The organism is Cellulomonas wangleii, from assembly GCF_018388445.1.
GTDB classification, from domain to species: domain Bacteria; phylum Actinomycetota; class Actinomycetes; order Actinomycetales; family Cellulomonadaceae; genus Cellulomonas; species Cellulomonas wangleii.
Genome location: NZ_CP074405.1, coordinates 230687 through 285819, shown reverse-complemented (window position 1 = coordinate 285819; position 55133 = coordinate 230687). Strand labels below are relative to the sequence as shown.

61 protein-coding genes and 1 riboswitch (2 of these 62 running past the window's edge) are annotated in these 55133 nt (G+C 75.1%); of the genes, 28 read left to right on the top strand and 33 right to left on the bottom strand.

The genetic code is table 11. The features are described 5' to 3' along the window. Positions 1-242, top strand: the 3' portion of a protein-coding gene (locus tag KG103_RS01330; RefSeq protein WP_207341728.1) for an ABC transporter ATP-binding protein. Its footprint begins 673 nt before the window's first position; the window shows 242 of its 915 coding nt (coding positions 674-915); its start codon lies off the left edge, out of view; its stop codon occupies positions 240-242. Then, positions 239-1840, top strand: coding sequence for an ABC transporter permease (locus KG103_RS01325; protein WP_207341727.1), 1602 nt, complete (start codon positions 239-241; stop codon positions 1838-1840). The genes KG103_RS01330 and KG103_RS01325 overlap by 4 nt, the downstream gene beginning before the upstream one ends. 27 nt (positions 1841-1867) lie before the next feature. Here KG103_RS01325 and KG103_RS01320 read toward each other — a convergent pair whose 3' ends face one another. Then, the gene (locus KG103_RS01320; RefSeq protein WP_207341726.1) at positions 1868-2617 is read right to left on the bottom strand and encodes a DinB family protein; all 750 of its coding nucleotides are present in this window, start codon (positions 2615-2617) and stop codon (positions 1868-1870) included. Between the two features lie 176 nt (positions 2618-2793). On the opposite strand from KG103_RS01320, the gene KG103_RS01315 reads away from it, so the two are divergent. Continuing rightward, positions 2794-3123: a YciI family protein gene (locus KG103_RS01315; protein ID WP_249670692.1), complete on the top strand. Its 330-nt coding sequence runs from the start codon at positions 2794-2796 to the stop codon at positions 3121-3123. Between the two features lie 25 nt (positions 3124-3148). Here KG103_RS01315 and KG103_RS01310 read toward each other — a convergent pair whose 3' ends face one another. Next, complete coding sequence (locus KG103_RS01310; protein ID WP_207341725.1) at positions 3149-3961, bottom strand: hypothetical protein; 813 nt, start codon at positions 3959-3961, stop codon at positions 3149-3151. A 177-nt stretch (positions 3962-4138) separates the two neighbouring features. Between KG103_RS01310 and KG103_RS01305 the strand changes: the two genes are divergently transcribed. Together KG103_RS01305 and KG103_RS01300 are read left to right on the top strand one after the other, a co-directional pair. Then, the gene (locus KG103_RS01305) at positions 4139-5155 is read left to right on the top strand and encodes a hypothetical protein (protein ID WP_249670691.1); all 1017 of its coding nucleotides are present in this window, start codon (positions 4139-4141) and stop codon (positions 5153-5155) included. Beyond that, a complete protein-coding gene (locus tag KG103_RS01300; protein WP_207341724.1) occupies positions 5152-5529 on the top strand; it encodes a DUF2255 family protein in 378 nt (125 codons plus the stop codon). The genes KG103_RS01305 and KG103_RS01300 overlap by 4 nt, the downstream gene beginning before the upstream one ends. A gap of 62 nt (positions 5530-5591) precedes the next feature. Here the strand turns inward: KG103_RS01300 and KG103_RS01295 are convergent, their stop codons facing one another. Beyond that, on the bottom strand, positions 5592-5885 hold the full coding sequence (locus KG103_RS01295; RefSeq protein WP_249670690.1) for a sulfurtransferase TusA family protein: 294 nt from the start codon (positions 5883-5885) through the stop codon (positions 5592-5594). A 307-nt stretch (positions 5886-6192) separates the two neighbouring features. On the opposite strand from KG103_RS01295, the gene KG103_RS01290 reads away from it, so the two are divergent. From KG103_RS01290 to KG103_RS01260, 7 genes are all read left to right on the top strand, one after another. After that, the gene (locus KG103_RS01290; RefSeq protein ID WP_213319963.1) at positions 6193-7239 is read left to right on the top strand and encodes a glycoside hydrolase family 11 protein; all 1047 of its coding nucleotides are present in this window, start codon (positions 6193-6195) and stop codon (positions 7237-7239) included. Positions 7240-7577: 338 nt separating this feature from the next. Then, entirely contained in the window at positions 7578-9611 is a 2034-nt protein-coding gene (locus tag KG103_RS19095) for a glycoside hydrolase family 11 protein (RefSeq protein ID WP_207340277.1), read from the top strand. Positions 9612-9839: 228 nt separating this feature from the next. Next, entirely contained in the window at positions 9840-10640 is an 801-nt protein-coding gene (locus KG103_RS01280) for a class I SAM-dependent methyltransferase (protein ID WP_207340276.1), read from the top strand. A 78-nt stretch (positions 10641-10718) separates the two neighbouring features. Beyond that, a complete protein-coding gene (locus tag KG103_RS01275; protein WP_207340275.1) occupies positions 10719-11348 on the top strand; it encodes an FMN-binding negative transcriptional regulator in 630 nt (209 codons plus the stop codon). Between the two features lie 73 nt (positions 11349-11421). Continuing rightward, positions 11422-11886, top strand: coding sequence for a GNAT family N-acetyltransferase (locus KG103_RS01270; RefSeq protein ID WP_207340274.1), 465 nt, complete (start codon positions 11422-11424; stop codon positions 11884-11886). Continuing rightward, on the top strand, positions 11883-12482 hold the full coding sequence (locus tag KG103_RS01265; RefSeq protein WP_249670689.1) for a class I SAM-dependent methyltransferase: 600 nt from the start codon (positions 11883-11885) through the stop codon (positions 12480-12482). The genes KG103_RS01270 and KG103_RS01265 overlap by 4 nt, the downstream gene beginning before the upstream one ends. A gap of 144 nt (positions 12483-12626) precedes the next feature. Next, a complete protein-coding gene (locus KG103_RS01260; RefSeq protein WP_207340273.1) occupies positions 12627-13949 on the top strand; it encodes a cellulose binding domain-containing protein in 1323 nt (440 codons plus the stop codon). A gap of 229 nt (positions 13950-14178) precedes the next feature. Here the strand turns inward: KG103_RS01260 and KG103_RS01255 are convergent, their stop codons facing one another. The 3 genes from KG103_RS01255 to KG103_RS01245 are packed head-to-tail and all read right to left on the bottom strand — an operon-like array spanning position 14179 to position 15553. Then, the gene (locus KG103_RS01255; protein WP_207340272.1) at positions 14179-14541 is read right to left on the bottom strand and encodes a fluoride efflux transporter FluC; all 363 of its coding nucleotides are present in this window, start codon (positions 14539-14541) and stop codon (positions 14179-14181) included. After that, positions 14538-15041 carry a CrcB family protein gene (locus KG103_RS01250; protein ID WP_249670688.1) on the bottom strand — a complete coding sequence of 168 codons (504 nt, stop codon included), beginning with the start codon at positions 15039-15041 and terminating at the stop codon, positions 14538-14540. The genes KG103_RS01255 and KG103_RS01250 overlap by 4 nt, the downstream gene beginning before the upstream one ends. Beyond that, positions 15029-15553 (bottom strand): universal stress protein, encoded by a 525-nt coding sequence (locus KG103_RS01245; RefSeq protein ID WP_249670686.1) that lies wholly within the window; start codon positions 15551-15553, stop codon positions 15029-15031. Before KG103_RS01245 ends, KG103_RS01250 begins: the two co-directional genes overlap by 13 nt. A gap of 204 nt (positions 15554-15757) precedes the next feature. On the opposite strand from KG103_RS01245, the gene KG103_RS01240 reads away from it, so the two are divergent. After that, a complete protein-coding gene (locus KG103_RS01240) occupies positions 15758-16564 on the top strand; it encodes an SDR family oxidoreductase (RefSeq protein ID WP_207340270.1) in 807 nt (268 codons plus the stop codon). Between the two features lie 104 nt (positions 16565-16668). Next, complete coding sequence (locus KG103_RS01235) at positions 16669-18432, top strand: putative bifunctional diguanylate cyclase/phosphodiesterase (protein WP_207340269.1); 1764 nt, start codon at positions 16669-16671, stop codon at positions 18430-18432. 64 nt (positions 18433-18496) lie between these two features. On the opposite strand, the gene KG103_RS01230 is transcribed toward KG103_RS01235, so the two are convergent. The 3 genes from KG103_RS01230 to KG103_RS01220 all read right to left on the bottom strand — a co-directional run bounded on the left by KG103_RS01230 (position 18497) and on the right by KG103_RS01220 (position 22900). Next, positions 18497-20284, bottom strand: a complete 1788-nt coding sequence (locus KG103_RS01230; RefSeq protein WP_207340268.1) for an ABC transporter ATP-binding protein — start codon at positions 20282-20284, stop codon at positions 18497-18499. Further along, positions 20281-22170: an ABC transporter ATP-binding protein gene (locus tag KG103_RS01225; RefSeq protein WP_207340267.1), complete on the bottom strand. Its 1890-nt coding sequence runs from the start codon at positions 22168-22170 to the stop codon at positions 20281-20283. Before KG103_RS01225 ends, KG103_RS01230 begins: the two co-directional genes overlap by 4 nt. A gap of 97 nt (positions 22171-22267) precedes the next feature. Beyond that, on the bottom strand, positions 22268-22900 hold the full coding sequence (locus tag KG103_RS01220) for a maleylpyruvate isomerase N-terminal domain-containing protein (RefSeq protein ID WP_207340266.1): 633 nt from the start codon (positions 22898-22900) through the stop codon (positions 22268-22270). 113 nt (positions 22901-23013) lie between these two features. On the opposite strand from KG103_RS01220, the gene KG103_RS01215 reads away from it, so the two are divergent. From KG103_RS01215 to KG103_RS01205, 3 genes are read left to right on the top strand one after another with little or no spacing between them, the layout of a single operon-like run. Then, entirely contained in the window at positions 23014-23586 is a 573-nt protein-coding gene (locus KG103_RS01215; protein ID WP_207340265.1) for a DinB family protein, read from the top strand. Between the two features lie 29 nt (positions 23587-23615). Then, positions 23616-24215: a YdeI/OmpD-associated family protein gene (locus KG103_RS01210; protein ID WP_207340264.1), complete on the top strand. Its 600-nt coding sequence runs from the start codon at positions 23616-23618 to the stop codon at positions 24213-24215. Between the two features lie 32 nt (positions 24216-24247). Then, positions 24248-24739, top strand: a complete 492-nt coding sequence (locus tag KG103_RS01205; protein WP_207340263.1) for a GNAT family N-acetyltransferase — start codon at positions 24248-24250, stop codon at positions 24737-24739. A 12-nt stretch (positions 24740-24751) separates the two neighbouring features. On the opposite strand, the gene KG103_RS01200 is transcribed toward KG103_RS01205, so the two are convergent. Continuing rightward, on the bottom strand, positions 24752-25255 hold the full coding sequence (locus tag KG103_RS01200) for an NUDIX hydrolase (RefSeq protein WP_207340262.1): 504 nt from the start codon (positions 25253-25255) through the stop codon (positions 24752-24754). Positions 25256-25299: 44 nt separating this feature from the next. Then, complete coding sequence (locus KG103_RS01195) at positions 25300-25884, bottom strand: type 1 glutamine amidotransferase domain-containing protein (protein WP_207340261.1); 585 nt, start codon at positions 25882-25884, stop codon at positions 25300-25302. 235 nt (positions 25885-26119) lie between these two features. Between KG103_RS01195 and KG103_RS01190 the strand changes: the two genes are divergently transcribed. The 5 genes from KG103_RS01190 (at position 26120) to KG103_RS01170 (ending at position 30685) form a co-directional block, all read left to right on the top strand. Beyond that, positions 26120-27706: an MDR family MFS transporter gene (locus tag KG103_RS01190; RefSeq protein WP_207340260.1), complete on the top strand. Its 1587-nt coding sequence runs from the start codon at positions 26120-26122 to the stop codon at positions 27704-27706. 58 nt (positions 27707-27764) lie between these two features. Beyond that, positions 27765-28529, top strand: coding sequence for a YciI family protein (locus tag KG103_RS01185; protein WP_207340259.1), 765 nt, complete (start codon positions 27765-27767; stop codon positions 28527-28529). Positions 28530-28611: 82 nt separating this feature from the next. After that, positions 28612-29007: a YciI family protein gene (locus tag KG103_RS01180; protein WP_207340258.1), complete on the top strand. Its 396-nt coding sequence runs from the start codon at positions 28612-28614 to the stop codon at positions 29005-29007. Continuing rightward, complete coding sequence (locus tag KG103_RS01175; protein WP_207340257.1) at positions 29004-29345, top strand: YciI family protein; 342 nt, start codon at positions 29004-29006, stop codon at positions 29343-29345. Before KG103_RS01180 ends, KG103_RS01175 begins: the two co-directional genes overlap by 4 nt. Further along, a complete protein-coding gene (locus tag KG103_RS01170) occupies positions 29342-30685 on the top strand; it encodes an RNA polymerase sigma factor (RefSeq protein WP_207340256.1) in 1344 nt (447 codons plus the stop codon). The genes KG103_RS01175 and KG103_RS01170 overlap by 4 nt, the downstream gene beginning before the upstream one ends. Positions 30686-30760: 75 nt before the next feature. Here KG103_RS01170 and KG103_RS01165 read toward each other — a convergent pair whose 3' ends face one another. From KG103_RS01165 to KG103_RS01140, 6 genes are all read right to left on the bottom strand, one after another. After that, positions 30761-31342: a hypothetical protein gene (locus tag KG103_RS01165; RefSeq protein ID WP_207340255.1), complete on the bottom strand. Its 582-nt coding sequence runs from the start codon at positions 31340-31342 to the stop codon at positions 30761-30763. Further along, positions 31339-31989, bottom strand: a complete 651-nt coding sequence (locus KG103_RS01160) for an Asp23/Gls24 family envelope stress response protein (RefSeq protein WP_207340254.1) — start codon at positions 31987-31989, stop codon at positions 31339-31341. Before KG103_RS01160 ends, KG103_RS01165 begins: the two co-directional genes overlap by 4 nt. Then, on the bottom strand, positions 31986-32375 hold the full coding sequence (locus KG103_RS01155) for an Asp23/Gls24 family envelope stress response protein (protein ID WP_207340253.1): 390 nt from the start codon (positions 32373-32375) through the stop codon (positions 31986-31988). Before KG103_RS01155 ends, KG103_RS01160 begins: the two co-directional genes overlap by 4 nt. Next, entirely contained in the window at positions 32368-32544 is a 177-nt protein-coding gene (locus KG103_RS01150; protein WP_207340252.1) for a DUF2273 domain-containing protein, read from the bottom strand. Before KG103_RS01150 ends, KG103_RS01155 begins: the two co-directional genes overlap by 8 nt. 72 nt (positions 32545-32616) lie before the next feature. Next, on the bottom strand, positions 32617-33183 hold the full coding sequence (locus KG103_RS01145) for a hypothetical protein (protein ID WP_207340251.1): 567 nt from the start codon (positions 33181-33183) through the stop codon (positions 32617-32619). After that, positions 33180-33686, bottom strand: a complete 507-nt coding sequence (locus KG103_RS01140; RefSeq protein ID WP_207340250.1) for an Asp23/Gls24 family envelope stress response protein — start codon at positions 33684-33686, stop codon at positions 33180-33182. Before KG103_RS01140 ends, KG103_RS01145 begins: the two co-directional genes overlap by 4 nt. Positions 33687-33883: 197 nt before the next feature. Between KG103_RS01140 and KG103_RS01135 the strand changes: the two genes are divergently transcribed. Next, the gene (locus tag KG103_RS01135) at positions 33884-34465 is read left to right on the top strand and encodes an RNA polymerase sigma factor (RefSeq protein WP_207340249.1); all 582 of its coding nucleotides are present in this window, start codon (positions 33884-33886) and stop codon (positions 34463-34465) included. Continuing rightward, positions 34456-34914 carry a hypothetical protein gene (locus tag KG103_RS01130; RefSeq protein WP_207340248.1) on the top strand — a complete coding sequence of 153 codons (459 nt, stop codon included), beginning with the start codon at positions 34456-34458 and terminating at the stop codon, positions 34912-34914. Before KG103_RS01135 ends, KG103_RS01130 begins: the two co-directional genes overlap by 10 nt. A 40-nt stretch (positions 34915-34954) precedes the next feature. Here KG103_RS01130 and KG103_RS01125 read toward each other — a convergent pair whose 3' ends face one another. Beyond that, positions 34955-35611: a hypothetical protein gene (locus tag KG103_RS01125; RefSeq protein ID WP_207340247.1), complete on the bottom strand. Its 657-nt coding sequence runs from the start codon at positions 35609-35611 to the stop codon at positions 34955-34957. A gap of 80 nt (positions 35612-35691) precedes the next feature. On the opposite strand from KG103_RS01125, the gene KG103_RS01120 reads away from it, so the two are divergent. Further along, complete coding sequence (locus KG103_RS01120) at positions 35692-36795, top strand: GNAT family N-acetyltransferase (protein ID WP_207340246.1); 1104 nt, start codon at positions 35692-35694, stop codon at positions 36793-36795. 3 nt (positions 36796-36798) lie between these two features. Here KG103_RS01120 and KG103_RS01115 read toward each other — a convergent pair whose 3' ends face one another. From KG103_RS01115 to KG103_RS01100, 4 genes are read right to left on the bottom strand one after another with little or no spacing between them, the layout of a single operon-like run. Next, complete coding sequence (locus tag KG103_RS01115; RefSeq protein ID WP_207340245.1) at positions 36799-37545, bottom strand: SRPBCC family protein; 747 nt, start codon at positions 37543-37545, stop codon at positions 36799-36801. A gap of 57 nt (positions 37546-37602) precedes the next feature. Next, on the bottom strand, positions 37603-38673 hold the full coding sequence (locus KG103_RS01110; RefSeq protein WP_207340244.1) for an ABC transporter ATP-binding protein: 1071 nt from the start codon (positions 38671-38673) through the stop codon (positions 37603-37605). Beyond that, entirely contained in the window at positions 38670-40445 is a 1776-nt protein-coding gene (locus KG103_RS01105; RefSeq protein WP_207340243.1) for an ABC transporter permease, read from the bottom strand. The genes KG103_RS01110 and KG103_RS01105 overlap by 4 nt, the downstream gene beginning before the upstream one ends. 2 nt (positions 40446-40447) lie before the next feature. After that, a complete protein-coding gene (locus KG103_RS01100) occupies positions 40448-41590 on the bottom strand; it encodes a thiamine ABC transporter substrate-binding protein (protein ID WP_207340242.1) in 1143 nt (380 codons plus the stop codon). A 79-nt stretch (positions 41591-41669) separates the two neighbouring features. Next, a riboswitch (TPP riboswitch) is annotated at positions 41670-41791 on the bottom strand. 76 nt (positions 41792-41867) lie between these two features. Between KG103_RS01100 and KG103_RS01095 the strand changes: the two genes are divergently transcribed. Further along, the gene (locus tag KG103_RS01095; RefSeq protein ID WP_207340241.1) at positions 41868-42140 is read left to right on the top strand and encodes a DUF4235 domain-containing protein; all 273 of its coding nucleotides are present in this window, start codon (positions 41868-41870) and stop codon (positions 42138-42140) included. 27 nt (positions 42141-42167) lie between these two features. Here KG103_RS01095 and mnhG read toward each other — a convergent pair whose 3' ends face one another. The 6 genes from mnhG to KG103_RS01065 are packed head-to-tail and all read right to left on the bottom strand — an operon-like array spanning position 42168 to position 48894. Next, positions 42168-42551 (bottom strand): monovalent cation/H(+) antiporter subunit G, encoded by a 384-nt coding sequence (gene mnhG, locus KG103_RS01090; protein WP_207340240.1) that lies wholly within the window; start codon positions 42549-42551, stop codon positions 42168-42170. Continuing rightward, the gene (locus KG103_RS01085) at positions 42548-43060 is read right to left on the bottom strand and encodes a monovalent cation/H+ antiporter complex subunit F (RefSeq protein WP_207340239.1); all 513 of its coding nucleotides are present in this window, start codon (positions 43058-43060) and stop codon (positions 42548-42550) included. The genes mnhG and KG103_RS01085 overlap by 4 nt, the downstream gene beginning before the upstream one ends. Beyond that, positions 43057-43632: a Na+/H+ antiporter subunit E gene (locus KG103_RS01080; RefSeq protein WP_207340238.1), complete on the bottom strand. Its 576-nt coding sequence runs from the start codon at positions 43630-43632 to the stop codon at positions 43057-43059. The genes KG103_RS01085 and KG103_RS01080 overlap by 4 nt, the downstream gene beginning before the upstream one ends. Next, positions 43629-45230 carry a Na+/H+ antiporter subunit D gene (locus tag KG103_RS01075; RefSeq protein ID WP_207340237.1) on the bottom strand — a complete coding sequence of 534 codons (1602 nt, stop codon included), beginning with the start codon at positions 45228-45230 and terminating at the stop codon, positions 43629-43631. The genes KG103_RS01080 and KG103_RS01075 overlap by 4 nt, the downstream gene beginning before the upstream one ends. After that, positions 45227-45754 carry a Na(+)/H(+) antiporter subunit C gene (locus KG103_RS01070; protein WP_207340312.1) on the bottom strand — a complete coding sequence of 176 codons (528 nt, stop codon included), beginning with the start codon at positions 45752-45754 and terminating at the stop codon, positions 45227-45229. Before KG103_RS01070 ends, KG103_RS01075 begins: the two co-directional genes overlap by 4 nt. Before the next feature lie 11 nt (positions 45755-45765). Beyond that, the gene (locus tag KG103_RS01065) at positions 45766-48894 is read right to left on the bottom strand and encodes a Na+/H+ antiporter subunit A (protein ID WP_207340236.1); all 3129 of its coding nucleotides are present in this window, start codon (positions 48892-48894) and stop codon (positions 45766-45768) included. 464 nt (positions 48895-49358) lie between these two features. Here KG103_RS01065 and KG103_RS01060 point away from each other — a divergent pair, with 464 nt between their 5' ends. Then, positions 49359-51665, top strand: coding sequence for a (Fe-S)-binding protein (locus tag KG103_RS01060; protein WP_207340235.1), 2307 nt, complete (start codon positions 49359-49361; stop codon positions 51663-51665). Positions 51666-51769: 104 nt separating this feature from the next. Here the strand turns inward: KG103_RS01060 and KG103_RS01055 are convergent, their stop codons facing one another. Next, the gene (locus KG103_RS01055) at positions 51770-52291 is read right to left on the bottom strand and encodes an ABC transporter permease (protein WP_243656344.1); all 522 of its coding nucleotides are present in this window, start codon (positions 52289-52291) and stop codon (positions 51770-51772) included. Between KG103_RS01055 and KG103_RS01050 the strand changes: the two genes are divergently transcribed. Beyond that, entirely contained in the window at positions 52226-52690 is a 465-nt protein-coding gene (locus KG103_RS01050) for a helix-turn-helix domain-containing protein (RefSeq protein WP_207340311.1), read from the top strand. The two genes, KG103_RS01055 and KG103_RS01050, sit on opposite strands and share 66 nt — an antisense overlap. Before the next feature lie 45 nt (positions 52691-52735). Here the strand turns inward: KG103_RS01050 and KG103_RS01045 are convergent, their stop codons facing one another. The 4 genes from KG103_RS01045 to KG103_RS01030 form a co-directional block, all read right to left on the bottom strand. Beyond that, positions 52736-53710, bottom strand: coding sequence for an SRPBCC family protein (locus KG103_RS01045; RefSeq protein WP_207340234.1), 975 nt, complete (start codon positions 53708-53710; stop codon positions 52736-52738). Beyond that, the gene (locus KG103_RS01040; RefSeq protein WP_207340233.1) at positions 53707-53955 is read right to left on the bottom strand and encodes a helix-turn-helix domain-containing protein; all 249 of its coding nucleotides are present in this window, start codon (positions 53953-53955) and stop codon (positions 53707-53709) included. Before KG103_RS01040 ends, KG103_RS01045 begins: the two co-directional genes overlap by 4 nt. 200 nt (positions 53956-54155) lie before the next feature. After that, a complete protein-coding gene (locus KG103_RS01035) occupies positions 54156-54764 on the bottom strand; it encodes a hypothetical protein (protein WP_207340232.1) in 609 nt (202 codons plus the stop codon). Between the two features lie 90 nt (positions 54765-54854). Beyond that, positions 54855-55133, bottom strand: partial view of a GNAT family N-acetyltransferase gene (locus KG103_RS01030; protein WP_207340231.1) — the 3' end only. It continues 306 nt past the right edge of the window; 279 of the gene's 585 nt are visible here — the last part of the coding sequence; its start codon lies beyond the right edge, outside the window; its stop codon occupies positions 54855-54857.

Sequence of the window (55133 nt, the reverse complement as noted above, 5' to 3'; positions counted from 1 at the left end):
CGATCCACGCAACCCTCATGCAGCCGCTCCCCGTCCCCGCGCCGGCCGTCCTGCGCGACGTGCAGGTCGACGGCGCCCGGATCACCGCGAACGTCGAGACCCTGCGGATCGGCGAGGCGATGGCCGTGCTCACGGTGCACGGCATCCGCGCGCTCACCGTCGCGCCCCCGTCGCTCGAGAGCCTGTTCCTGCGGCTGTACGGCGACGAGACCACGCACGCGCGGGCCACCCCGACCCGATGAGCACCGCGACCGCCTCCCTCACCGGGACGCGCCCGCTGCTGCGGGCCGCCCTGCGGCACGACGGCCGCCTCTTCGCGCCGTGGGTGCTGGTCGTGACGTTGCTGTCGGCGTCCTCGGTGATCGTGTACCCGTGGGTCTTCCCCGACCTCGCCGCGCGGCTGGGCCTGGCCGCCGCTGTCGAGGCGAACCCCGCGATCGGCCTGATCTTCGGTCCGGCGTACGACCTGACGACCGTCGACGGGTTCAACTCCTGGCGCACGCTGGCCCTCGGCGGCTTCTTCGTGGCGCTCGGCGCGATCCTCACGGTCACCCGCACGACGCGCGGGCAGGAGGACTCCGGCCAGGCCGAGCTCCTGGCGTCCGGGGTGGTGGGACGCTCCGCCCGGCTGCTGACCGGTGTGGCCGTCGCGACCGTCGGGTCGTTCGCCGCGGGCCTCGTCGCCGGCGTCGTCACGGCGCTGTGCGGCGGTGCGTGGGAGGCGTCGCTGCTGCTGGGGGCGACGTACACGGCCAGCGGCTGGATGTTCGCCGCCGTCGCCGCCGTCGCCGCGCAGATCGGGTCCGACGCCCGGACGGCCAACGCCCTGGCCGTCGGCACCCTGGGCGCCCTGTTCCTCGCCCGCGGCTTCTGCCTCGCGCTCGACGCCCCGGCGTGGACGGTCTGGGCCAACCCGCTGGGTTGGACGCTCGAGACCCGGCCGGCCGCCGGCGACCACTGGGCCCCGCTGCTGCTCACGGTGGCGTTCACCCTCGTGGTCGTCACCGTCGGCTTCGCCCTGCAGGCGCGGCGCGACTTCGGTCAGGGGTCGATCGCGCAGCGCCCCGGCCCGGCGCGCGGACGCGTCCGCGGCCCGCTGCTGCTCGCCCTGCGGCTCAACCGGGCGCCGATCGTCACGTGGGCGATCGCGTTCCACCTGCTCGGGCTGGTGTTCGGGTACTTCACGACGTCGATCACGGACCTGGTGTCCGGCAGCACGGGCGTGCAGCAGGTCCTCGCGTCCGGTGCCACGACGCCCGAGCAGCTCACGGGAGCGTTCGTCCGCACCCTGCTCAGCCTCGTGGGCATCATCGCCGCGGTGCCGGGCATCCAGATCGTGCTGCGGGTGCGCAGCGAGGAGCTGGAGGACCGCGTGGAGCCGGTGCTGGCCGGTGCGCTCCCCCGCGTCCGCTACTACGCCGCCCACGTCGCCGTCGCGCTGACCGTGATCACGGGCTACCTGGTGGGCGCCGGGATCGTCGTCGGCCTCATGGCCGCGCGCGCCGACCTCCCCGTCGGGCTCGTCGACGTCGTCCTGCAGACGCTGGCCACGGTCCCCGCGGTCTGGACGGTCGTCGCGGTGTCCGTCGCGGTCGTGGGCGCCCGGCCCGTCGTGCACCTGGCCGCGTGGGGCGCGCTGGTGGCGTCGTTCCTGCTGACGCTGCTCGGCCCCACCTTCGGGCTCGACGACTGGGTGCTCGGCATCAGCCCGTTCTGGCACGTCCCGGACACGACGGCCGCCGCCCCGGACTGGAGCGGGCTCGGATGGCTCACGCTCGTGACGGCCGGGCTGGTCGCCGTCGGGTTCGCCGGCTTCCGGCGGCGGGACGTGGGCCGCTGAGCGGCGGGCGCACGCCGCGGCCGCGGCTCAGCCGCGCGCCTCGATCACCGCGAGGTCGCGCACCGCGTACCGGTGGTGCTCCCACTCCTCCTCGAGGATCACGTGCAGGCACGACAGCGTCGTCTCCGGGTGCTCCGGCGCCCACGGGTTGCGCCGTTCGACCGCGAGCTCGTCCGGTGTCACCGTCGCGAGCAGCTCGCGCACCATGGCCTGCCGTCCCGCGCGGACCTCCAGGACCTCGTCGTACGGCGGTGCGACCGCGGAGAAGACGGAGGGGTCGTTGCCGTCGAGCGCGTACCCGTGGTCCGTCTGACCGATCGGGTGGTACGGCTGCGCGACCCCCAGGACGGCGCGGCGCAACCACGTGTCGGTCGCCATCACCAGGTGGCGCAGCGTCTGGGCGAAGGACCACTCGCCGTCGACCGACACGTCGACCGCACCCGGCGGGAGCGCCGCCGCGCGTGCGGTGGTCGCCTCCCACGTCCGCTCGAGCGCGTGCCAGGCGGCGCGCAGCCCTTCGGGATCGCCGGCCCGACGCAGCTCCCGACCGGGGAACCGGCGGTCGAGCTCGGCCTCCACGAGCGGGATGACGTCGACCCCGTTGACGCGGAAGAAGTCCGCGTGCGGCAGCCACGGCGCGTCGACGTCCGCCCCGCCGATCTCGACGCCGCGCATGACGACACCGGACAGCTCGGCCCCCCGGAACCGGGCACCGGTGAGGTCGACGTCGACGAACGTCGCGCCGCGCAGGTCGTCGGACCGGTCGAACGTCGCCATGACGTCTCCTCGTCGCCGTCGGTCCGACGACCGTAACCGGCGCGCCCCACCGCCGGGAAGCCTCTGTCCGCAGGGGTGGACCTGGCACGCTCAGCCGGGTGTCGAAAGCGCGCGGCCCCGTGCGTCACCGTGTCGAGACGCTCCGCACGGGGCGTGACCAGCACCCGGAGGTCCCCGTGGCCCGTTACCTCATGTCCGTGATCGACGACGCGACCGGCACCGCGACAGCGGCGGAGATCGCGTCCATCGACGAGTACAACGACCGCCTGGTCGCGGCCGACCAGTGGGTCCTCGCCGGCGGCCTCGCCGCACCCTGGGCGTCGACGGTCGTCGACGCGACCAGCGACGGCCCGCCGCTGCGGACCGACGGCCCGTTCCTCGAGACCACCGAGTACGTCGCCGGGTTCTGGGTCGTCGAGGCCGTCGACCACGCCACGGCGCTCGGGCTGGCGACCGACGCGTCGCGGGCGTGCGGACGGCGCGTCGAGCTGCGTCCGTTCCTCTGACGGTGGGCCCGGTCGGACCGGATCGTCAGCGGCAGCCGACGCGCTCGGTGTCGAGCGTGATGTCGTCGACCCACACGTCGTAGGCGCCCGGCGTCGACCCGCCCTGGTAGAGCTGCCAGCCGATCCGCACGGTGTCCGCGGTCGGCAGGACGAAGTCGACGTCGGCGCCGCCGTGCTCGGTCGTCGTGACCGTCAGGTCCGGCTGCGGCACGCCGTCGAACCACACGGCGACCCGGTTCTCCGGGGCGTACCACTCGAACTCCACGCACTGCCAGCGGTCCTCGACCGTGGGCGCGGACTCCTGCCAGCTCGTCCAGTCGCCCGTCGGCCCGCCGTCGGCGCCGACGCCCCAGAACGTCGCGTCGGGGCCGACCGTGGGCGCGAACTGCCCGCCGAGCGGTCGGACGATCTCCTCGCTGCCCGAGCCGGTGACCTCGACCAGCGTGAAGTGCGCCCAGTCGGGGGCCGTCGGGAAGTCGTCGACCTTGATCCGCAGCCGGCCGTAGAACGTGTTGCCCGGCGCCGCGAAGTCCGTGACCTCGAGGAACGCCTGCCCGTTGTCCTCGGTGTGCACGCGCATCACCTTCCCGGCGCGGCCCGCCCGCTCCACGGACAGCGTGCCGCGGCGGGTGTCGACGCCCCAGTCCAGGCTCACCGGGCCGCCCAGCGGCTGGGACTCGAAGTCCTCGCAGAACAGCGCGTCGGTGCGCGAGCACGGGCCGCGCTGACCCGGCCCGTGCCCGTGCCCCTGCCCACCCCCGGCGGACGCGACCGGCGCCAGGACGAACGTGGTCGCGGCGACCGCCACGACGGTGACCAGGGTCCGGATCGTCCTCATGCGCGCACCAGCCGTTCCGTCGGGGTGTGGGTCCCCGGATGCTAGGCAGCGCGGGAGCCCGCAGTCCCGTCCCGAAACGATTGGCCCCCACAACTCGCGCGTGCGGGCGGGCCGGTACCGGCCTGCCGGTCCGGGCTCGGGGTTGATCGCAGTCGGGACCCGGAGGACGCTCGGGGGGTGGACGACGTCGTCGCGTGGCTCCTCGACTCCGACCCCGCGCTGCGCTGGCAGGTGCTGGACGACCTGGCCGACGCCACGCCCGGTGAGGTCGCCCGCGAGCGTGCCCGCGTCGCGCACGAGGGCTGGGGCGCTCGGCTGCTGGCCGCGCAGGACCCCGACGGCCGGTGGGGCGGGGGCACGTTCTTCCCCGAGTGGGTCTCCACCGAGGCGACGCTGCGGCTGCTGCGGACGTTCGGGCTGGACCCGGAGAGCCCGCAGGCGCACCGGGCCCTGGCGCCGGTGCACGAGGCGGCGCGCTGGGAGTACGACCCGACGCTGCGGTTCTTCGACGGCGAGGTCGAGCCCTGCATCAACGGGCGCACGGTGGCGACCGGCGCGTACTTCGGGCAGGACGTGCGCGGGGTCGTCGACCGGCTCCTGGGTGAGCAGATGGCCGACGGCGGCTGGAACTGCGAGCAGGAGAACGGGTCGACCCGCGGCTCCTTCGACACGACGATCAACGTGCTCGAAGGGCTGGCCGAGTACGAGCAGCGCGTCTCGGCCGACCCCGCGGTCACCGAGGCCCGCGTGCGCGGCGAGGAGTACCTGCTGGACCGGCACCTGCTGCGGCGGCTGTCCGACGGGCGGGTGGGCCAGGAGCGCTGGCAGCACCTGGCCTTCCCGCACGGCTGGTACTACGACGTCGGACGCGCGCTGGACCACCTGCGCCGCACGCGCCCGGCCCCCGACGAGCGCGCGGCGGAGGCGCTCGACCTGCTCGCGTCGAAGCGCGGCGACGACGGCCGCTGGCGCCTGGAGCAGCGGCACCACGACCGCCTGCTCGTCGACCTCGGGGAGGACGAGGGCGCCCCGAGCAGGTGGCTCACGCTGCTCGCCCTGCGGGTGCTGCGGTGGGCCGACGGCTCGGTGGCCGACGCCCCCGGATCTGCCGCACCGGGCGGGGCGGACGCCCCGGGCGCGACACCGCGAACCGCGACGGAACCGTCCCGCACCAGCGCACCGGAGGACGCATGAGCACCTGGGCACCCGATGACCTGGCACGGCTCGGCGACGCGGAGGAGCTGCAGCTCGCGTCGTACCGCCCCGACGGGACGCTGCGCCCGTACGTGACGATCTGGTGCGTGCGGGCCGGTGACGACCTGTACGTGCGGTCCGCCTACGGGCCGGGCAACGGGTGGTTCCGGCGCGCGCGGGCCTCGGGCAGCGGGCGGGTCCGCGCCGGCGGTGTCGAGAAGGACGTGGCGTTCGAACCGGCGCCACCCGACGTGCACGCGGCCCTCGACGCGGCCTACCACGCGAAGTACGACGCGCACGGGCCGGCGATCGTCGGGACGGTCGTCGGACCGCAGGTCGTCGACGTGACGCTGCGGGTCGTCCCGCGCGACTGACCCGACAGCCCGCACCGGGTGCGTCGCGCCCGGTCGGTCGCGCCTGGTTCGTCATCGCCCGGTCAGTCGTCGCGGGGACCCGCTTGCCAGGGGTTCCGTTCGTCCGTCGCCGCCGGTCGCGCCGCGACGCCCACGGCGTAGGTGGGCCGGCCCCGGCCGTCGACCGTGCCCAGGTACTCGTGCCCCGTCATGTGGCACCAGACGGGCAGGTCGATCGGGGCCACGGGGTCGCTCGTCACCAGGTGCACGACCGCGCCGGCGGGCAGCGTCGCGACGCGGTCACGCAGCAGGAGCAGCAGCCGCGCGCACCCGAGGTCCCCGCCGTCGATGGTCAGCACGTCCCCCGCCTCGGCCACGGGCGCGAGCGTACCCGGCAGCGAGCGACGGTCCTGGTCGGGTGGCTGTGCGGAGTCCGACCCGAAACTTGCGAGCGCACACGGCGCTCCCGAGCGCTCTGCCGAGACCTCACCGGGTGAAGGACGGAAACGATTAACCCTCTCACCCGACGGTGATGGGTCACGCTCCCACGCTGCAGACTGCGGCGATAACGGTATCGACCGGCTCGTACCGGTCGAACCGCCGTGGCAGGTTCAGCGGCCCCCGCGAGGGAGCGCGGTCCGCACCGCCTGACACCTCCACCCTCACGCACTGGAGCGCCTCCTGATGACCGACACTTTCGCCCCTGCTCGACCCTCGACCCGGCGCCGCTCGTTGCGCGCCGCCCTCGGCACCGTCGCCGTCGGCGCGCTCGTGGCCGGCACCGTCGCCCTGGCCACCCCGGCCTCCGCGGCCACGATCACCACGAACCAGACCGGCACCAGCGGCGGCTACTGGTTCTCGTTCTGGACCGACAGCCCCGGCACCGTCTCGTCCGGCATGAACGACGGCGGCAACTACACGACGCAGTGGCAGAACACCGGCAACTTCGTCATCGGCAAGGGCTGGCAGACCGGCACCGGCCGCGCCGTGTCCTACTCCGGCCAGTTCAACCCCTCGGGCAACGCCTACCTGACGCTGTACGGGTGGACCAACGGACCGCTCGTCGAGTACTACATCGTCGACTCGTGGGGCACCTACCGCCCGACCGGCACGTTCAAGGGCACCGTCACCTCCGACGGCGGCACCTACGACATCTACGAGACGACCCGCGTCAACGCCCCGTCCATCGAGGGCAACAGCTCCACGTTCAAGCAGTTCTGGTCCGTGCGGCAGTCCAAGCGCGTCGGCGGCACCATCACCGCCCAGAACCACTTCGACGCGTGGGCGTCCAAGGGCATGCAGCTCGGCCGGCAGAACTACCAGATCATGGCCACCGAGGGCTACCAGTCCTCCGGCTCGTCCAACATCACCGTCGGCACGGGCTCGGCCGACAACGGCGGCGGGAACAACGGCGGCGGCAACAACGGCGGCGGCAACAACGGCGGCGGGAACACCGGCGGCAACAACAGCGGCAGCAACACGAACAACGGCTGCACGGTGAGCTGGACGCGGGGCGAGGAGTGGGGCGACCGCTTCAACGTCACCTACACGGTGTCCGGTCGGTCGAGCTGGTCCGTGACGGTCTACCCGAACTCCGGCCAGTCGGTCCAGAGCTCGTGGGGCGCCAACCGCAGCGGCAACACGTTCACGCCGTCGGGCTCGAACAGCTTCGGCGTCACGTACTACAAGAACTCGGGCACCAACTACATCCCCTGGGGCATCTGCTCCTAGGCCCGGCGCACCGGGTCGGACCGTGGCACGCGCCGCGGTCCGACCCGGGTCCCGACGCACGACGACGCCCGTCCCGACGCGAGCACACCTCGCCGCCGGGGCGGGCGCCGTCGTCCCCCGAAAGGTCCGCCACCCTTTCGGGCTGAGCATCGAAACCTAAACGGTTTTGCGAGCACTCATGCCTGTCACCTGCGCTTTTGCCGGTCCACACTGACGGAAGCCGGGCCCTGTGACGCCCAACCTGCGTCGCCTGCCGGCACCCGGGACGCGCCGGTGAGCACCACCTCCACCCGCCTGCCGCCCCCACCTCACCTCTGTGCTGCACGAAGGAGCCTCTGATGCTCGACACCCTCGGAACGGCCCGCACGGCCGGACCCGGACGGCGGGGCCGGCGCGTGACGCGCGCCCTGCTGGGCGCGCTCGCCACCGCGGTGCTCGCGGCCGGCGGTGTGGCCGCGGCCGCGCCCGCCACGGCGGCCACGATCACCACGAACCAGACCGGCACCAGCGGTGGCTACTGGTTCTCGTTCTGGACCGACAGCCCCGGCACCGTGTCCTCCGGCATGAACGACGGCGGCAACTACACGACGCAGTGGCAGAACACCGGCAACTTCGTCATCGGCAAGGGCTGGCAGACCGGCACCGGCCGCGCCGTGTCCTACTCCGGCCAGTTCAACCCCTCGGGCAACGCCTACCTGACGCTGTACGGGTGGACCAACGGACCGCTCGTCGAGTACTACATCGTCGACTCGTGGGGCACCTACCGCCCGACCGGCACGTTCAAGGGCACCGTCACCTCCGACGGCGGCACCTACGACATCTACGAGACGACCCGCGTCAACGCCCCGTCCATCGAGGGCAACAGCTCCACGTTCAAGCAGTTCTGGTCCGTGCGGCAGTCCAAGCGCGTCGGCGGCACCATCACCGCCCAGAACCACTTCGACGCGTGGGCGTCCAAGGGCATGCAGCTCGGCCGGCAGAACTACCAGATCATGGCCACCGAGGGCTACCAGTCCTCCGGCTCGTCCAACATCACGGTCTCCGAGGGCACCGCCGGCGGCGGCAACAACGGGGGCGGCAACACGGGCGGCAACACCGGGGGGAACACCGGCGGCGGGACGTCCAGCGGCTGCACGGTCACGGCGACGAAGGCCGAGTCCTGGTCCGACCGCTTCAACGTCACCTACACCGTCTCCGGCGCGTCGAGCTGGTCGGTCACCGTCAACCCCGGCTCGGGCCAGTCGATCCAGAGCTCGTGGAACGCCACCCGCTCGGGCAACACCTTCACCTCGGCAGGCAACAACAGCTTCGGCGTGACGTACTACTCCGGCGGCAACAGCAGCACCCCGTCGGCCACCTGCACGGCGGCCGGGGGCAGCACCGGGGGGAACACCGGTGGCGACACGGGTGGGAACACCGGAGGGAACACCGGTGGCAACACGGGTGGCAACACCGGTGGCGGCACGCCCCAGAGCTGCTCCGCCGGCTACGTCGCCCTGACGTTCGACGACGGCCCCAACACCGGCACGACGAACCAGATCATCAGCGCGCTGCGGGCCGCCAACGCGACCGCCACCGTCTTCCCGACCGGCTCGAACGCGCAGAACAACCCCTCTCTCATGCAGGCCTACAAGAACGCCGGCCTGCAGATCGGCAACCACAGCTGGGACCACCCGCACCTGGTGAACATGAGCCAGAGCGACGTCCAGTCGCAGCTGTCGCGCACGCAGCAGGCGATCCAGAGCACCGCCGGCGTCACGCCGACGGTCTTCCGACCGCCGTACGGCGAGGTCAACGGCACGGTCAACAACGTCGCTGCGGGTCTCGGCCTGCGCGTCGTGACGTGGGACGTCGACTCGAACGACTGGAACAACGCCTCGTCGTCGAGCATCCGGCAGGCCGCCTCGCGCCTGACGAACGGCCAGACGATCCTCATGCACGACTGGCCGGCGGCCACCGTGCAGGCGCTGCCCGGCATCCTGCAGGACCTGGCGTCGCGCAACCTGTGCACCGGGCACATCTCGGCGTCGACGGGCCGGGCGGTCGCCCCGACGACGACCGGTGGGAACACCGGCGGTGACACGGGCGGCAACACCGGCGGGAACACCGGCGGCAACACCGGCGGCACGTGCACCGTGACGGCGACGAAGGCCGAGTCCTGGTCCGACCGCTTCAACGTCACCTACACCGTCTCCGGCGCGTCGAGCTGGTCGGTCACCGTCAACCCCGGCTCGGGCCAGTCGATCCAGAGCTCCTGGAACGCCACCCGCTCGGGCAACACGTTCACCTCGGCAGGCAACAACAGCTTCGGCGTGACGTACTACTCCGGCGGCAACAGCAGCACCCCGTCGGCCACCTGCACGGCTCGCTGACGACGCACGACACCGACCGGGCCGTCCTCCCACCGCGGAGGGCGGCCCGGTCCGCGTCCCGGCCCCCGCCCCGTCCAGTTCCCCCGACCGACCAGTGGCCACCGGAGTCGGGCTGTGGCCCACCGCGTGAGCAGCCCTGTGACGCGAGCACAGCACCCAGCCCCACGCGCCCTGCCCGACGGTCGAAAACACCGGGACCCTGCTCCCCGCCGTCGCTACGGTCGGCGGATGGACCAGCGGACGCTCGACGCGCGCATCCAGCGCTACTACGGCGGGGACTTCCACGAGGCCGCGCGACTGACCACCGGCGCGGTCGGCCGCGCCGAGCTCGCACGCGTCCGCGAGCTGGTGTCCGCCCGCCTGGAGCCGGGCTCCCGCGTGCTCGACGTGGGTGGTGGAGCCGGGGCGCACGCGACGTGGCTCGCCGCCGCCGGGCACGCGGTCACCCTCGTCGACCCGGTGCCGTCCCACGTGGAGGCCGCGCGCACCGTCGGCACGTTCACGGCCGAGGTGGGCGACGCCCGGGCGCTGACCGTCGCCGACGGGTCGTTCGACGCCGTCCTGCTGGCGGGTCCGCTGTACCACCTGGTGACGCGCGAGGACCGGCTGCTCGCGCTGCGGGAGGCGGCCCGCGTGCTGCGTCCGGACGGACGCGTGTTCGCCGTGGCCATCTCGCGGACGATCGCCGCGCTCGACGCCGTCCTGCGACGCCGCTTCACCGACCTGCCCGCACAGGCGCTGGTCCGGCTCCTGGAGACCGGCGACGTGGCCGACGAGATCCGCAACCCGGAGGGCGAGTTCCCCGGCGGCCACTTCCACACCGCCGACGAGCTGGCCGACGAGCTGGCCGCCGCAGGTTTCCGCGACCCGTGGGTGACGGGTGTCGAGGGTCCCGGCAGCATCGCGCTCGAGCTCTCCCGTCCCCACGACGACGCGGTCGAGGCCGCCCTGCTCCTCGCGCGACAGGCCGAGGGTGAGCGCGAGGCCGCCGACGTCTCCAGCCACCTGCTCGGCGTCGCCACCCGCTGACCGGGCGTCGGCTCGGACGCACCGGACGTGCGGGTCGCCGTCCGCTAGCGTCGTGCGCAGCCGCCGAGAGGACCAGTGATGTACGTCCCCGTGTTCAACGCCGTCGAGGACGCCACCGAGATCCGTGGGCTCGTCGCCGCGGCCGGCAGCGCCGAGCTGGTGACCGTCGGACCCGACGGCTACCCGACCTCGACGCTGCTGCCGGTGGTCTGGGACGGCGACCGGCTGGTGCTCCACATGGCGCGCGCGAACCCGCAGTGGCGGACCATCGGCGACGACGCACCCGCCCTGGCGGTCGTCACCGGACCGCAGGCCTACGTGTCCCCGTCCTGGTACCCGAGCAAGGCGGAGCACGGCCGCGTGGTCCCGACGTGGAACTACTCGGCCGTGCACCTCACCGGCCGAGCCCGTGTGCACACGGACCCGGCATGGCTGCACGACGCGGTCTCGGCGCTCACGGACCGCCACGAGACCGGCCGGCCGGACCGCTGGCAGGTCACGGACGCCCCCGAGGTCTTCGTCGAGAAGCAGCTGCGGGCGATCGTCGGCATCGAGCTCCTGGTCGAGCGCGTCGAGGCCAAGGCGAAGCTCAGCCAGAACCGCTCGGCCGCGGACCACGCGGGCGTCGTCGCCGGCCTGGCCACGCAGGACGACGCCCAGGCGTCCGCCGTCGCGCACGCGATGCGCACCCACACCCCCCGCACCTGACACCACCCCGGCCGCGAGAGGTCGATCGAGCAACGCGTGGTGTCCGACCTGTCCGCTTCGGTACGTTCGGGCCGTGCTCCGCGCCGCAACCCTTGCTGACCTCCCTGCCGTCCAGCGCCTGTACGGGACGCTCCACCCCGACGAGCCACCCGTCGCGCCGGCAGAGGCCCGCGGCATCCTGCAGCGCATCATCGACGCCCCGGGCACCGACGTGCTGGTCCTCGAGCACGAGGGGGTCGCCGTCGCGACGGCCTGCCTGGTCGTCGTGCCCAATCTCTCGCGCGGGGGACGACCCTGGGCGGTCGTCGAGAACGTCGCCGTCGACGCGACCGTGCAGCGGCGCGGTCACGGCCGGCGTCTGGTCGGCGACGCACTGCAGCGCGCGTGGGACGCCGGCTGCTACAAGGTCATGCTGCAGACGGCAGCCACCGGCGAGGACGTCCACGCCTTCTACCGGGCGTGCGGGCTGACGTCGCGGACCAAGACCGCGTTCACGGCGTACGCCCCGGGGTTCTCCGTCGTGGGAGCGGCATTGTGAGCGCGCCGCAGGACAGGTGGAACCACAACCTCCACTACCACCCGCTCGTCCTCGACGCGGTCCCGGCGCACGCGCGCACGGCGCTCGACGTGGGCACGGGTGACGGGCTGCTCGCCGCTGATCTGCGCCGCCGCGTACCGCAGGTGGTCGGCATCGACCTGGACGCGGACGTGCTGACCCGCGCCCGGGCGGCGGGCGACGACATCGCGTGGATGCACGGCGACGCGCTGCAGGCACCGTTCCCGGCCGGGGCGTTCGACGTCGTCGCGTCCGTCGCGGTCCTGCACCACCTGCCCGACCTCGCCGACGGCCTGCGACGCCTGTCGACGCTGGTCGCGCCCGGCGGCGTGCTCGTCGACGTCGGGATGGCCCGGTCGGTCGGCTGGCGGGACGCCCCCTGGGAGCTCGCCGGGGTCGCGCAGCACCAGGTGCTCCGCCGCACCCGGACCTACTGGGAGCACACCGCACCGATGCTCTGGCCGCCCCCGCACACCTACGCGGAGGTGCGGGAGATCGTGCGGGAGGTGCTGCCGGGCGCGCGCTGGCGGCGGCTGCCGCTGTGGCGGTACGCAGTCGTGTGGACGAAGACCCGATGACCGGTTGAGGAGTGCCCGAAGCGTTTCGGGCACTGCTCTGGCGCGTGCTGTATCGCTACATTCGCCGGACCCGTGAACGTTCACCGACCCCATGGCCACGCGCGTCCGGCAACGTCGCCGACGCACCGGCAGGGAGGAACCCCCGTGCGACTGCGAACCCCGACCACACGGCTGAGGGCCGTGCTCGCGGCCTGCGCCGCGGCACTCGTCCTCGGCGGCATCGCCGGACCGGCGACGGCCCTGCCCGCGCCCGCCGCCCCGGGCGGCGCCCTGCCCGCGGCCGTCACCGCCGGCTGCGGCAGCGCCCCGCGCCTGTCCACCGGCAACCACACGATCACCAGCAGCGGGCAGTCCCGTCAGTTCCGGCTCGACGTGCCCGCCAACTACGACCCGAACAAGGCGTACCGCCTCGTTCTCGGGATCCACTGGTGGCACGGCACGTCCCAGGACGTCGTCAACGAGAACTTCTACGGCCTGAAGCCGCTGGCGAACAACAGCACGATCTTCGTCGCGCCCCAGGGCATCGACAACGCGTGGCCGAACTCCGGCGGGCGTGACGTCACGTTCATCGACGACATCCTGCGGACCGTCGAGGCCGCCCTGTGCGTCGACACCACGCAGCGGTTCTCCACCGGGTTCAGCTACGGCGGCGGCATGAGCAACGCGCTGGCCTGCGCCCGCGCCGACGTCTTCCGCGCCGTCGCCGTGCTCAACGGCGCGCAGCTGTCCGGCTGCGAGGGCGGCACGCAGCCCATCGCGTACCTCGGCTCGCACGGGGTCGTGGACAGCGTCCTCAACATCTCGCAGGGCCGGGCGCTGCGGGACCGTGCGCTGCGGAACAACGGCTGCCAGGCGCAGAACGCACCCGAGCCCGTCGGCAACAGCGGCCAGGCGCACACCAAGACCACGTACCAGTGCCGCGAGGGCTACCCCGTCGTGTGGATCGCCAACGACAGCGACCACCAGTGGGCCGCCGTCGACCGCGGCAAGCAGCAGTCGCACGTGCCGGGCGAGATCTGGCAGTTCTTCACGTCGCTGCGCTCGACGACGTCGACGCCCACCCCGACGCCGACGCCCACGGTCACCCCGACGCCCACCCCCACGCCGACGCCGACGGTCACCCCGACCCCCGGCCCGACGACCACACCGACGCCCGGCCCCACGACGCCGCCGCCGGCGGGTGCCTGCACCGCGACGTACACCACCGTCAACAGCTGGCCCGGCGGGTTCCAGGGTGAGGTCACCGTGCGTACCGGTGCCGCGACCAGCGGCTGGAGCGTGAGCTGGCGGACCGCCGGCGAGCGCGTCGAGCAGCTGTGGAGCGGCACGCTCGCCCCGCAGGGCGACCTCGTGGTGGTCCGCAACGCCGCCTGGAACGGCTCGCTCCCGGCCGGCGGGACCACGACCTTCGGGTTCATCGCCACCGGCAGCCCGTCCAGCCCGACGCTGAGCTGCACCACGTCCTGACGTCCCACCGCACGTCCCGCCCGGCGCTTCCGCGACTGCCGGGCGGGATCCGGCCCCGGTGTCCGGGGCGCGGCGGGTCGCGCCGACCTGGTGACGCGGCGCGGCCCGCCGACAGCACGTCCGACCACGGTCGCGGGGACCGGCCCGTGCTGCGCACGCAGCGCGGCCGCTCCCCGCGACCGTCGCACGTCAGGGCACGTCAGGGCACGTCAGGGCACGTCAGGGCAGGTCAGGGCGCCGTCAGCGCGACGCCCGCCGCCGCGGCCCCGACACAGGCCAGCAGCATGCCCAGCGCGTGCAGCACGGCCGCCGACCGGCGGCCCGCCAGCAGCAGCCGCGCAGCCTCCACGCTCGCGGTGCTGAACGTGGAGTAGCCGCCCAGCAGGCCCGTGCCGAGCACCGCGAGCAGGCCGTCCCGGCCGGGGCGGCCCAGTGCCCAGCCGGTGAGCAGCCCCAGCAGCAGGCAGGCGGTCACGTTGACGACGGCCGTCCCCACGGGCACGGACGTCCGGGCACGGCGGGCCACCGCGGTGTCGACGACGAAGCGCGCGGCCGCGCCGAGACCACCCGCGAGCGCGAGCACGACGATCACGCGTCGCCCCGCCCACCGGTGCCCGGTGCGCCGGCCGGCGCGCCGGCCGACCGCGTGCGTCGGCCCGTGAGCACCAGACCCGCGGCGGCCGCCGCCACGCCCGCCACGACGCTCACGAGCGCGTACGCGACGCCGACGACGTGCCCGCCGGCGACCAGCGTCTGCACCTCCACGGCGAACGTGCTGTACGTCGTGAACCCGCCGAGCACACCGGTGCCCACGCCCAGCCGTACCGCCCGTCGGCGCCCCGCGTCGGGGCCGCGCTGCAGCACGCCCAGCAGCACGCCGAGCAGCAGCGAGCCGACCACGTTGACCGCCCACGTCGTCCAGGGCCACCCGCCGGGCGCCGCGGGCACGGCCTGGGCCAGGGCGGCCCGGACCAGCACGCCGACGCTGCCCCCGGCGGCGACCAGGGCGACCGCACCTGGGGTCGGCGGCGCGTGGGTCGGCGGCGCGGGGACCGGGACACCCGCAGGCGCCGCCGGTGTCACCGCTGCCACGGGGCGCGCGGGTCCTTCCAGTCCACGACGCGCAACGGCACCGTGAGCACGGGCCGGTGCTGGTGGTGGGCCAGGCGCAGCGCGATCGACCCGTCGACCAGCTCGCGCAGCCGCCCGGACCCGCTGCCCACGACGAACGCCGACGCGTCGACCGCCCGGGCCAGGTGGGTCAGGGCGCGGTCGGGACGACCCGCCAGGTAGTGCACGCGCCAGACGACGTCCTGCCCGGTCAGGTGCTCGGCGGCGTGCGCGCGCAGCTCGTCGCGCGTGCGCCGCCAGGCGTCGTCCGCACCGGCGGGCCGGATCGACATGTGCGCGACGGACCCGTCCGGGTACTCCTGCACCACGTACCGGGTCACGTCGACGTAGGCCAGGTGCAGGTGCGGGGCGCCGACCGCGCGCGCCCACGCCGCGGCGGTCCGCACGACCAGCGGGTCCTGCCCGGGGACGACGCCCACGACCAGGGGGTGCCCGGTGGGTTCGACCATCCGCTCGAGGGCGGGCTGGGGCACGGCACCGGTCTGCATGGCCACCCTTCCGCGGGCCGGGCCCGGCGTGTGCGTCTCGCGGCGCACGGCCGTCGGCCGCGCCGAGGGTGCGCGCGTCCGCCCCCCGCACGTCAGGGTAGCGGGGACGACCCGCCGCGAGGCGGGATCGGACCGGCAGGTGCGCAATCCCCTGGCCTGCGCGGGGCGCGGCCCCTACGGTCGGCGACCATGAGCGAGGACCTGCAGGGACGGACGGCCGTGGTCACCGGGGTGAGCCGCCGCCGGGGCATCGGGTACGCGGTCGCGTCACGCCTGGCGCGGGCGGGGGCGAGCGTGTTCGTCCAGCACTGGGCGCCGCACGACGCGGAGCAGCCGTGGGGTGCGGACGACGTCGACGCGGTGCTGGCCGGGCTGCGCGAGCAGCTCGTGCCGGGTGCGCGGCTGGGCGCGACGAGCCTGGACCTGGCGGCACCCACGGCGGGCCGGGAGCTGGTCGACCGGGCCGCGGACGCGCTGGGGCACCTGGACGTGCTGGTCTGCAACCACGCGCGCAGCGGCCATGACGGCCCGCTTGCGCAGCAGACCCCCGAGATGCTCGACGCCCACTGGGCGGTCAACACCCGCGCGACGATCCTGGCGACCCAGGCGTTCGCGGACCAGCACGACGGGCGTCCGGGCGGCCGGGTGGTGTGGATGACGTCGGGCCAGCTGCTGGGAGCCATGCCGTCCGAGATCGCCTACGCCGCGTCCAAGGCGGCGCTGGCCGGGCTGACGGCGTCGGTCGCGGACGACCTGATCGGGCGGGGCATCGTCCTCAACACCGTGAACCCCGGCCCGGTGAACACCGGCTACCTCGACGTCGACACCGCCGACCGGCCGCCGGAGGTCCTCGAGGCGGTCCTCGCGCACTTCCCCGGCGGCCGGTTCGGCGAGCCGGACGACCCGGCACGGCTCATCGCGTGGCTGGTGTCCGACGCGGGCCGCTGGGTCGTCGGCCAGGTGCTGTCCACGGAGGGCGGCTTCCGCCGCTGGTGAGGCGCCGCCCGTCACGCGCGGCGAGCGGGTGATCCTGCCACCCGCTCGATGGGCAAAACCCCCCAAATCTGGACACGGGCGCCGCGCGGGCCGAGGGTGGGCGGATGGCCCCGACGACGCGCACCGGCACGGCCGACGTCGTCGTGCGCACCACCGCGGGGCTGTTCCTCGTCGGCGGCGGCGCGGCGGCGCTCCTGGCCGTCGACGTGGTGCGCAGCGGGGACCCGCGCGGCGGGATGCTGCTGGCCGTCGCGGTCGCGGCGGCGCTCACGGGCACGGTCCTGCTCGTGGTCCGTCCGCACATCCCGCGGCGCACGCTGGGGGCCACCCTGCTCGTCGGTGCGGCGACGCTCGGCGTCGGCACCGCGCTCGCGCCCACGCCGACGCTGGCGCTGGCGTCCGCGTCGCTCGCCATGCTGCTGGGGGTCGAGTCGACCCTGTTCCTCCGACGCCGCGACGCGTGGGCGGTCGTCGGGTTCGCCTCCGCGTGGCAGGTGGTGCCGCTGCTGGTGGTGCACGACCTGCCGGTCCTGGTCTGCGCGTCGTACGTCGCGCTGTGGTGCGGGGTGGCCGGCGTCGTGGGCGTGCTGGGGCAGCACGCGTCCACCGCCGGCGTCGACGCGCTGACGGGACTGCCCGACCGCCGCGCGTGGGACGCGGCCCTCGAGCAGGCGATCGACCGGCACGAGCGCCGGGGCATGCCGCTGTCGCTGGTGCTGCTCGACCTCGACCACTTCAAGCGCGTCAACGACGAGCACGGGCACGCGGTGGGCGACGAGCTGCTGCGCGGCGCCGCGGACGCGTGGCGCGGGCTCGACGTCCCTGGCATGGTGCTGGGCCGCCGCGGCGGCGACGAGTTCGCGGTGCTGCTGCCGGGACGGACGGGCGAGGAGGCGGTCACCCTGGCGGACCGGCTGTGCGCCGCCGCACCGACCGCCGCGTCCTGCGGCGTCGCCGAGCACGCGGAGGGCGAGACGGCCGCCGAGGTGCTGCGCCGCACCGACGCGGCGCTGTACGCGGCCAAGGCCGCGGGCCGGGGCCGCACCGTCCTCTCGGAGCGCCAGCCCCACCGGCTGGTCGACGACCTCGCCGCCGCGCTCGCGGCACGCGCGCTGCACGTCGAGCTGCAGCCCGTGGTCGACCTGGCCTCCGGGGCGGTGACCGGGGTGGAGGCGCTGGCCCGGTGGGACCACCCCCGCCTGGGGCGGGTGCCGCCCGCGGACTTCGTGACCGCCGCGGAGGACGGCGGCCTCATCGACGACCTCGGGGCTGCGGTGCTCGCCCTCGCCTGCGCCGACGGGCGGGTGCTCGAGACGGCGTGGGGGCGGCAGGTGCTGCTGGGCGTCAACGTGTCGGGGCACGAGCTCGTCGGGCAGGGCTACGCGGACCGCGTCCTGCGGGTCCTGCAGGACGCCGGGCGGCCGGCCGACCGGCTCGTGCTCGAGGTGACGGAGAGCGTCGTGGAGGCGTCCGGGCCCGCCGCGCAGCGTGCGCTGACGACGCTGCGCGAGCACGGCGTGCGCATCGCGATCGACGACTTCGGCACCGGCTTCTCGTCCCTCAGCCGGCTCGACGAGCTGCCGGCGGACCTCCTCAAGCTCGACCGTGCGTTCCTCACGACGCTGACCACGTCACCACGGCGCCAGGTGCTGGTGCGTGAGCTGCTGCACCTGTGCGAGGAACTCGACATCGTCGTCGTCGCGGAGGGCGTCGAGACCGCGGAGCAGGCGAGCCTGCTGCAGGAGCTCGGGTGCCGCGCCGCGCAGGGCTACCGGTTCGCCCCGCCGCAGCCCGTCGCGGAGCTCGCGCGCGTGCCGTGGGGGCACCTCGTCCCGCCCTCCGGCAGCGCACCCCCGCCACGGGCGTGACGCGACCACCCCGGGCCCGACGCGACCCGGTCGCGACCTCCTCGCGACCTGACGTGGCCGGCGGTCAGTCGTCCGTCGCGTACGCGCGGGACTGCAGCGCCCACAGCGTGGCGTAGCGGCCGGCCGCGGCCACGAGCTCGTCGTGCGTGCCCTGCTCGACCACGCGGCCGCCCTCCAGGACGACGATGCGGTCCGCGAGGCGCACGGTGGACATCCGGTGCGTGACGAACAGCGTGACGCCGCCGACGCGTGCCGCGACGTCGGCCGCGACCGTGCGGTACGCGTCGACCAGCCGCTGCTCGGCCAGGGCGTCGAGCGCCGACGCGGGCTCGTCCAGCACCAGCAGCAGCGGGTCGGTCCGCATGAGCGTGCGGGCGAACCCGACACCCTGCCACTGCCCGCCGGACAGGTCCCGGCCGTCGGCGTAGCCCGTCCCGAGCACGCCGTCGTGGCCGACGTCGTCCGCGACCTGCGCGACGCCCGCACGGGCCACCGCCGCGGAGACGGCGGCCGGGGAGTCCACGTCGGCCAGGCGCCCGATCCCCACGCTGTGCTGCAGCGAGAGCTCGACGCGTGCGAGGTCCTGGAACAGCGCGGCGGTGCGCGCGCGCCAGGCCGCCGGCTCGACGTCGGCCAGGTCGACGTCCTCGACCACGACCCGGCCCGCCGTGGGCCGGTACAGGCCCGTCAGGAGCTTGAGCAGCGTGCTCTTGCCGGCGCCGTTCTCGCCGACGAGCGCCACCGACGTCCCGGCCGGCAGGTGCAGGTCGACGTCCGCCAGCGCGTCGACGTCGGCGTCGGGGTAGCGGAACGTCACGCCCTCGAGCCGGATGCCGTCGCCCGTGCGCGCGGGGGCCGGCACGCCGGTCGCCGGTGCGACGTCGCCCGCGACCTCCGCCTCGAAGGCGAGGAAGCGGCGCAGCCCGACGGCGGCGCGGTGCACCGAGCCGAGCAGCGCGATGCCGGTCGACATCTGCACGCTGAGCTGCGTGGCCAGGGTGACCGTCAGCACCACCTGGCCGGCGGTCGCCCGGCCCTGCGACGCGAGCAGGAAGACCCCCAGCACGGCGGCGACGTAGCCCAGCCCGAAGACCAGCTGGCCCCCGGTGCGCAGCAGCGCGTAGCGCACGTCGGCCCGGGTCATCGCGTCGTCGTACCGCTCCAGCAGCGCCCGCTGCCGGGCGAGCAGGAAGTCGGCACCGCCGCTGAGGCGGATCTCCTTCTGCGACGCGGGGCTCGTGGCCAGCCGGCGCAGGTGCCGGATGCCCCGGGTCGTCGGCGACTGCTGCTCGCGCACCTGCTCGAGGTCGGTCTCGGCGCGACGGCCCAGCAGCACGGGCACGACCGCCACGACCGCCAGCAGCAGCAGCCACGGGGACACGGTGCTCAGGACGACGGCGGTGAGCAGCACCTGCACGGCGGTCGCACCCAGCTGCAGCCCGGACTGCACCGTCGCACGCATCTGCATGACGTCCTGGCGCAGCAGGTCGACCCGGTCGGCGAAGGCCGGGTCGTCCGTGCGGTCGAGGTGGTCGGTGCCGTTGACGAGGCGGACGAGGTCGCGGTTGAACCGCTCCTCGGTCAGCTCCGCGAGCGCGAAGTACGACAGGTGCGCGAAGTGCCCGAGCATGAGCTCGCCGGTCAGCGCGAGGCCGGCGACCAGCGCCCAGACGGTGGCGGCCGTCCCGGCGCCGTCGAGCACCGCGTCCACGACGCGCCCGGCGGCGACCGCGACCAGGGGCGTGGCCACCGACCCGGCGAGCAGCAGGCCGCCTCCGACGAGCAGCCGGCGCCGGTCGAGCCGCCACGCGATCGCCAGCAGCCGGCCGAGGCAGAACAGGACGTCCGTCACGGCGTCTCCCCCTCGGTACGGGCGGGCACGCCGCCGGACGCGGGCCCGGGTGGGGCGGCGCCGGCCGCGGCGAACCGCCGGGCCTGCACCTCGAACATCCGGGCGTAGTCGCCACCGCGGGCGACGAGCTCGTCGTGCGTGCCCGCCTCGGTGACCCGGCCCCCGTCGAGCACGACGATCCGGTCCGCACGGCGCACGGTGGAGAACCGGTGCGAGATCACCAGGCTCGTCACGCCGCGGGTCAGGTCGAGGAACGTGTCGTAGAACTCCGCCTCGCCGCGGGCGTCGAGCTGCGCGGTGGGCTCGTCGAGCACCAGCACACCGGCGCCGTGGCGCACCGCGAACAGCGAGCGGGCCAGCGCGACGCGCTGCCACTGCCCGCCGGACAGGTCGCGGCCGCCCGGCACGGCACGCGTCAGCGGGGTGTCGAGGCCCTGCGGCAACCCGTCCAGCCACGCCCCCAGGCCCACGCGCCGCAGCTCGGCCGTCACCCCGGCGTCGTCGTCCAGGTGGTCGATCGCGCCCATGGCCACGTTCTCACGCAGCGTCAGCTCGTACCGCAGGAAGTCCTGGAACGTCGCCGCGAACGTCCGCTGCCACGCCTCGGGGTCCACGCCGCGCAGGTCCGTGCCGTCGACCAGGACGGACCCCGCGTCGGGTGTGTACATGCCGGTCAGCACCTTGACGAGCGTCGTCTTGCCGGCGCCGTTGACGCCCACCAGGGCCGTGGACGTGCCGACAGGCAGCTCGAGGTCGAGACCGTCGAGGACCGGCCGGTCCGGGCGGTAGCCGAAGCGCACGTCGCGCAGCGCGATCTCCCGGTCCGGGCGGACCACCTGCCCGCCGCCGGCGGGGGTGCCGGTGCGCCGGGCGGCGTCCTCGAGCTCGAGCATGGCCTCCCACGCCCCGCGGCCGTAGACGAGCTTCACGTCCGACTCCGGGAAGATCACGCCGAACCGGCCGCACAGGGCGACGGCCTGCACGGCGATGCTCACCGCGGCGACGTCCGCGCCGGTGCGTGCCACGAGCAGGAGCGCCACCACCGAGCCCACCGCGGCGACCAGCGCGTACACGGCGAAGGGCACGCCGTAGACCTGGCGGCGCAGTCGCCACGTCGGGTCGAGCACCGCGCGGTTCTCCGCGACGTACCGGTCCTCCAGCCAGCCGGCGAGGCCCAGCACGCGGATCTCCTTGGCCGCCCGGGTCCCGGTCGCCAGCTCCCGGACGTACGTGACGCGCCGCCGCAGCGGACCGAACGACCGGATCAGCCCGCCCCACCGGAAGAACCCCTCCGTCTGCCCGAGGCGCGCGACCAGCGCCACCACGAGCGCCGCGAGCGCGGGCCACGGCCCGACCACCACGGCCAGCAGCGTGACCGCACCGACCAGCTGCACGTACCGGGCCGTCAGGGCCAGCGCGCCCTCGAGCGCCGCCCCGGGCGTGAGCGTCCACTGCTCGAACGCCTCCTCGGCCTGCGCCAGCCGGTCGGCGACGTCGGGTCGCTCCAGCCCGGCGAGCGTCGCGCCGTGGAACGCGAACGACGTCAGCCGCTCGATGCAGGCCGCGTCGACCCGGCGCTGCACCTTGCGGGACAGGACGAGCTGCACGGGCGCGAGCAGCTGCTGCACGACGAACGCCACGAGCGCGGTCGCCAGCCAGGGCGTCGCCGGCTCCCCCGTCACGACGCGCTGCAGCGCGTACCCCGTCCCCGCCATGAACGCGACCGGAGCGGCGCCGGCCACCACGTGCACCGCGAGCGTGAGCGCCACCAGGCCGCTCCCGGCGTACGGCAGGAGACGCCGCAGGTGCGCGGCCGCCTCGCGGCGCTGGCGCCACCGGCGGCCCAGCCCGCGCAGGGTCGGTCGGACCTCGTCGGTCGTCGTCACGTGCACCCCTGCCCTCGGACGGCCCCCACCGCACGCGAACCTAGGGCCTCGACCCTCCGCCCGACAACGCCTTCGCGTCCTCCCTTCCCCCGCGAGGTCAGAACGCGGTGATCGGCAGGGCGCGCTCGCGGCGGGTGAGGGCGGCGACCACGCGCGCCTGGCCGTGCCGGGCGACCGCGAGCCGGACCAGCAGGTCACGGACGGGGTCGAAGACCTCCGGGGGGAACGTGGGGGTGGCGACGTCGACGCTGACCGCCAGGTCGTCGGCGTGCACGACGACCTCCAGCAGCCGGGTCAGCAGGAAGTCCTCACGCCGCATGGCCCACCCCGCCCACGGGACGGGCACGACGTCGGGCGCGGTGCCGTCGGTCAGCACCCGGCGCACGACCTCACGCTGCGCGGCCACCCGGTCGTGCAGCGCCTGCGGGCCCGCGGCGGCGGCCTGCTCGTCGGCGCTGCGGTCGTTGACCGGGTCCTCCGGAGCGGCCGTCGGCCAGGCGGAGCGGGCGTAGTGCTCGTCGGCGTCCGCCAGGACCGGCAGGTCGCCGGGCTCCAGCGCGAGGACCTGCGCCACGCGCACCACCTGGTTGCCCAGGTGGACCGCGAGCGCACCGACGCTCATCCGCGGCAGGGCGCTGGGCTCGGACCACCGTGCCGCGACCTCGGGCCGGGCGACCAGGACGAGGGCCGTGTCCGCGGCCGAGAGGAACGCGTCGTCGCGGGGCGTCATCCGGGCAGTGTGGCAGCGGGTGCGGCACGTCGGAAGGCCGGACGGCGCCCATGCCCCCCGGGCGCGGAGAATTCGCGCGACCCGGGACGCAGGGCCCTGCCATGCTCCCGGCCATGGACCACGACGCCGTCGCCCCCGCCCGCCTGACGCCCGAGCGCCTGACGCCCCAGCGCACCGACCCGCCGCTCGCGGGGGACGAGGCGCAGACCCTGCTGGGCTTCCTCGACTACCACCGCCGCACGCTGCTGCTCAAGGTCGACGGCCTGGACGCCGACGCGCTGCGCCGCACCCTGCCGCCCTCGACCCTGACGCTCGGCGGGCTGCTGAAGCACCTGGCGATGGTCGAGGACAACTGGTTCTCGCACGTCTGGCTCGACGAGCAGCTCGAGCCGTGGGCGTCGGCGCCCTGGGACGTGGACCACGACTGGGAGCTCACGAGCGCCGCGCAGGACTCCCCGGAGGAGCTGCGGGCGCTGTGGGACGCAGCCGTGGCGCGCTCGCAGCGCACGGTCGAAGCCGCGCTGGCCGCCGGGGGCCTGGACCAGGCGGCGCGGCGCCGGCAACGGCACAGCGGGCAGGCGATCTCCCTGCGCTGGATCCTCGTCCACATGATCGAGGAGTACGCCCGCCACAACGGGCACGCCGACCTGCTGCGCGAGTCGGTCGACGGCGTCACCGGCGAGTGAGTGTCGGTGGCGCGCGGCAGCATGGTGCCGTGGCCGACGACCTGCCGGAGCTGCTGCTCCCCGACGCGAGCGCGTGGCGTGCGTGGCTCGCGGAGCACCACACGGACCCCACCGGGGTCTGGCTCGTCCTGCACAAGAAGGGCGGCGACGTCACGACGCTGACGTACGTGCAGGCGGTCGAGGAGGCGCTGTGCTTCGGCTGGATCGACGGCCAGGCCCGCCGCCGCGACGAGCACAGCTCGTTCCAGCGGATGACGCCGCGGCGCCCGCGCAGCGCCTGGTCGGCGGTCAACGTGGAGCGCGTGGCGCGGCTCGAGGCCGAGGGTCGCATGCACGACGCGGGCCGCGCGCAGGTGGCCGCCGCGCGTTCCGACGGGCGCTGGGACGCGGCCTACCGGGGGCCTGCCACGATCGAGGTGCCGGACGACCTCGCGGCCGCGCTCGACGCCGTCCCGGTGGCGCGCGCCTGGTTCGACGTGCTGACGTCGGGCAACCGCTACTCGATCCTGTACCGCGTGGGCGAGGCCAAACGGCCCGAGACCCGCGCCCGCCGCATCGCGACGTTCGTCGAGGACCTCGCGCACGGCCGCACGCCAGGGCCGCAGAAGCGGCGGCCGGACGGGACCTGACGCCGGTGACGTCCCCCGGTAACGTCCGGCCGATGACGCCCGACGACGAGACCGTCCGCCCCTCGCAGGACGCGCCCGGCCTCGACACCACCCGCTACCGGTTCACGACCGACCGGGCCGACGTCGACCGCGCGACGGTGCACCGCTGGTTGTCCGAGCGCTCCTACTGGGCACGCGGGCGCACCCGCGCGGTGCAGGACGCCGCGATCGACGGGTCGCTGTGCTTCGGGGTCCTCGAGCGGGCGTCGGGGCGGCAGGTCGCGTTCGCCCGTGTCGTCACCGACGGGGCGGCCTTCGCGTGGCTGTGCGACGTGTTCGTCGACGAGGCGGAGCGCGGCAACGGGATCGGCACGGCGCTCGTCGCCGGCACCGTCGCGCACCTGGTGGCCATGGACCTTCCCCGGGTCGTCCTGGCCACCGCCGACGCGCACGGCCTGTACCAGCGGTTCGGGTTCGCCCCCGTGGAGCCGGGGAGGTACATGGCGCTGCTGCGGACCCCCGCGGCGCCGCCGCCCCCCGCGTGAGCGGTCACCGGCTCACGGATCCGTGGCCGCCACCAACGCGTCGAGCACCGGCTGCTGACCGGCCACCAGCAACGACCGGGCCTGCTCGACCGGGAACCACGCGGCCCGGTCGACCTCGGGGACGGCGAGGCGCCGCCCGGAGCGCGGGGGCCACTCGACCTGCGCGGTGCTGATGCCGGGGCGGGTCGTCAGGTCGGGGCACGCAGGGTCGTCGGGCGAACCGACGAGCGCCGCCGGCACCTCGACCGCCAGCACGTGCACGACCTTGCCGGAGGTGTAGCGGAACGCTCCCAGGTCCACGGTCGGCAGGTCCGGGGGCGGCACGCCCAGCTCCTCGCGGAACTCCCGGCGTGCCGCGGCCTCGACGTCCTCACCCGGCTCGACGACGCCCTTGGGCACCGACCACGCCCGCTCGTCCTTGCGCGCCCAGAAGGGGCCGCCCATGTGGGCGATCAGCACGTGCGCCGACGCGCCGCGGCCGTGGTGCAGCAGCAGCCCCGCGCTGGTCACGGGCACGGGCGCACCTGCCGTCCTGGTCGGTGGTGGGCGGGTCGGGGCGGTCAGGAGGCGAGCACCCCGGCGCCGCGGGACACGAGCGCCGCGTCGACCTCGCGCAGGAACGCGTCCAGGTCCTCAGGGGTGCGCGACGTGACCAGCGTGAAGCCCGCCGCGTCGTCGCTGACGACCTCCGCGTCGACCCAGGTGCCCCCGGCGTTGCGCACGTCCGTGGTGAGCGAGGGGTACGACGTCAGGCGCTTGCCGCCGACGAGGCCGGCCTCGACCAGCAGCCACGGCCCGTGGCAGATGGCGGCGACGGGCCGCCCCGAGGACGCGAAGGTCTTGACCATGCTCACGGCCTCGTCCTGCAGGCGCAGGCTGTCGGCGTTGAGGGTGCCCCCGGGGATCAGCAGGAGGTCGTAGGCGTCGGGGTCGACCGTGCCGAGGGTGAGGGTCGGCTGGACCGTGCGTCCGGGGTCCTTGTCGCCGACGAGCGTCTCGATCGGGGCGTCGTCGACGGCGGCGACGTCGACGGTCGCGCCGGCGCCGCGCAGGTGCTCCACGGGCACGACGAGCTCGTCCTGCTCCACGCCGTAGTTGGTGACGACGGCCAGCACGCGGCGGCCGCTGAGGTCCGCGTCGGACATGGGTGCCTCCTCGGGAGTGGGGTGCGCCCGGGGTGGCCGGGCGTCTGCCACCGTAGGCACGCGCCACGGCGCCCGCACCCGGAGCCGCCCGCACGCCGTGCGCCCTCGACGTGCCGCACGCACACTCGACGAGGGGGGTGCGACTGCCGGCCGCGCGCCCCGTCAGTGCTCACCCGCGACGCCGCACCGCACGGTCGGTGGACGCCGCGTCCCGACGCGCAGGCAGGACACGCCCATGAGCGGCACCACGCACCCCCCGACGGGCACGGGCGAACCGGAGTTCGTGCTGTCCCGGGGCACGGTCTACGTCATCTTCAGCGCCCTGCTCGCCGCCATGTTCCTGTCCGCCCTGGACCAGTCCGTGGTGAGCACGGCGCTGCCCACCATCGTCGGCGACCTGGGCGCGGCCGACCGTGAGGGCTGGATCGTCACCGCGTACCTGCTGGCGATCGCCGTCGTGATGCCCGTGTACGGCAAGGTCGGCGACCTGTGGGGTCGGCGGACCCCGTTCCTCGTCGCGCTGGTGCTGTTCCTCGTCGGGTCGACGGGCTCGGCGCTCGCCGGGTCCTTCACGGAGCTGGTGGTGTGGCGGTCCCTGCAGGGCCTGGGCGCCGGCGGCCTGGTCATCCTCAGCCAGGCGATCATCGCCGACATCGTCTCCGCCCGTGACCGCGGCAAGTTCATGGGGCCGATCGGCGCGGTGTTCGGGGTGGCCACGGTGATCGGCCCGCTGCTGGGCGGCTGGTTCACGGACGGCCCGGGGTGGCGGTGGTGCTTCTGGCTCAACGTGCCCGTGGCCCTGGTGGCGCTGGGCATCGCGTGGTTCCGGCTGCGGCTGCCGACGCGCCGGGCGACGACGCGCCTCGACGTCCTCGGCGCCGTGCTGCTGACCCTGACGACCTCGGGGATCGTCTTCCTGACCAGCTGGAGCACGATCTCGTCCGACCGCCGGTACGACTGGAGCAACCCGGCGCTGTGGGGCCTGGTGGTGGTGACCGTCGTCGCGCTGATCGCCTTCCTGGTGGCGGAGTCCCGCGCGGCCGACCCGCTGATCCCCCTGCACCTGTTCCGCAGCCGCACGTTCACCGTCTCGGTGACCATCGCCCTGCTGTTCGGCATGACGATGTTCGCGGCGCTGTCGTTCCTGCCGACGTTCCTGCAGATGGCGCGCGGCTCCACCGCGACGGACGCCGGGCTGATGATGCTGCCGATGACCGTGGGCCTGATGATCACGGCGCTCGGCTCGGGTTTCCTCATCACGCAGCGCGGGCGGTACAAGCCGTACCCGATCATCGGCATGGGCATCGCGACGATCGGGCTGGCGTGGCTCACGCAGCTGACGCCCGACATCTCGATGGTGACGTTCGGCGCCATGATCTTCGTCCTCGGGCTCGGCCTCGGGTTCGTGATGCAGACGATCGTCATCGCGGTGCAGAACTCGGTGTCCCCCGACCTGGTGGGCGTCGCGACGTCGACCAACAACTTCCTGCGGGAGATCGGCGCGGCCGTCGGCACCAGCGTGTTCTCCACCGTCTTCACCGCCCGCCTGGCGACGCAGCTCGGTGACGCGCTGCGCGACGCGCCCCCCGGGGACGTGCCGCAGGGGTTCGGTGCGCAGTCCCTCACCCCGGACGCGGTGCGCGAGCTTCCGGCGGCGCTGCGCGACGTCGTCGTCGACGCGTACTCCCAGGCCCTCGCGCCCGCGTTCTGGTACCTGGTGCCGCTCGCCGTGCTGGGGTTCGTCGTCGCGTTCCTCATGAAGGAGGTCGCGCTGTCCGACAAGTCGGGGCTGGAGGCCCGCGGGATGGCACGGGTGGAGTAGCGCGCGGGGTGTCGAATCCGGTGGTCCTCGCGCGTCGTGGGCGTGCCGGGCACAGTGGGTGCCCGAGGACGCGCTGGAGGACACCATGACGACGCCGACGACGTACCTGATGCTGCTGTGGGGCGACCCCGACGCGCTGCTCGACCCCCGGGCCGCGTACGCGGCGCACGAGAGGTTCGAGGCCGACTGCGCCGCGCAGGGCCACGAGGTCCTGCTGGCCAAGGAGCTCGCCGACGCGGCGACCGCGCGGACCCTGACCGTCGGCGGGAGGCCGACCGACGGCCCGTACGCCGAGACCACCGAGCAGCTCGGCGGCCTCTACCGGATCCGCACCGCGGACCCCGAGGGCCTGCTGCGGCTCGCCGCACCGCTGGTCACCCACGACGGCGGCACCCTCGAGCTGCGCCCGGAGGTGCTGCACGACGACGGGGCGGCCGAGGGCCCCACCGCCTCAGGTGACGCTCCCCTGCACCTCGTGCTGCTGCGGGGCGACCCCGCCGGGGCGTTCGACCTCGACGCGGTGCTCGCCGCCCACGACGCGTTCGTGACCGCGTGCGAGCAGCAGGGGCACCGGGTGGTCGGCGGTGAGGAGCTCGGGCCGCACACCTCGGCGCGGTTGGTCCGCATGACCCCCGTCGGGCAGCCGGTCCTCTGCGACGGCCCGTACACCGAGACCACCGAGCAGCTGGGCGGGTACTACCTGGTGCGGACGCACGACCCGGACGCGCTGCTGCGGCTCGCCGCGCCGCTCGTCGAGGCCGAGGGCCGCGGCACGGTCGAGGTGCGCGGCATGGTGCACGACGCGGCGCCGGTCGCAGGATGACGGCGCTGTCGAATCCGCACCTGCTCGCGCGTCATGGAGACGAGCGGGCACAGTGGGCGCCCCCGACGACGGAGGTCGCACGATGACGAGCACACCGCACACCTGGACCCTGCTGCTGTGGGGCGACCCCGACGCCTGCCTGGACCTGGGTGCGTCCTACGCGGCGCACGAGCGGTTCGCCGCCGACTGCGCCGCGCACGGCCACGAGATCCTCGGGGGTGAGGAGCTGGCGAGCCCGACCGCCGGACGCCTGCTGCGCGTCGGTGCGGACGGGCCGGAGCTGAGCGACGGCCCGTTCGCGGAGCTCACCGAGCAGCTCGGCGGGTTCTACCTGATCCGCACGGCCGACCCGGACGGTCTGCTGCACCTGGCCGCCGGACTGCTGGAGAACGACCCCGGGACCATCGAGCTGCGCCCCGTGGGCGGGCAGGACGCGCAGGCGGCACCGACCGCCGACGCCGCGTCGGTGGCGTCGTGAAGCTCGTCGTCCTCGTCTACGAGGACGAGGAGACGTACCGCAGCGCGGACGCCGAGGGCCGCGCCCGGTACTTCCGGGGTCACGAGGCGTTCGCGCGGGAGGCGCCGGGCGTCGGGGTGACGATCCTCGCGTGCGAGGCGCTCGCCGGGGTGGCGCACGCCCGCACCGTGCGGCACGTCGGCGACGCCACCGAGGTCACCGACGGGCCGTTCGCGGAGACCACCGAGCAGCTCGGCGGCTTCTACCTGGTCGAGGCGCCGGACGTGCCCACGCTCGAGGGCCTGGTGCGGCTGCTGCCGGAGACGACGCACGAGATCCGGGAGTGCGTGGAGCCGTGACGCCTGGTCCGACCCCGCCGCCGCGCCCGCCTGCCGGACCACCGGCCGGCGGGCCGGCGGCGGGCGACGTCCCGCACGCCCTGGGCGACGCGTGGCGCGCGCACTGGTCGCACGTCGTCGCGCTGCTCGTCGCGCAGTTCGGCAGCCCCGACCTGGCCGAGGACGCCGCGGGCGACGCGTTCGAGGCCGCCGCCCGCACCTGGCCGCGCGACGGCGTGCCGGCCAACCCCGGTGCGTGGCTGCTGACGGCCGCGCGCCGGCGGGTGCTGGACCGGCTGCGGTCGCAGGCGGTCCACCGGCGCAAGGAGCCGCTCATGGTGGTCGACGACGAGATGCGCGCGCTGGCGGCCGCGACGCACGACCCCGGCGCGCACGTCGCCGACGAGCAGCTGCGCCTGGTCCTGGCGTGCTGCCACCCGGCCCTCGCCCCGGCCGACCGGGTGGCCATGACGCTGCGGTTCGTCGTGGGGCTGGGGACGGCCGACATCGCGCGGCTGCAGCTGGTGCAGCACACCGCGATGTCCGCGCGCCTGACCCGGGCCAAGAAGCGGCTGGCCGCGACGGGCGTGCCGTTCGTCGTGCCGCCGCCCGGGCAGCTCGCGGAACGGCTCGACGCGGTGAGCACCGTGCTCTACCTGCTGTTCACCGCCGGGTACCAGCCCGCCGACGTGCCCGGTGGGCTGCGCGTGGACCTGGCCGACGAGGCCGTGCGCCTGACGCGCGAGCTGGACCGGCTGCTGGGCGGGTCGCCGCGGGTGCACGCCCTGCTCGCCCTGATGCTGCTGCAGCACTCGCGCCGCGACGCGCGGCTGGACGACGACGGCCGCCTGGTGCTGCTGCCCGACCAGGACCGCAGCCGCTGGCACCACGACGACATCGCCGAGGCGGTGGGCCTGCTCAGAGCCCTGCCCCCGCTGGACGGCCTGGCGGAGGACCACCGGCTGCAGGCGCTCGCGGCGGCCGAGCACGCCACCGCACCGACCGCCGCGGACACCCGGTGGGACGTGGTGGCGCGCCTCTACGCCGTGCTCGAGACCCGCACGGGCTCCCCGGTGGTGCGCCTCGCGCGGGCCGTGGCCGTGGCGGAGGCCGCCGGCCCGGAGGCGGGGCTCGCGGTGCTCGACGGCCTGGGCGACGCCCTCGCGCACCATCACCGGCTGCCCGCTGTGCGCGGCGAGCTGCTGCTGCGCGCCGGCCGGGGCCGGCAGGCGGTCGACGCGCTCGAGCGGGCGCTCGCCCTCGTGCCGGACACCGCCGAGCGCCACCACCTGGAGACGCGGCTCGCGCAGGCCCGCGACCTCGCCGACGGGCAGGCCCGCGACCCGGGGCACCGCGGCTGACGGGACCGGCCCGGCCCCCCGCCCCGGTCCTGCGTCTCCCCCGCCGCGGGGTGCGGCGCGTGGCCCCGTGCGGGGTCACCGCACGCGCGGTCCCTCGCGCGCCCGGCGCCGGACGGCCAGGTGGGTCCGTGCGGACATGCCGCGCAACCCACCGACGTCCCGCGCGCGCATGACCAGCGCGGCGACGTCCTTCCCGAGCTCGGGCAGGTCCGCCTGCGGGTCGACCTGCAGCGTGCTGACCAGCACGTCCCGGCCGCGCTCCCGGTCGAGCTGCGCGCGCGCCCCGACGACCCCCGGCAGCCGCCGCGCCTCCTGCGCGACGTGCCCGGCCAGCGCCGCGGCGTCCAGGGTGAGCCGGCCCGACCCGTCCGACCCGCTGAGAGCGAGCGTGCGGACACGCGGGGTGCGCAGGTGCGCCAGCAGCCACCACAGCGCGAGCAGTCCGAGCAGCACACCGCTGACCGTCGCCACACCGCCGAACCACGACCGGTCCACCACCTCGTCGGCCCGCCCGGCGTCCAGCGCGCTGGGCGTCCGCGACCACCAGTCACCGAGCAGCCCGGACCACCACAGCACGGCCGCCACCCCGGCCGCGAGCAGCACGAGCCCGACGAGCAGCGCAGCCGCCCGGTTCACGGCCCGCACGCCGCGCGTCACCGGACACCCCCCGGGTCGGTGCTGCGTCGCGTGCGGACCACGACCCGCGGCGCCTTCGCCAGGGCCGAGAGCCGCTCGGACACGGCGGCCCGGATCAGGCCCTCGAGCCCGGGCCCGCCGTCGGTCGTCGCCCGGACCGTCACGGCCCGCCGGCCCCAGGTGCTCGTGACCTCGAGGACCCCGTCGACCTGGGCGGCGGCCCCGGACGCGAGCCTCGCCACGTCCTGACCCAGCAGGTACTGCCCCCCGCCCGCGGCGAGCGGCAGCCCCGGGCGACGGCGACGGCGCAGCGCGATGACCACGAGGCGCAGCCCGACCAGACCGACGAGCACCCCGATCAGCGCGACCTCCCAGGTCGGCCGGATGTCGCCGACGGCGTCCGCGGCACTGAGCACCCACGAGCCGCCGTCGAGCACGCGCAGCGCCACGAGCCCGTCGTGCATCAGCACGACCGCGAGGCCCAGGGCGACCAGCGCGAGCACGACGCCCACCCACGCCACGGCGCCCGCGGGCCGCGGTGCCGCGAGCGGGACCGGGTCGGGGGCGGCCGCGGCCGGGACCTCCGTCACCGGCGGCCACGACGTCGGAGCCGGGTCCTCGGCCCGCCGGCGTGCACGGGCACGTCGCGAGTCGGCCGTCGCGCTCACCGCACACGCTCCGTGACGACGCGTGCGGGGTCGGTGACTGCCACGACCCGGACGTCGACGCGATCGGTCCGCACCCCCGCGAACCGCGTCACCGCGTCACCGACCGCCTCCCGTACCCGGCGCGCGGTCGTGACGGCCGATGCGGGCCAGGCGATGGCGACGTCCACCTCGACCTGCGCACGCGTCCCGCGCGTCCGCGCGGTCGCGGCGGGCAGGTCCCGCCCGAGCAGGCCGGACGACGTGCTCGCGACGCCGGGCACCCGGGCGGCGGCCGCCACCGCGACCTTCTGCACGACCCGGTCCGCCACGTCGAGCGCACCGCGTCGCGCCGGGTCCTCGGCGACGTCCGCGGGTGCGGCGGCACCCGGCGGCGCCGTGTCAGCCACGACGGCCCCCCGTCAGGGCGGCCAGGTCGATCCGGCCCTCGACGACGGCGCCCACCACCCACCCGACGGCGCCGAGCACCACGGCGAGCAGGAAGCCGTTGAAACCGCCGATGATCGCCGCGAGGGCCAGCAGCAGACCGGTCAGCAGACCGGCCAGGGACAGGGACATGGGTGCTCCTCGGTTCGGGACGTGCGGCCATCGGACGGGCGTGGGGGGGCGACCGCCACGGGCCGCCAGGACTCAGGGGGCCAGGTCGTCGACCACGACGTGCACCTGCCCGCCCACGGCGTCGTGCACCCGCTGGTGCACGGTCGCGGCGAGCTCGCGCAGGTCACCGCCGAGCCGGGCGACGACGTGGACCTCGGTGCGGGCGCCGTCCGGGGTGCGGCGGCTGCGGACGCCCGCCACCCGCCGTCCCGGCAGGTGCGTGGCGATCTCCCCGAACGCCCCGCCGTACAGCCCCGCGACCCCCGGCACCGCGAGCGCGGCAGCGGCGGCCCGCTCGGCGGGGTCGGGCGGGCGCGGTGGCGGGACCGGCGCGGTCGGTGACGGGCCCGGGGACGGTGACGGCGTCGGGCCCGGGACCGGCGGGGCCGCTGCGCCACCCACCGCGACCGGGGGCAGGGGCAGCGCGGGCACGGGAGGTGGCACGGCCTGCGCCGCCACGTCCGCAGGGTCGGCGACGGGCTCGACGTCCACCACGTCGACGTCCTGCGGCCCCGCGCCCTGCGGCGCGACGACCACGATCGTCTCCTCCCGCACCGCGACGACGACGGGCTCCTCGTCGTCCGGCTGATCGGTGCTCATGCCACGCGCGGCTCGGGCGCCGGCTCGGGCTGCGGGTCGTCCTGCGGCAGGTGGACGTCGTTGACGCTGATGTTCACCTCGATGACGTGCAGACCGGTCATGCGCTCCACGGACGTGATGATGTTGCGACGGACCCCCTCGGCGAGGTCCACGACGGAGACGCCGTACTCGGCCACGAGGTCGACGTCGATGGCGGCCTCACGCTCGCCCACCTCGACGCTGATGCCCTGTGCGTGGTTGGTGGTGCCGCCGGGGATGCGCTCGCGGATCGCGCTGAACGCGCGCGCCGCGCCGCCGCCGAGCGAGTGCACGCCCGCGACGTCCGCTGCGGCGATGCCGGCGATCTTCGCGACGACGCCGTCGGCGATGCTGGTGGTGCCGTACTCGGTCTGCAGCGGTGTGCTGCCGCCCCCGGTGCGGGACGGGCCCGAGGTGCCGCTGTTGCCGACGCGCGAGGCGCGGTTCTCGGTGACGACGGCCGGGGTGGTGGTCTGCTCGCTCATGGGTGCTCCTCGTGCGGTGGTGCGGCTGCCCGCTGGTGCGGGACGCCGCGGATGCCGGCCGGCAGGGTCACGCCGACACTGGGTGAGTGCCTCCTCGCGCAGGGACGTCACGGTCGGACGGGTGTGACGTAGATCACGTTACGCTCGGTGCCGTCGCTGCGCCCGCGGCCGGACCGGCACCCCCGGCCGGCGGTCCCGTGGCCCCCGCCGCCGACGTCGCGCCGTCGGCGAGCCCCGACGCCGTGCTGCTCGAGCGCGCCGCACTGGGCGACCACGCCGCGTTCGCGCTGCTCGTCGAGCGCCACGGTCCGTCGCTCTACCGGTACGCGCGGCGGCTGCTGCCCTCCGCCCAGGACGCCGAGGACGCGGTGCAGGACGCACTGACGGCCGCATGGCTCGGCGCCGAGGGGTACCGCGGTGAGGCGGGCGTGCGCACCTGGTTGTTCGGCATCCAGACCAACTGCGTGCGCCGCGCCGCCCGCCGCCGCGCCCACGTCCCGTCCCCGGTCGACGACCCCGACCAGGGTCCCGCGGCCGACCGCGCCGCCCCTGGGGACGACCCGGTCGAGCGGCTGCTGGCCACCGACCTGCGGGCCGCGCTCGACCGTGCGCTGCTGGACCTGCCGGGGCCGCAGCGCGCGGTCTGGCTGCTGGTCGAGGTCGAGGGCCTGTCCTACGCCGACGCCGCGCACGCGCTGCGCACCAGCCACGCGGCGGTGCGCGGCGCGCTCGAGCGCGCCCGCCACACGCTGAGCAGGAGGTTCGCCGCATGGCGATGAACGACGACGCACCACCTCCGGGCGACGACCTGCTCGGCCTGGCCACGGCGCAGCTGCGCACGCACACCGACGCCGGCTGGGTGGCCGTCGCCCCGCGGCTGCTCGCCTCGGCCCTCGCCGCCGTGCGGCCCACCCAGCCCGTGCGGGGCCGGCACCCCCGCGGCGCGTACACCGTCACCGCGGGTGCGCTGCGCACGTCGGTGCGCGCCCTGCTGGAGCCCGACCGGCGGCTGCGGGTGCGGCGCGTCGTGTTCCGCACCGGTGCCGACGACGCCCTCGAGGAGGCGCTGGTCGAGGTCTCGGCCGCCTACCTGCAGCCGCTCGCCCCGCTGGCGGCCGACGTCCGCCGCGCGGTGCTGCACCACCTGCGCGACGTCCTCGGTGACCCCGACCTGCCCGGTGCGGTCGTCACGGTGGACGTGCTGGTCACCGACGTGCACCGGACCTGAGACGCACCGGCCGGAGGGCGCGGCGCGGGTGACGCGTGCGTCAGCGCACGTCGACCGGGCGCTCCCAGACGCGCCCGTCCATCTGTCGGAAGCCGACGCGCTCGAGGTAGCGCACCGCCCCGGGCGGGGTGGTCGGCACGACCAGCCGCCGCAGACCGTGCGCGGCGAAGACGTCCGAGTGCCGGTACACGAACTCCCCCGGCGTGAAGTCGCGGAACCGCGGCGTCACCCAGTCGAGCACGACGACGCCGCTGCCGTCACCGGCGTCGCGCACCAGGACGACACCGACCGTCTCGTCGCCACGCACGACGAGGAACGCGAGGTCGACGCCAGGTCCGTCACCGGCCGGGCCCGCACCGTCGCCGCCCACGGCCGGCACGGTGCGGTGCCGCGCGACGTCCGCCGCGTGCACCGCGAGCACGTGCCGCAGGTACGCGTCGTCCGGGGCCACCTCGACCACCGCGTACACGGCCTCGTCGCCGCGCTCGCGGCCCAGGCGCCACAGCCAGTACACGTCGATGACCGCGATCGCCCCGTTCATCGCGGCGAACGCCCAGATGCCGAAGACCGCGTTGTACGCCGTCGCCAGCACCGCGCCGACCAGGTTCATCACCCGGAACCGCCACACGCGGGCCTGCATCAGCGACAGGACGACGAGCACCGACCCGACCCAGCCCACGACCTCCCACCACGGCACGGTCGCAGGTTACGCCCCACCGGTCGCCCCACCTGCGCAAAGACGTCGACACGGGACGCCGGTGTGCGGATGCTGGACGCATGACGACCTGGTCCCTGCGCGAGATGCCCGTGCCCGAGTCCCTCGACGCCCCCGACGCATGGCTCCTGCACGGAATGGTCGAGGTGCGCAACGAGACGATCCGCGCGACGTGGGGCACGGACGACTTCGCGATCACCGCACCGCGCGCCCTGTCGCTGCTGCGCCACGGCGAGTACACGCGACGGCTGCGGGTCCTCGCGGTCGACGACACCACCGACGCCCCTGACCCGGCCCGCGTGCTGGGCACGGCCGGCCTGGACCTGCCGCAGACGGACAACACGCACACCGGGTGGCTGGGCGTCTCCGTACGTCCCGCGCACCGGGGCCGGGGCGTGGGTGCCGCGCTGCACGCGGCGGTGCTCGACGCCGCCCGCGCGGAGGGCCGCACGCACCTCATGGCGGAGACCGAGCAGGACGTCGAGCCGTCACCCGGCCCGGGCGCCCTGGGCGCCCCGACCGGCTCGGGCCTGCTGTCGCGCGACGACCCCGCGGTGCGGTTCGCGCTGGCGCGTGGCTGGCGGCTCGAGCAGGTGGCCCGCCACTCGCGGCTGGAGCTGCCGCTCGACCCGGACGCCGTCGAGGCGCACCGGGCTGCTGCCGCCGCGGTCGCGGGACCCGACTACCGGACCGTCACCTGGCAGGACGCGACACCCGACGCGTGGGCCGACCAGCTCGCCGCGCTGCGCACCAGCATGAGCACCGACGAGCCGACCGCCGGTCTGGACGTGGGCGAGGAGGCCTGGGACGCGGCGCGGGTGCGCAGCGAGGACGCGGAGACCCTGGAGCGGGGCGAGCAGCTGCTGACCACGGCCGTCGAGCACGTGCCCACCGGCCGCCTCGTCGCCTACTCCCAGCTGCTGGCACCGTCGCACACCGACGAGTTCGTGTGGCAGGAGGACACCCTGGTGCAGCGCGAGCACCGCGGCCACCGCCTGGGCATGCTCGTCAAGGCCGTGCAGCTGCAGGAGCTGGCCCGCCGCCGGCCGTCGGTCAGGCGCATCAGCACGTGGAACGCCGAGGAGAACCGCTGGATGCTCGCCATCAACGTGGCGCTGGGCTTCCGACCGGCCGGCGGCTCCGGGGTCTGGCAGACGACGCTCTGACGCTCACGCGCCTGCGGCGGGCTGCGGGGCGACCGACCACCAGCCGTCCCAGCGACGCCGCGCCTCGGCCATCACCGCGTCGTCGAGGCCGTAGGTGGACATCGTGACGTCGACGGTGCCGTGCGGCGGGCGCTCGACGGGCGGCCTGATGAGCAGCACGAGCAGCGACTCGGCGATGCCGTGCAGGTGGATGCCCACCTGGTGCTCCGACTTGTAGACGAGCGTGCCGCCCACGCGGGACCCGTCGGGCCGGGCGGCCTCCACGTGCGCCCGCACCGGCAGGCCCCGCACACCGTGCAGCCCGGCGCGGAACAGCAGGGGGTCGTGGCGGTCGCCGGCGTCCAGGCCGTGCGCCAGCAGGGTGACGCGGTCCTCCCCGGGGTGCACGTCGAGCGCGAACGCCAGCTGGTGGACGAACTGGATCCAGCCCTCGTCCATCTCGTCGAAGACCCCGTCGAACGTCGACAGGCCGTCGTGGCTGCGGCGCGTGACGCTCACCCGGGAGCGCGCGTCGTCCAGCGCGGTCACGGTCATCCGGTCGTGGTGGGGCCACACCAGGGAGCGCGTGGAGCCACCGTGGTGGTGCTCCCGCGCCTCGTCGCGGAAGGTCTGGGCGATCTCCGCGTCCAGGCCGTCATAGTCCCAGCCGAACCACCGCCGGATCAGGCGCGGGTCCCGCAGGTGCTCCCAGACGGTGTCGGCGGGGGCGTGGACGTCGACCGACACGACCTCACGCGGCTGGAGCTCCATGGGCGGCCACCTCGTTGCTCTCGGTGCGCCGGGCTGCGGTGCCCGGTGGCTCCGACGTTAGCCCGGGAGCCCGGCGACCGCAGCGGCGTCGGCGTGCAGGGCGATACGCACCCCCGGGGGGCACGTCCACCCCGCCGGTGCGAGCGCGCTGACGCGTCCGACGCCGTCGACGTCGACCACGACCTCGGTGCGTCCGCGGCGCGAGCGCAGCGCGTGCACGGTGCCGGTGACGTCGGCGGTGCGCGCGTCACCCCCGACGTCGGGCGCGACGACGAACGCCCCGGCCGCCAGCGCCAGCACACCCCCGGCGCGCACCGGCGCCGTCCCCGCCGCGTCGACCGCGGAGACGAGGGCCCGCACGGCCGGCGGCGCGCCGGTACCGGGGCCGGGCACGGCCACGAACGCCTCGTAGCCGAGGAACCGCGCGACGTCCCGGGACGCGGGCCGCGCCCACAGCTCGGCGGGCGCGGCGACCTGCAGCAGCCGGCCCGCGGCCATGACGGCCACCCGGTCGGCCACGGCGAACGCCTCGTCCTGGTCGTGCGTGACGAACAGGGCCGTCGTCGCGGTCGCCGTCAGCACCGCGCGCAGGTCCGCGGCGAGGCGCTCGCGCAGCGCACGGTCCAGTGCGGACAGCGGCTCGTCGAGCAGCAGCAGCCGGGGCCGGGGGGCGAGCGCGCGCGCGAGCGCGACCCGCTGCCGCTCACCGCCGGACAGCGTGCCCACGGCGCGGCGCTGCGTGCCGGGCAGCCCGACGAGGTCGAGCAGCTCGGCCACCCGGGCCTCGCGGGCGGCACGGTCCCGCCGCACCGTGGCCGGCAGCCCGTAGGCGACGTTGCCCGTGACGTCGCGGTGCGCGAAGAGCTGGCCGTCCTGGAACAGCAGGCCGAACCCGCGCCGGTGCACCGGGACGTCCACCACGGAGACGCCGTCCCAGGCCACGTCACCCCCGGACAGCGGCTCGAGCCCCGCCACCGCGCGCAGCAGCGAGGACTTGCCGCAGCCGGAGGGTCCCAGCAGCGCGACGACCTCCCCGGTCGGCACGCTCAGGTCCACCCCCGCGACGGCCTCGGCCGCCGCCCCGGGGTACCGCACGACGACCTCCGCGACCTGCAGCCCGTCGCTCACCACGCACCTCCGGTCCCGGGGCGGCGCAGCCGCTCGCACACCGCCACGATGCTCGCCGTCAGGGCGGCGAGCAGCACCGACGCCGCCAGTGCGGCGCCGTAGTTCTCGGCCCCGGGGCGCCCCAGCAGCCGGAAGATCACGACGGGCAGCGTCGGGTCCTGCGGCCGCGCCAGGAACGACGTGGCACCGAACTCGCCCAGCGACGCGGCGAACGCGAACCCGAGCGCCAGACCGACGGCCCGCAGCGCGACCGCCAGGTCCACCGTCCGCAGCACCCGTCCGGGTGCGGCACCCAGGGTCGCGGCGACCTCACGCTGCCGCGGGTCCACGGCACGCAGCACGGGCAGCACGGTGCGCACCACCAGGGGCACGGCGACGACGGCCTGCGCCACCGCGACCAGCACGGGGCTGGTCCGCAGGTCCACGGGCAGCCCCAGCGGTGCGTCCATCGACACCAGGAACCCGAAGCCGACGGTCACGGCCGACACCCCGAGCGGCAGCATGAACAGCGCGTCCAGCCCGGCGACGGCCCGGCGGGCGGCGGTGCGCCGCGGGCGGCGCGACACGAGCAGGGCCACGAGCCCGCCGACCACCAGGGCGAGCACGGTGGCGTCGACGGCGGTGCGCACCGACGTCCCGGCGGCCTGCCACGCGCTGACGGCCAGCGTGTCCTGCGGCACGGCCAGCGCGGCGTAGTTGTCCAGGCCCCAGCCGCGCGGGGTGCGCAGCGAGCGCACGACGAGGTGCACCAGCGGCAGCGCGAGCAACCCGGCGACGGTGAGCGCAGTGACGGCGACCGCGACGGCGTCGATCGGGTCGCGCAGCCGCACGGGGCGGGCGTCCGCCGCGGTACCGCCGAGGGTGGGGGCCGCCTCGGTGCGGGCGCGGGCGCGCCCGGCCAGGGCGAGCGCCGCCACGACCACGACGAGCTGCACGACGGACAGCACGGCGGCGGCACGCAGGTCGAGGAACTGCGTGGTCTGGATCCAGATCTCGGTCTCGACCGTGCCGTACCGGCGCCCGCCCAGCACCAGGACCGTGCCGAACGCGGTCGCGCAGAACAGGAACACCAGGGACGCCGCGGAGGCGATCGCGGGGCCCAGCGCCGGCAGCGTCACCGTCCGCAGCACGCGCCACGGCGAGGCGCCGAGCGCCCGGGCCGCCTGCTCGGCCCGCGGGTCGAGCCGCTCCCACAGGCCACCGACCGTGCGCACCACCACCGCGTAGTTGAAGAACACCAGCGCCAGGACGATCGCCGCGAACGAGCCGTCCAGGCCCAGCCCGCCCAGCAGGCCGCCGTCCACCAGCAGCGAGCGGAAGGCGACGCCGACCACGACCGTGGGCAGCACGAACGGCACCGTGACGAACGCGCGCAGCGCCCCGCGCCCGGGGAACCGGCAGCGGTACAGCAGGTACGCGCCCGGCACGCCCAGCAGCACCGCGCCCAGGGTCCCCAGCCCGGCCTGCGCGAGCGTCTGCCCGACCACGCGCCACGTCCGCGGGCGGGTGAGCACGTCACCGAACCCGGTCAGGTCGAGGCGCCCGTCGGCGACGAACCCCCGCCCGACGATCTCCGCGACGGGCCACACGAAGAACACCGCGAGGAAGAGCAGAGGCAGGCAGGCCGCCACGGCCCACGCCACGCGGACGCCCCACCCGGTGCGCGGTCCGCGTCGCCGCGGCGCGCCGTCACCCGCCGGCCCGGCACCGGGGCGGGGGCCCGGGTGCGGGTCGGCGGGGTCGACGGCGAGCGCCGCGGCGGGGACGGGCACGGTCAGCCGATCACCGTGTCGGACCACGTGGCGAGCCACTGCTCGCGGTGCGCGGTGACGTCGGCGGGTGCGACCTCGAAGGGGTCGTCGGCCAGCGGGGCCCACGCGGCCCACTCCTGCGGCAGCTCGACCGTCGAGCTCACGGGGTACATGTACATCGACCCCGGGATGTCCGCCTGGACGTCGTCCGAGAGCAGGAAGTCGAGCAGCGCCGCGGCACCCTCCGGGTTGGCGGCACCCGCCAGCACACCCGCGTACTCCACCTGGCGGAAGCACGTGTCGAGCAGCGCGCGGGTGGTTGGGGCGTCGGCACCGTCGGGCACCGTGAACGGCGGCGACGACGCGTAGGACAGCACGACGGGCCGCGGTCCCTCACCGCCGCCGGCGGTGAAGTCGGTGTAGTACGCCTCGGACCACCCGTCGGCCACCTGCAGGCCGTTGTCCCGCAGGCCCGCCCAGTAGTCCGCCCAGCCGTCCTCGCCGAACGCCCCGACGGTGGCGAGCAGGAACGCCAGCCCCGGGGACGACGTGACGGGGTCCGGCACCACGACGAGGTCGCGGTACGCCGGGTCCAGCAGCGACTCGAGCGTCGTGGGCTCCGGGACGCCCCGCTCCGCGAACCAGGCCGTGTCGACGTTGAGGCAGACGTCACCGAGGTCCACCGCGGTCAGCGCGCCGGCGTCGTCGCCCGGCACCGCGTACGCGGCGGCGTCCTGCGCCGCCGGGGCCGTGAGCTCGGCCGGCACCAGGACGCCCTCGTCGAGCGCGCGCGACGCGAACGCGTTGTCGATGCCGAACACCAGGTCACCCAGCGGGGCGTCCTTGGTGAGCACCAGCTGGTTCACCAGGGCGCCCGCGTCGGCCTGCTGCACCACCTCGACGCGCAGCCCCGACTCCTCCTCGAACTGCTCGAGCAGACCGTCGGACAGCGCGAAGGACTCGTGCGTCACCAGCGTGACGGTGCCGGCGCCGTCCGTCGGGTCGTCCGCCGCGCCACTGCCGACGGCGGAGCAGGCCGTCAGCGCGACGAGGCCGGCGGTGGCGACGAGGCCCGCCGCCGCGCGCCGGGCCGGGGTGGTGCGGCGCCGGGTCGTGCCGTGCTGAGGGCTGCCGTGCTGAGGGCTGCGCGCCCGGGGGGTGGTCATGCGTGTGGTCCTCCGTCGTCGTCGGAGGGGTCCCGCGCCGCCGTCCCACGGCGATCGCCGCACGGACGACACCACGGGAGGAGAGACAAGCCCGACTCCCTACGCCGGTATCACCCGGATCAGGTTCGAGGGTCTGCGGTGGTCCGCACTCTCAGCGTCCTGCCACCGTCACCGGCGACCGACGCTCCCCTGTCGTTCGCGGACGATCCTAGCCCCGACCTGTGCGCCGGCCGGATCCCGGGTAGCGTCCCTGCAGGCGACGACGACGGAGGAGAACATGTCGGACGACGGGAACAAGCAGTCGATGACCGCGAAGATCGTGGGCGCGGGGGTCACCCTCGTCGCCGCGTGGGCGGTCCAGAAGCTGATCGACGCGGTCTGGACCAGGACCAAGGGGCACAAGCCGCCGTCGCCGGACTCCACGGAGCCCGACATCAAGTTCGGCGAGGTCGCGACCGCGGCCGCGATCAGCGGTGCCGCGATCTCGCTGTCGCGCGTGCTGGCGACGCGCGGCGCCGCGAAGCTCGCCGGGCGCGCCGCCCGGCGCTGACCCGCTGCCGCGACGCCCGGGGACCGCTCAGTCGTCCCCGGGCGTCCGGCCGGGGCGCGTCTCCCCGAGGTCGCGCGACAGCTCGTCGACCACCAGCAGGTCGTTGCGGACCTTGCCGGTGCGGAAGCCCGCCCGGCCGACCATGTGCGCGGCGACGGGTGCGGTGAGCATCTGGAAGATCGCGACGAGCACCAGGGCCCACACGGCCCCGCCCTCGCGCAGGCGCAGCGCCAGGCCGATCAGCACGAGGATCAGCCCGAGCACCTGCGGCTTGGTGCCGGCGTGCATGCGCGACAGCAGGTCGGGGAAGCGCAGGGCGCCGACCCCGGCGGCGAACGCGAAGAACGCGCCGCCCAGCAGGCAGACGATCGAGGCGACGTCCGCCACGGTGCCCCACGTGTCCTGGCTCATCGCGTCTCCTCGTCGGCCGGGCCGCCGTGGTGCTCGGGGTCCGGTTCCTTCTCGACGGTCTCGCGGGCGCTCGGGGCCACGGCCTCGTGGACCGCGGGCTCGCGCGCGCCCGCCCCGTCCGCGGCGGCGTCCTCGGCGGCGCGACGCCGGCGGCGGCGCGCCTGCTCCTCCTCCTGCTCGAGGCGGCGCTTCTCGGCCTCCTCGGCGGCGACCTCCTCGCGCGTGCGCACGCGCCCCTCGCCCTCGGGCTCGACGGCGGCGAACCGCGCGACGGTGACCGACCCGACGAAGCCCACGAGGGACAGCACCACGAGCAGCGGAACGACGTCGGCGCGCCGGTAGTAGGCCGCGTACAGGGCGATCGCGGCGATCATCGTCGTGACGACGATGTCGAGCGCGACCGTGCGGTCGAGCATCGACGGGCCCTTCTCGGCCCGCACGATCGCGAGCAGCGCGCCGAGCGTCAGCAGGACGCCGCAGACGCCGACGACGACGTCGAACACGTTCACCGGGACGTCACCTCCCCCGCGCGGCGCGAGCGCTGCAGCCCCGCCTCCGCGAGCTCCTCGTCGGACGCGAGCGCGCGCAGCAGCCGCGCCTCCTGGTCGAGCACGTTCTGCCGCGCCTTCTCGACACCACCGCTGGTCTCGACGTCCAGGACGTGCACGTACAGCCGCCCCGTGAGTCGGTGCGCCTCGACGATGATCGAGCCGGGGACCAGCGAGACGAGCTCGGCGGTCAGCGTGAGGTACAGGTCCGAGTGGCTGCGCAGCTGCACGCAGATCACCGCACCGCGCGGGGTGTGCCGCGGCCGCAGCGCGACCAGGCTGACCTCGAACGACGCGCGGACCAGGTCGAGCGCGAACCGGCCCAGCAGCACGAGCAGCCCGACGGGGTGGACGCGGCCGCGGAACTCGACGCGCGTCATGCGCAGGCCGGCGGTGACCAGCAGGCCCAGCAGCACGCCGTTGACGACGTTGCCCCAGGTGACCTGGCCCCACAGCAGGACCCACACGACGGTGAGCCACAGGACGGTGGCCCACTGGAAGCGCCAGCCGGCGCGGCGCGGGTGCAGGCTCACCGGTCACCCCCGCCGCTCTCGGCGTCCTGCGTCGCGGGCACCACGTCCTCGTCGACCTCCGAGTCCTCGGCCGCGCGCTGCGACTCGCCCTCGCCGCGCTCCCCGTCGGGCAGCACCGCCTCGATGTACGGCGAGCGGTCCGCGAGGGTCTGGGCGGCCCGGCCCGTGTACGCGTACAGCGGTCCGGCGAAGACGGTGAGCGCCAGGCTGACGACGACCAGGGTCGCCGTGGGGACCACCATGTGCGCGGGCACGTGGTTGGCCGGCAGCTCCTCCGGCGGGCTCTGCCAGAACGCCTTGTTCCACGCCTTGATCAGCGCGTACAGGGTGAGCAGCGAGGTGACGACCGACCCGACGACCAGGGCGTACCCCAGCGGGGTCCCGAGCGCGACACCCGCCTCGAGCAGCCCGACCTTGCCGAGGAACCCGGAGAACGGCGGGATGCCGCCGAGGTTCATCGCGGGCACGAAGAACAGCACGGCCAGCACCGGCGTCATCTTGGCGAGCCCGCCCAGCCGGTCGAGCGACGTGGTCCCGCCGAAGCGTTCGATCAGGCCGACGACGAGGAACAGGGCCGTCTGCACGGTGATGTGGTGCACGACGTAGTAGATGGCCGCGGTCCAGCCGAGCACGCTGCCCAGCGCGACCCCGAACACCATGTAGCCGATGTGGCTGACGAGGGTGAACGAGAGCAGACGTTTGACGTCGTCCTGCGCGACCGCCCCCAGGATGCCCACGAGCATCGTGGCCAGGGCGACGCCCATGAGGATGTCGTCGAGCTGCCCGCCGGGGAACAGCAGGGTCTGGGTGCGGATGATCGCGTAGACGCCGACCTTGGTCAGCAGGCCCGCGAACACGGCCGTGACCGGCGCGGGCGCGGTCGGGTAGGAGTCCGGCAGCCAGGACGACAGCGGGAACACGGCCGCCTTGATGCCGAAGGCCAGCAGCAGCATCGCCTGCAGCATGGTGCGCACGCCGGGGTCGACCTCCGGCAGGCGCAGCGCGAGCTGCGCGAGGTTCACGGTGCCCGTCGCCGCGTACACCGCCGCGATCGCGACGAGGAAGAGCACCGACGACAGGATGGCGACGACCACGTAGATCGTGCCCGCGCGGATGCGCTCGGTGGTGCCCGACAGCGTGATGAGCACGTACGACGCGGCGAGCAGGATCTCGAAGCCGACGTAGATGTTGAACAGGTCGCCCGACAGGAACGCGTTGGCGACGCCCGCCGACAGCACCAGGTACGTGGGGTGGAAGATCGAGATGGGGGCGAACCGCTCCCCGTCCTCCCGGCCCTGCGCCAGCGAGTACACCAGGACGCAGAGGATCACCACGGACGAGACCGTGAGCATGAGGGCCGACAGGCGGTCGGCGACGAGGCTGATGCCCACCGGCGCCGCCCAGTCCCCGACCTCCACGACGACCGGCCCCGAGTCGGCCAGCACGAGCAGCGCACCGGACACCACGGCGACGAGCGCCAGGGTCACGAGCGAGACGATGCGCTGCAGCCGGGGCCTGCGGTAGAGCGCGAGCGCCAGGCCCGCCGCCGACAGCGGCAGGACCACGGGCAGGGGGACGAGCCAGCTCCAGTCGGTCATCGTCCCTCCTCCCCGTGCGTGTGGCTGGTGGCCGGCGGCGGCCGTTCGGCGGGCGCCTCGTCGAAGGCCTCTCCCTCGTCCATCTCGTCGCGGGCGGCGGCGGCCTCCTCGTCGAGCGTCTCGCCCTCGGACTCGGTGTCGTCGTCCTCGAAGGCGCGTTCGTCACGCGCCGCGAGGCGGGCGATGCGCCGGTCCTCGACGTCGTCCTGCACCTCGTCGTGGCGGTGCAGCTGCCACGACCGGTACGCCATGGCCAGCAGGAACGCCGTCAGCCCGAGCGTGATGACGATGGCCGTGAGGATCAGCGCCTGCGGCAGCGGGTCGCTCATGGGGCGGTCGGACGCGACCCCGATGATCGGGGGCGCCCCGGCGGCCCCACCGGCGACGAGGATCAGCAGGTTCGTGCCGTTCCCCAGCAGGATGATGCCCAGCAGGATGCGCGTGAGGCTGCGCTCGAGGACCAGGTACACGCCGACCGTGAACAGCGCGGCGATCGTCACGACGAAGACGATGTTGGGGCTCATGACGATGTCGGTCACGCGGCACCGCCCGCGCCCGGTCCGCCGGAGAAGTCGTCCGAGCGCCGCTCGACCGGGTCGTACCCGGAGGCGTTGAGCCCGCGCAGCAGCACGAGCTGGTCGTCGCCGCTGACGGCGTGGTCCGGCACGTCGTCCTCGCCGGACTCGGCCCGCCGGTCGATCTCGGCACCCAGGCTGCGCAGGATGTCGAGCACCAGGCCGACGACCACCAGGTACACCCCCACGTCGAAGAACAGGCTGGTGACGAGCTTGACGTCGCCCCAGATCGGCAGCTGGAACTCGAGGATCCAGGACTCCAGCACGTTGCCGCCGACGACCAGCGCGGCCAGGCCGGCACCGGCGGACAGGAACAGGCCCGTGCCCAGCAGCACACCGGGCTGCACCGGCGCGGCCTCACCGAGCTCGTAGCGCCCGCCCGCGAGGTACCGCACGGCCAGCGCGATGCCCGTGACCAGACCGGCCGCGAACCCGCCGCCGGGCTGGTTGTGCCCGCTGAACAGCAGGAACGCCGAGTACACGATCATCGTGTGGAACAGCAGGCGCACGACGACCTCGAAGATCACCGAGCGGCGCTGGGGGGCGACGGTGCGTCCGGCGCGCAGCCACTCCCGGGCGCGTGACCCGCCCACGGGGGCGCTGCCGCGCGAGGGGGGCGGCGTGTCCGCGTCGGCGTCGGCCTGCGGGCGGCGCAGCGACGCCATCGGGTCGGGCGACCCGCCCCACACCGAGCGGTCCGCCGGGGCCTCGCGCTCCCGGAAGATGCGCCCGCCGCGGGCGGACAGGAACACCAGGGAGGCGACACCGGTGGCCGCGACGAGCAGCACCGAGATCTCGCCCATCGTGTCCCACGCGCGGATGTCGACGAGCGTCACGTTGACGATGTTCTTGCCGCCGCCGAACTCGTAGGCCTCGGTGGCGAAGTCCGCGGAGACCGGTGCGTGCACGCGTGCCGACGGGGCGACCAGGGCGACCCCGGCGACGACGAGCCCGACCGCGAGGGCCAGCGCGAGCCGGACCCAGCGGGACGTGGCCAGCGGCCGGTCCGAGAAGTACGGGGGCAGGCGGCGCAGCACCAGCACGAAGACGACGAGCGTGACCGTCTCGACCAGCACCTGCGTGACCGCGAGGTCCGGGGCGCCGTAGAGCAGGAACATGCCGGCGATGGCGTAGCCGCTGATGCCGGCCAGGATGACGGCCTTGAGGCGGCGGCGCGCGCGGGCGACCAGGATCGCCGCGACGATCGAGGCCGCCGCGAACACCGTCTGGGCCGCGTAGTCCCAGGGGCGCACCTCCTGCGGCCACGACGTGCCGGTCAGCAGCGCACCACCGACGGCGACGACCCAGGTGGTGAGGATGATGCCGAGGTACAGCGGCAGCGACCCGCGCTGGGTGATCGCGGTGACGTCCGCGGCGAAGTCGTCGAGCTTGCGCATGAAGCGGCGGTACGTGAGGTCCGCCTCGAGCAGGTGCGGGACACGCGCCTGCCAGCGCTCCACCTTGTCGCGTGCGAGGAACAGCAGCCCGCCCGCCCCGAGGATGCCGACCGTGAGCCAGAGCACCAGGCCGAACCCGCCCCACAGCAGCAGGTGGCCGGGCTCGCCCAGGGGGTACGTGGCCGCGTAGGGCTCGAGCAGCTGCTCCCCGAGGTGCGGCAGCAGCGCGACGGCCAGGCCGAGGAAGGACAGGACCAGCGCGGGCGCGGTCAGGAGGAACGACGGGCGCGTGACGGGGGCGGGTGCCACCGACTCGTCGCCGCCGGCGGCGAGCGACGTGGTCGTGGCGACGCCCTCGGAGTCCTGGGTCTTGGACTGCGGGACCAGGGCGCCCTTGGTCGCGAACGCGCCCCACCACAGCCGCAGGCCGTAGGCGACGGTGAGCGCCGAGCCGACGACCACCGCGGCCAGGACGATCCAGCCCAGCGTGCCGTCCTCGAGGTGCGCGACGCCCTCGAGGCCCGCCTCCTTGGCGACGTACCCGGCGAACGGCGGCAGGCCGATCATCGAGGCGGTGGCCAGGCCGCCGGCCGCGGCCGTCCAGGGCAGGGCGCGCCCCACACCGGACAGGCGCCGCAGGTCACGGGTGCCGCACGCGACGTCGACCGTGCCGACCACGAGGAACAGCGTCGCCTTGAACATGGCGTGCGCACCGAGCATCGCCAGGCCGGCCAGGGCCGTGGCCTGCGTGCCGAGGCCGACGAGCAGCACGATGAGCCCGAGCTGGCTGACCGTGCCGAACGCGAGGATCAGCTTGAGGTCGTGCTGCCGCAGCGCGCGGTACCCGCCGAGCACGAGCGTGCCGGCGCCCAGCACCACGATCGTCCAGCGCCACACCGGCAGCTCCGCGTACGCGGGCGCGAACCGCGCGACCAGGTAGACGCCGGCCTTCACCATCGCGGCGGCGTGCAGGTACGCGCTGACGGGCGTCGGCGCGGCCATGGCGGCGGGCAGCCAGAAGTGGAACGGGATGAGCGCGGACTTGGTGGCCGCACCGGCCAGCAGGCACGCGACGGCGGCCACGACCGCGGTGGAGGCCGCCGGCGGGTCGGCCATCAGCCCGGACAGCGAGTACGTGCCGGCGGCGTGACCCAGGATCACGACGCCCACCAGCATGGCGAGCCCGCCCGCGGTGGTGACGATGATCGCCTGCATGGCGGCGCGCCGGGACGCCTTGCGGTCGGCGTAGTGCCCGATGAGCAGGTACGACGTCACCGTCGTCAGCTCCCAGAACACGAACATCAGCAGCATGTCGTCGGCCGTGACCAGGCCGAGCATCGACCCCGCGAACGCGGTGAAGACCCCGCCGAACCGGCCCAGGCCGGACGCGGTGGGCGAGAAGTAGGCGGCGCAGTACACGAGGACGAGCGCGCCGACGCCGCCGACGACCAGCGTCATCAGCCACGACAGCGTGTCGAGCCGGAAGCTCAGCTCCAGGCCCAGCGCGGGGATCCACTCGACGACCTGAGAGGGCCCGCGGCCTGCCTGGACCTCGCTGGTCCAGCCCAGCGCCCAGACCGCGGCCGACGCGGGTGCCAGGGCCAGCGCCCAGAACGCCTTGCGCCCCCAGAGGCGGAACAGCGCGGGCGCGACGAGGGCCGCTGCGAGGTGGACCGTCAGCAGCAGCAGCACGTCCGGCTCCGTCCGTGTCGGGGGCGGTGGGTCGGTCGGGTCTTGTCGGTGTGACCGGCCGTCGTCGGCGACGACCGGGGGACGCTGTCCGACCCCGCCTGCGCGGGACGGTCACGTCCCTGGCTGGAGAGGTGCGACCACCCACGGCGCGTGGCGACCAGCTCGTCCGGCAGGCGCAGGGCGGCGCTGGTCAGGCGCGTCGTGAGGGGTGCGGGGGACCCGTTGATGTTACCAACGGTCCGCCGTGGTCCCCGTGCCCGGGGCGGCCCCGACGACCGACGTGGCCCATGTCACGCCGCGAAACGGGCAGGTCGGGCGGGGTGGCGGTCCGCCCGCCGCGCCCCCGGACCGCGGCGCGTCGACCCGCCGGGCCGCGAGCCGCCGCGCGGCCGGGGCGGCGGCCCGGGGGTCGCCGCGGCGGGACGGCGCCGTACGCCGGGCGCGACGGCGGCTAGGTTGGCCGGGTGAGCGGAGCGCAGCTGGTCGCGGTGGTCCTGGCGGCGGTGGCGACGGTCGTCGGGGTGGCGGTGTTCACCCGGGGTGTCGTCGTCATCGTGCGGACCGTGCGCACGGGTCGTCCGCTGCCCGGGCGCTGGGCGCCGGCGGGGCAGCGCCTGGCGACCCTCGTGCGTGAGGTGCTGGGCCACGGCCGGTTCCAGCAGCGGCCGGTCGTCCGGGTCGCGCACTGGGTCGTCATGGTGTCGTTCCCGGTGCTGGTGGTGACGCTCCTGACCGGGTACGGCCAGCTCGTGGACCCGCGCTACGGGCTGCCGCTCGTCGGCCACTGGGCGCCGCTGGAGTGGGCGGTCGAGGCGTTCGCGTGGCTGGGGCTGCTGGGCATCGGGTACCTGATCGTGCTGCGGCAGCGCATCCGGCCGCGCGCGTCGGAGCCCGAGGGCGAGCAGCGCGGGTCGCGGTTCTTCGGGTCGAACCAGGCGTGGGCGTACGTCGTGGAGGCGACGATCCTGCTGGTGGTGCTGGCGGTCCTGGTGCTGCGCGGGCTGGAGTACGCGCTCGGCGTGCAGGACGGCGAGGCGTGGGCGACGGCGCTGCACTTCCCCCTGACCGCGTGGTTCGGCGCGTCGTGGGTCCCCGTGGCACCGGCGACGCTCGGGACGGCCGTGCTCGTCGTCGCGCTGGTCAAGATCCTCGTGTCGATGGCGTGGTTCGTCGTCGTCGGGCTGCTGCCGACGATGGGCGTCGCGTGGCACCGGTTCCTCGCGGTCGTCAACGTGTACGCCCGGCGCGAGCCGGACGGGACGCCGGCGCTCGGCCCACTGGTGCCGCTGCGTGACGCGGCCGGCGAGCCCCTGGACCTGACGGCGGTCGACGACCTGCCCGAGGACCTGCGCCTGGGCGTCGGCGCGGTGGAGGACCTGCCGTGGAAGGGCCTGCTCGACGCCGCGACGTGCACCGAGTGCGGCCGCTGCCAGGACCAGTGCCCGGCGTGGGCCACGGGCAAGCCGCTGAGCCCCAAGCTCGTCATGCTCGCGCTGCGCGACCAGGCCGCCGCGACCGCGCCCTACGTGCGGGCGGCGCAGGCCGCAGGCGCGTCGGACGACGCGAAGGCCGACCCGCACCTGGGCGTGGACCTCGTCGCGTCCGGCGTCATCGACCCCGACGTCCTGTGGTCGTGCACCACCTGCGGGGCGTGCGTCCAGCAGTGCCCGGTGGACATCGAGCACGTCGACACGATCGTCGACATCCGCCGCTACCAGACGCTCATGGAGTCGGCCTTCCCGGCGGAGCTGGGCGGCACGTTCACCAAGATGGAGCGGCGCGGCAACCCGTGGGGCCTGCCCGCGCGCCAGCGCCTCGACTGGGCCAAGGGCCTGGACTTCGACGTACCGGTCGTCGGCGTGGACGTCGAGTCCGCGGCCGACGTCGACTGGCTGTTCTGGGTGGGCTGCGCGGGCGCGTTCGAGGACCGCGCCAGGAAGACCACGCGAGCGGTGGCCGAGCTGCTGCACGCGGCGGGCGTGACGTTCGCGGTGCTGGGCGACGGGGAGACCTGCACGGGCGACCCGGCCCGCCGCGCCGGCAACGAGGCGCTCTACCAGATGCTCGCCGCGCAGAACGTCGAGACGCTGAACGAGGTCGGCGCGCAGCGGATCGTCGTCACGTGCGCGCACTGCTTCAACACGATCTCCCGCGAGTACCCCGCGATGGGCGGGCGGTACGACGTCGTCCACCACACCCAGCTGCTCGACCGGCTGGTCGGTGAGGGGCGGCTGCGGTTCGCCCCGGGCACCGGCGACGACGGCACGGGCACCACCGTGACGTACCACGACCCCTGCTACCTGGGCCGGCACAACCAGGTCTACGAGCCCCCGCGTGAGCTGCTCGCCGCCGCCGGGGTCACGGTCGCCGAGATGCCGCGCAACCGCGAGACGTCCTTCTGCTGCGGCGCCGGCGGGGCGCGCATGTGGATGGAGGAGACGATCGGCGAGCGCATCGGCACGGTGCGGGCGGCCGAGGCCGTCGCCACGGGAGCGTCCGCCATCGCCACCGCGTGCCCGTTCTGCACGGTCATGCTCAGTGACGGTGTCGCGGCGCACGCGCGAGCGTCGGGTGACACCGCCGGTCCTGCGGACGGGACCACGCCCGTCGACCACGGCACCCGCCCGGCACCCGGCGCGGGGGCGACCGGCACCCAGGAGCCCGCCGGCCCGCGTCGGCCCGCGGCAGTCCCCGCGTCTGCACAGGTGGGCGTCCCCGAGGTCGCCGACATCGCGGTCCTCCTGCGCGACCGCCTCGCCGACCGCGCCTGACCGACCGCGGCCCGCGAGCGCGGCACGTGACGGCCGAGCGCGGTACCTCGAGGTACCGCGCTCGGTGGTCGAGTGCCGTGCTCGGCCGCGGTGAGGCGGGCCCGTCAGCCGCGACGGGTGACCGCCTCGCGGCGCGCCGCCAGCAGGGCGGCCGCGCCCAGCAGCACCGCGCTGCCCACCACCCACGCGACGTGCAGTGCCACAGGCTGCGTGGCCGCGCCGGTGAACACCGCGACGTCGGACGCCGGCATGACGGCCCGGTACGCGAGCTGGCCGAAGTGGAAGGTCGGCAGGTACGGCGCGACGTCCCCGATGACGGCGGGCAGCTCGGACAGCGGGAAGAAGAACCCCGACGCGAACGCCAGCGGCAGGAACAGCAGGTTCGCCATGACGGTGGCCGCGCGCGGCCGCGCGAGGTAGGCGATCGCGAAGCCGAGGGTGCTGAACACCAGCACGCCGGCCGTCATGATCCCGGCGAACGCCGCCCACCGGCCCACGTCGAGCCGCACGCCGCCGGCCAGCGCCGCGAGCAGGCCCGTGCCGGCCACGATCAGCAGCGCGTGCACCGCCGCGGTCAGGGACGTACCGCCCAGGTACGCCGCCGTGGGGAACGGCGTCGCCCGCAGGGTCCGCAGCCAGCCGCGGCCCCGGCCCTTGGCGACGTTCTCCCCGAACGTGAACAGCGCGAGCGAGACGACGCCGTCCGCCGGGTCGCCGCCGGCGAGCGGCTGTGGCAGCCGGCCGTCACCGACCGGCTGCTGCGCGCGCTGCTCGACCGGCCCGCCCTGCTGGACGGCGCCGCCGGGGCCGACGGCATCGAGAACCCCGAGCCGCTGACCGCGCGGGAGCTCGACGTGCTGCGGTTGCTCGCCGCGGGCTGGTCGAACCGGGAGATCGCGCAGACGCTGCACCTCGCCCCGGGCACCGTGAAGAACCACGTCTCGGCGGTGCTGCTCAAGCTCGGTGTGCGGGACCGGACGCGGGCGGTGCTGCGTGCTCTCGACCTGGGTCTGCTCGGCGCCTGACGGCGCGGGACGTGCCGCGCGCCGGCCCGTCCGCTCGTCAAGGGTTCAGCGCAGCGCGCGCGAGATGCTGCCGAGCTTCTGGAGCACCATCTGCCGGTACATCCACCGGCCGACGGGCCGCAGCACCCAGCCGACGAGCCGACGCCACCCGTGGCGGGGCAGCCAGCGCACCGTGACGTCGAGGCGCGTGCCGGCGCCGGACGGGCTGAGTGCGACGGCCAGGCGCTGGATCGCGGCGCCGCCGTCGCGGTCGGGGCGCGCGATCTCCCACTCCACGAGCCGGCCCTCGTCGCGGGTGACGACCGTGAGCAGCTGGCGGCGCATGTCCGCCGGGACGCGCTTGCCGCCGTCCTCCTCGCTGCGCAGCACGCACAGCAGGGACCCGTCCGGCCGCTGGGTCACGGTGCTGTACCAGGGGTCCCACTCGGTGCGGCGGGCGGGGTCGGCGAGCAGCGCCCACACCCGCTCGGGCGCCGCGGGTACCCAGCCGTCGCACGTGAGCGTGCGCCACGGCGACCACGCGGGGTCGTCGGCGTAGAGCGGGTCGCTCGGCGTCGGGGCGGGCCGCCACGCGTCCGCCGCAGCGCGCACCGCGTCGGGAACGACGTCCAGCGCCGCGAGCATCTCGACGACGAGACCGCTCGGCTCGTCGACGAGGATGCGCAGGAGCGCCCGGTCGTCGGCCGAGAGCTCGCTCATCCGGCGGATCAGACGTTCGACGCGCGGTGAGAGCGGCAGCGAGGGCGCGGCGACCACGTCCAGCGCCCGCGGCGGCGTCGGGGTGACGGCGACGCCCGCACCGGCGAGCCGGTCGGCATGGACCCTGGCGGCGGCGCGCCGGGCCGCGTCGAGGCTCACCCCGGCGGCGCGCAGGCTCTCCCCCGCCGGACCGCCGATGGCGGCGAGCGCGACGACGAGGTGGTCGAGGTCGACCTCGGCGTGGCCGACGCGGTGGGCCTCCTCCTGCGCCGCCGTCACCGTCTGCTGCCAGCGGGACAGGGCATCGTTGACGCGGCTCATGTGCGGTTCCTCCGGGGGACGTCGATGGTCGGGTCGATGCGCTTGGCGTACTTCTTGTGCACGGCCTGCCGGGTGACGCCGAGGGCGTCGGCGATCTCCTGCCAGCTCATGCCGGCGCGGAGGGCCGCCTCCACCTGGCGCAGCTCGTAGGAGTCGACGAGCACGCGCAGGGAGGACACGGCGCGCAGTCCGCGCAACGGGTCGGACGTGTCGCCGGCGACGGAGGCGATCTCGGGCTGCTTCACGGTTGTCAACCTAGGTTGCTGCCCGCACTCTGTCAACCACGGTTGCCAGCGGCCGGGTCAGCGGGCGGGTCAGTGCTGAACGACGGGGTCGCGGCGCACGCGCGGGCGACGGCGGACACCGTGGCGGACGGCACCACGCCGGACGGCACCGCCGGACGTGGCCGCGGACCCGCCCCGCGTCCTGGCGTGGTGGGACGACGTCAGCGGAACTCGAACCTGAGCGAGGTCGTCGGGTCGATGCTCGTGACGATCGCCGTGTAGAACGCCCTGGCCTGGTCCTCGAGGACGTCCTCGTTCTCCTCGATGTACCGGCCCTGCGCACCCTCGTCGAGGATGGTGTTGACCATCTCCACGGTGTCGATCTCCGGGGTCACCCAGCTCAGGACGCCGTTGTCCTCGACGACGGTCCGGAAGCTCTCGTCGTCGTGCCCGATGAAGATGAACTCCGGGACGGAGATGACGAGCTCGTCCTCGCCGGCCCGGGCGATCCTCACGTCACTGCCCTCGATGCCCAGCTTGGCGTTGAAGCCGTACTGCACGAACGACGACCGTCCGGTCCCGGGGACGTCCACGCCCAGGAACGAGCCCTGCTCGGTCTGCTCGGCGATGCCTTCGATCCCCAGGCTCAGGAGCACGACCTGCTCCTCGCGGGTGATCGAGCTGACGATCTGGGCGTCGCGGTCCTCGGAGCCGGCGCCGAACAGGGAGAGGCCGGGGAAGGCGCGCATCACGCCGTACGCCGCGAGCGCCCCGACGCAGACGGCCACCACGAGCCGCGTGACCGTCCTGGCCGGGTGCGACGTGTCCATGTGGTCCCCGAGCTCCCTCTGGTTCGAGCAGGTGGCACGCCGCGGCGGCGCTCGACGCGCCAGGCTCGCGCGCGGTGCGTCGTCGACACGTCAGGGTTCGTCCTGGACCGAGCAGAACGCCAGGCGCGCGCGCTTCGTCGGTAGGTCGACCTCCGGGCCGAGGGTGAAGCCGGCCCGCTCCAGCACGCGCAGCATAGCCACGTTGCGTGCGTCGGGCTCCCCGACGATCCGCGTCGCCCCGGTGCGGTCCATGAGCACCCGGGTCATCTCCCGGACGACGCGTGGGGCGTAGCCCGCGACCGACCGCGGGGGTCGGGCACCGATGAGCAGGTGCGCGCCGAGGTCGCCGGGCTGCACGTCGTACACCTC

Excerpts from the sequence above, each read along its gene's own strand:
- KG103_RS01220 (WP_207340266.1), bottom strand. The coding sequence starts at position 22,900 with ATGACGCCCCGCGACGACGCGTTCCTCTCGGCCGCGGACACGGCCCTC.
- KG103_RS01035 (WP_207340232.1), bottom strand. The coding sequence starts at position 54,764 with ATGGACACGTCGCACCCGGCCAGGACGGTCACGCGGCTCGTGGTGGCC.
- KG103_RS01310 (WP_207341725.1), bottom strand. The coding sequence starts at position 3,961 with ATGAGGACGATCCGGACCCTGGTCACCGTCGTGGCGGTCGCCGCGACC.
- KG103_RS01275 (WP_207340275.1), top strand. The coding sequence starts at position 10,719 with ATGTACGTCCCCGTGTTCAACGCCGTCGAGGACGCCACCGAGATCCGT.
- KG103_RS01095 (WP_207340241.1), top strand. The coding sequence starts at position 41,868 with ATGTCGGACGACGGGAACAAGCAGTCGATGACCGCGAAGATCGTGGGC.
- KG103_RS01140 (WP_207340250.1), bottom strand. The coding sequence starts at position 33,686 with ATGAGCGAGCAGACCACCACCCCGGCCGTCGTCACCGAGAACCGCGCC.
- KG103_RS01205 (WP_207340263.1), top strand. The coding sequence starts at position 24,248 with ATGACGCCCGACGACGAGACCGTCCGCCCCTCGCAGGACGCGCCCGGC.
- KG103_RS01320 (WP_207341726.1), bottom strand. The coding sequence starts at position 2,617 with ATGGCGACGTTCGACCGGTCCGACGACCTGCGCGGCGCGACGTTCGTC.
- KG103_RS01070 (WP_207340312.1), bottom strand. The coding sequence starts at position 45,754 with ATGAGCCCCAACATCGTCTTCGTCGTGACGATCGCCGCGCTGTTCACG.
- KG103_RS01150 (WP_207340252.1), bottom strand. The coding sequence starts at position 32,544 with ATGTCCCTGTCCCTGGCCGGTCTGCTGACCGGTCTGCTGCTGGCCCTC.
- KG103_RS01215 (WP_207340265.1), top strand. The coding sequence starts at position 23,014 with ATGGACCACGACGCCGTCGCCCCCGCCCGCCTGACGCCCGAGCGCCTG.
- KG103_RS01120 (WP_207340246.1), top strand. The coding sequence starts at position 35,692 with ATGACGACCTGGTCCCTGCGCGAGATGCCCGTGCCCGAGTCCCTCGAC.
- KG103_RS19095 (WP_207340277.1), top strand. The coding sequence starts at position 7,578 with ATGCTCGACACCCTCGGAACGGCCCGCACGGCCGGACCCGGACGGCGG.
- KG103_RS01280 (WP_207340276.1), top strand. The coding sequence starts at position 9,840 with ATGGACCAGCGGACGCTCGACGCGCGCATCCAGCGCTACTACGGCGGG.
- KG103_RS01045 (WP_207340234.1), bottom strand. The coding sequence starts at position 53,710 with ATGAGCCGCGTCAACGATGCCCTGTCCCGCTGGCAGCAGACGGTGACG.
- KG103_RS01100 (WP_207340242.1), bottom strand. The coding sequence starts at position 41,590 with ATGACCACCCCCCGGGCGCGCAGCCCTCAGCACGGCAGCCCTCAGCAC.
- KG103_RS01235 (WP_207340269.1), top strand. The coding sequence starts at position 16,669 with ATGGCCCCGACGACGCGCACCGGCACGGCCGACGTCGTCGTGCGCACC.
- KG103_RS01145 (WP_207340251.1), bottom strand. The coding sequence starts at position 33,183 with ATGAGCACCGATCAGCCGGACGACGAGGAGCCCGTCGTCGTCGCGGTG.
- mnhG (WP_207340240.1), bottom strand. The coding sequence starts at position 42,551 with ATGAGCCAGGACACGTGGGGCACCGTGGCGGACGTCGCCTCGATCGTC.
- KG103_RS01190 (WP_207340260.1), top strand. The coding sequence starts at position 26,120 with ATGAGCGGCACCACGCACCCCCCGACGGGCACGGGCGAACCGGAGTTC.
- KG103_RS01240 (WP_207340270.1), top strand. The coding sequence starts at position 15,758 with ATGAGCGAGGACCTGCAGGGACGGACGGCCGTGGTCACCGGGGTGAGC.
- KG103_RS01290 (WP_213319963.1), top strand. The coding sequence starts at position 6,193 with ATGACCGACACTTTCGCCCCTGCTCGACCCTCGACCCGGCGCCGCTCG.
- KG103_RS01130 (WP_207340248.1), top strand. The coding sequence starts at position 34,456 with ATGGCGATGAACGACGACGCACCACCTCCGGGCGACGACCTGCTCGGC.
- KG103_RS01075 (WP_207340237.1), bottom strand. The coding sequence starts at position 45,230 with ATGACCGACTGGAGCTGGCTCGTCCCCCTGCCCGTGGTCCTGCCGCTG.
- KG103_RS01115 (WP_207340245.1), bottom strand. The coding sequence starts at position 37,545 with ATGGAGCTCCAGCCGCGTGAGGTCGTGTCGGTCGACGTCCACGCCCCC.
- KG103_RS01195 (WP_207340261.1), bottom strand. The coding sequence starts at position 25,884 with ATGTCCGACGCGGACCTCAGCGGCCGCCGCGTGCTGGCCGTCGTCACC.
- KG103_RS01300 (WP_207341724.1), top strand. The coding sequence starts at position 5,152 with ATGAGCACCTGGGCACCCGATGACCTGGCACGGCTCGGCGACGCGGAG.
- KG103_RS01180 (WP_207340258.1), top strand. The coding sequence starts at position 28,612 with ATGACGAGCACACCGCACACCTGGACCCTGCTGCTGTGGGGCGACCCC.
- KG103_RS01325 (WP_207341727.1), top strand. The coding sequence starts at position 239 with ATGAGCACCGCGACCGCCTCCCTCACCGGGACGCGCCCGCTGCTGCGG.